Consider the following 55,582-nt stretch of genomic DNA (forward strand, 5'->3'; position numbering starts at 1 on the left):
GACAATACTTGCAGCGAAGCAGACCAGACCAGCGAGTACAACGAGCCGCCAATCGTGCTCGACCGCAAGGCAGGAGAAAACGCGGAACATCCAGCAGCGCTCCATCGTCGATAGTTATCGATGGTGGATCGGCTAACCGCCATTCACGTTAATTTTGTGCCGTGCCTGATTGCATGCTTACCGGCATGTTAACGGTACTCGTACAACTCGATCTGACGAACAGCCTGAGGCCATGCCGCGACCGTGCCCGAGCCGGCTGCAGGACGCGTGCATCGATCGGCAACGATATTTTTAGGAATGGCCGCGGATGCGCTTGCGTCCGGTGATCATCGCGCGGACCAGGCTCTCGCGCTGGAGTAGCCCCATCAGCACCACGCCCACGACGTGGACCACGACCAGGACGATGACCGCATCCGATGAATAATGGTGGGTGTCTTCGACCCACCAGACGCCGAAGAAGGTGGTGGTGACCGACATCGCTCCCGTGATCGTCGAGACGGCGAGCGCAGCCAGCAGCGCCACCAGCATCAAGGTGCCGGCGGGATTAAGCCCGATGTAGCGGCCGGTGATGCCGCGGCGCAGATTCCAGAGATAGCTTGGCGCCGCCCGAAGCCTTACGCCGACCATCCGGAAGCGCGAATAGCGGCTTCCCAGGAAGCCCCAGACCAGGCGAAAGGCGAGAAGTCCGAGCACCGCATAGCCGACGATGCGGTGAGTTCGGTCATAGACGGTGGGCGTGAACCACGCGGCCAGAACGCTAGCCGCGAGTGCCCAGTGCCAGAGGCGCAGCGGGAGGTCCCAGACCGCGACCGTCCGCGAAGCGGTTCGATCCGCGGGGGTCCGGTCGGACCCCCCGCGCGCTTTTGGCATCGCTTCTTCGATCAAGCGAAGACCATCCTCAAGCCTTGTTTTGCGCGGATCAATTCGCGCGGTCTACTTGGCGATCGTGTGCTTCAGGCTGAGATCTTCGGGGCTGTAGAACAGCTCGTAAAGCTTGCCTTCCTTGACGCCGTAGACCTCATAGCAGGAGCCTTCGATCTTGGAGCGCCGCACCTCGTAGCCGAGTGCCTTGGCCTTGGCTTCGGCCTCGCTGGCCGGCTTCCACGACGCCTTGTCGAGCTTGGTGCAATCCTTGAAACCGTCGGCCATGGCGGCCGACCCCATGCCCATTCCAACCGTCAGTGCAATGGCAACAACACGAATGACCTTCACGAACGTCTCCTCCTCTGTCGTGCGCGCTACGCGAGCCGCGAAGCCGGACTGAAGGAAGCAAAGGTGATGGTGAAGTCAATCGGGTACGGGGCCAATTGGATTTAGAGTTCTTCTAACGACCGGCAAAAGATCAGTGCTGTCCGCAGGCAGCCCGCATTCGCAGTGGCGCTGCGGCCTTACGCCTCACGGCCGGGATGAACGGCCGACTTCGCCAATTGCGCTAGGCCGCACTTCGCATTCCCGGTGAGTGGCGCTGCAGCCAGTCCGCCCAGCGGAGACGACCGCGCACGCCCTGGCTGACGGCAAAGCCCATGCCGCTTTCGCCTCCGCCGGGACGCATCCATGCGTCGCTCGTCGACGCTCAGTAGCCGGCGACCGTCATCGCCACGACGGCGCTGAGCGCCATCCAGCCGAAATGCCGGCCTCGCGTGGCCCAGGCATTGGCGAAGGCGGCGAAGCCGAGCACGCAGGCGAGCGTGATGACGATCCAGTGCCGCGCCGACTCGGACGCCATCCAGGGAGTCGCGAGCAGCAACACGCCGCCGCCGATCCACGCCACGGTCGAAGTCTGCCAGACCAGGCGGATCAGGGTGCGGAGCCGTTCCGGCTCGATGCGGGCACGGGCGAAGACCTTGGTCTCGCCGAGGACGCCATGAATGAGGGCTACGGCGATGGTGGCGAGGCCGGCGCATTCCAGCAGGAGATCACGCATCATCATCTCTCCATACAGTTATGTATGGAGACGTAGGCGCTGGCCTGCGGCCTGTCAACACACTAGTGTATGGTTGGCCCCCGGGAACCCGACATGACCGAACAGCTCTCCGCCGACGACTGGATCAAGGAAGGTCTCAAGGCGCTCGCCAAAAGCGGCTTCACCGCGCTCAAGGCCGATCCGCTGGCAAAATCCATGGGCGTGTCGCGCGGCAGCTTCTATTGGCATTTCGCCGATCTCGGCGCGTTCCAGGCCACCGTGCTGAAGCGCTGGCGCGAGATCGCGGCCGAGCAGATCATCGCCGACGTCGAAGCCGCCGGCGACGACCCGCTCAAGGCGCTGCTACGGAGGTCGTTCGGTGCGCGGCTCGAGCTCGAACGCGCGGTGCGCAATTGGGCGGCCTTCGATGCGGCCGCGCAAGGGGCCGTGCGCGCGATCGACCGCCGCCGGCTCGACTATATCGAGGGGCTGCTGGAAAAACGCGGGCTCACCCCGGCAACCGCGCAGGCCCGGGCGCAGATCCTGTATTGGACATTCCTCGGCTTCGCCCTGTCAGGCGCGCCGGTGCCGGCAGCACGGCTGCAGTCCCTGCTCGACGAGGTCTTGACGATGGTATCCGCGTAGATTTTTTATCTTGACGCATTTTCTTTGCGCAACCGGTAACCTACTGCGCCGGAAAACGCTTTGGCAGCCGCGATGGGCGGGCGCGGATTTCTGTGCTAGAGGCAACCGATTGCCGGAGACTCCAATGAACGCGTCCACCGAACGTCCTGAAGCCAGCGTCGATCCCAAACTGCTGGAAATTCTCGTCTGCCCGCTGACCAAGGGCGCGCTGGAGTTTGATTCTGCAAAGCAGGAGCTGATCTCGCGCAGCGCCAAGCTGGCTTATCCAATCCGTGACGGCATCCCGATCATGCTGCCGGAAGAGGCGCGCAAGATCGATTGATGATGGGCGGGTAGCCCGTTGTTGCGCGATGACCGCGCGACACACTCGGTGTCGTCCTCGCGAACGCGGGGAACCATAACCACAGGGAGCGGTTGCGAGCGAAGTGACAACTCCGAGTCTTCGCCAAACCACTCCCTGTGGTTATGGGTCCCGGATCTGCGCTTCGCTTGTCCGGGACGACAGCGGAGATTAGCGCCAGCGCCCCTTACAACGCCTCGCCCTTCAGCAGCCGCGGCACCTCGCCCGTCAATCCCGCGGCCTGGCGGATGAAGAGGTTCTTCAGCGGCGGGGCGCGATCGACGAGGCCGAGGCCGATGTCGCGGACGGTGCGCAGCAGCGTCGACTGGTTGGAGAACAGGAAGTTCAGCGAGTTGGTGGCAACGCCCATCGCCATGGTGTCGAAACGGCGCCAGCGTTGGTAGCGCTCGAGCACGTCGGCGGCGCCGAGATCCATGCCGAGCCGCGCGGCATCGACCACGACCTCGGCCAGCGCCGCGACATCCTTCAGGCCCATGTTGAGGCCCTGGCCCGCAATGGGGTGGATGACATGGGCGGCATCGCCGACCAGCGCGAGGCGGGTGGCGATGAAGGAGCGCGCGACGAAATAGGACAGCGGAAAGGCGCGCGGCTTGTCGAGCGCCTTCACTTCGCCGAGATGCAGGCCAAAACGCTGCTCGAGCTCGGCGTGAAACTCTTCGTCGCTGAGAGCAATGATCCGCGCGGCCTCAGCTCGCCGCTCGGTCCATACCAGCGACGAGCGTTTTCCCGACAGCGGCAGGATCGCGAACGGGCCCGCCGGCAAAAAATGCTCTTCGGCGCGGCCCTCGTGATCGCGCTCATGGCCGACCGTGACGACGATGCCGGATTGGTCATACTCCCAGCCATGGGTGGCGATGCCGGCGCGCTCGCGCAGCTTTGACCTTGCGCCATCGGCGGCAACCAGCAGGCTGGCCGCGATGACGCTGCCGTCCCCGAGCGTCACGTCGATGCCCTCGGTGCGCGCATCGTAGGATGCGACCGTGGTGGCGCGCAGATCGATGCCCTCGGCCTCGGCACGCACCACCAGCGCATCGATCAGGCGGCGGTTCTCGACCATATGCGCGAAGGGCTCGCCCGGCGCGACATCGCCGGCAAAATTGAGGAAGACCGGACGGGTGGCATCCTCCAGCTTGGAATCGGTGACGACCATGTCGAGGATCGGCTGCGTTTCGCTCCTGACGTCGTCCCAGGCGCCGATCGCCTCGAACAGGCGGCGGCAGGCGGCCACAATGGCGGTGGCGCGGGGGTCGCGGCTTGGCCGGGTGGCGAGCGCGGGATCGGCGACGATGACGGGAATCTCGGGCCCGAGCCCCTGTCGCAGCGCCAGGGCTAGCGCAAGCCCTGCAAACGCGCCGCCACCAATGACAATGCTACCCTGTACCGACATACCCAAATTCCCGATCAAATCCTGGTCTTGCTAGCAGACTTGAGGTGGGCGAAACAGTGCGGTGAAACAAGGGCGGAACGGCCCCATTGTGTCATTCCGGAGCATCCGCCCCGGAACGACGGCGAGAAAGCTCACTCCATGTCCAAAAGCCTGATCGACCTCATTTCGATCCTCGATCTCGAGCAACTCGAGGTGAATCTGTTCCGCGGCAACAGCCCGAAGACCAGCTGGCAGCGGGTGTTCGGCGGCCAGGTGATCGGGCAGGCGATGGTCGCGGCCTGCCGCACGGTCGAGGGCCGGCTGCCGCATTCGCTGCACTGCTATTTCGTCCTGCCGGGCGATCCGCAGATCCCGATCATCTACCAGGTCGAACGCCTGCGCGACGGCAAGAGCTATTCGACCCGCCGCGTCACCGCGATCCAGCACGGCAACGCGATCTTCTCGATCATGGTGTCGTTCCACGCCGAAGAGGAGAGTGCGTTCGACCATCAGGACAAGATGCCCGACGTGCCGCCGCCGGAGAAGCTCACGGCGGAGGAGGTGGCGAAGCAGCCGATGTTCAAGGAGATGCCGGAGTTCATCCGCCGCTACTATGAATCCGATCGTCCGATCGAGTTGCGCCCGGTCGAGCTCGGTCGCTATTTCGGCCAGAAGATCGACGACGGCCGCATTCACGTCTGGATCAAGACCGCCGCGAAGCTGCCCGACGATCCAGCGCTACACATGTGCGCGCTCGCCTACGCCTCGGACTTCTCGCTGCTGGACGCGATCATGGCACGCTATGGCCGCACGCTGTTCGACAAGCGCATGATGCCCGCCAGCCTCGACCATGCGATGTGGTTTCATCGCCCGTTCCGCGCCGACGAGTGGCTGCTCTACGCACAGGATTCGCCGAGCGCGCGCGGCGGCCGCGGCCTGACCCGCGGCTCGATCTTCAAGCCGGACGGTACGCTGGTCGCCTCCGTCGCGCAGGAAGGCTCCGTGCGCGAACGCAAATCCTAAGCCGTTGCCCTCGCGCGCTCGACGAGCTCGAACTGCGCCATGGTCCACGTGAAGTACCAGCGCAGCAGCCACGGAATCGGAATGATCAGAAGGCAGCCGAAGCCGAATGCGAGGGTTCGCCACAATAGCTGAAGGCCCGTGCCGACGAATATCATCTCGCGCCGCGTTCCCGCGATGTTTCGGCAAATCCAGCGCATCCATGCGGCCATGACCCAGGCCCAGCCGATGATCGTGAACATGGCGAGGAACATCAGGAGCTGCCAGCCGATGAAGGCCCAGGGGCTCCCGTCGAACGTCATCGGAATCGGCTGACCGTTCGAGCTGAGATTGGCAATCACCCAGCGCATGACCATCCAGGACAGGAAGGCCTGGAGCGGAATCGTCGCAAGCTGAAAGAGGCCGTGGACGAGACCCACATAGCCCGCCAGCGCAAGCGCGACGAAGACGTACCAGATATCGCCGACCTGTCCGGTGAAGCCGATGTTCGGCCGCTGCGGAACGTGGACGCGCGGGAAGAGCCAGCGGTAGTAGCCGGTGGCGATCCAGGGAGCCGGCACCACGACGGCGTTGCCGACCACCAGCAGGATGCACCATCCCAGGAACGGCCACAGCGGCAGGTCCACCGACAGCCGGCCTCGCGCGTCGCCGCTCGAAGCCACCGCCGGTGATGCGCCGGGCACGAGACCGGGGACCGCGCCGGCCTTCTGCCAGCCGGTCATCCCCTCGGCCCAGACCAGCGTATCCGATCGCACGATTCCCCGCGCGATCAGATCGCGAAACTGCGCCTCCGGAAACGGACCCTTCTGCTGGCCTTCAGATGCGTGAACCAGATTCGATTGGACATCCTGGTTGCTCGCTACCGAAAGCCAGCAGCCGTTACATGCGCGACTGCGCGCCCCGCGGAGCGAGCTCGGTCTGCGACGCGAACCAGTTCATGATCCAGCGATACACCCACGGAATCGGGATGATCAGGCTGCACAGGATCGCAGCCACGATGCCGCGCCAGAGGATGTCGAGACCGCTGCCCTTGAACACGATCTCGCGCCGCGTGCCTTCGATGCTGCGGCAGAACCAGCGCATCTGGGCCGCGGCAACCCAGGCCCAACCGATGACGGTGATGATGGAGATCGCAAACAGCAGGTTCCAGCCGATATAGGCCCAGACCGAACCGGTAAAGCTGAGACCGAGCGGCTGCCCGTTGGAAGCAAGGTTTGCGATCATCCATTTGATCAGCAGCCAGTAGAGCACGATCTGGACGATGAACAGCAGATTGGAGAGCAGCTGGCTGCCGACGAAGCCGAGCGCGATCGCCAGAACGATGAAGCCGAAGAACCAGGGCACCAGCGTCATCGCGTTGCCGGTGAAGCTGAGATTGGGCCGTCCGGGAACCTTGATGCAGGGCACGATCCATTTCGTGTACCAGACGAACAGCCACGGCACCGGGATGACGAAGCACGAGCCGATCACGAGCACGAGCGTGCGCCAGGTGAACTCGAGAATGCTGAAATCGACCGACAGCGACCCTCCGCCTCCGCCGCCGGCATAGCCACCGGAGCCCATCATCGGCGGGCCGCCGGCCGGGATCATCGGGGGCGCACCACCGCCGCCGATCAGGCCGGGTATTTCGACAGCCTTCTGCCAGCCAGCCATGCCTTCGGACCACACCAGCGTGTCCGGACGCACGACGCCCTGGGCGACGAGATCGCGGAATTGCCCTTCCGGAAAGGGCCCCTGCTGCTTGCCCTCGGATGCGTAGAACCAACTCGCCATGAAGCGTCCCCCTCAAACATACGTTTGTACCGGCCGGGACGCTTGGGTTCACCGCATCCATGCCAAAAATGCATTGTGAAGGATGAACGGCTGCCCTGTACAGAGGCGGCCGTTCACATGGCCGCCCTTGGCCAAACGTTTTTCCGCTTCAGTCTGCAACTTTTTTATGCCATTTGCCCGGAAAGATGCCAGATTGACGCTGCGCCGGGGACATACGGCGCGGCGCATCCCGGGGAATAGGCCTGACCATGAAACTCGTCGTCGCGATCATCAAACCCTTCAAGCTCGATGAGGTCCGCCAGGCCCTGACGGCGATCGGCGTCCACGGCATGACCGTGACCGAGGTGAAGGGTTATGGCCGGCAGAAGGGCCACACCGAGATCTATCGCGGCGCCGAATATGTCGTGAACTTCCTCCCGAAGCTGCGCATCGAGATCGCGGTCGCCTCCGACGTCGCCGACAAGGCGGTCGCCGTGATCACCTCGACCGCGCGCACCGGGCAGATCGGCGACGGCAAGATCTTCGTCACGCCGATCGACCACGCGCTGCGCATCCGTACCGGCGAAACCGACAGCGACGCGCTCTAGATCTTTGTTTTGACGCGTTTTCCCGGCGCGAAGCGGTATCCGCTTCGCTCGAAAACGCCCTGATACATCTTCTTCGATCGCGCCGGGCAAAGACGCCACAGCGTGCGACGTAGTTCTATGCTGGGGGGAACGACATGGCGGGATATTTGCGCCGCGCAGCTGCCATGGCTGCGCCGATCGGACTTGTGTCGATCATGGCTTCGCCGGCGCGCGCCGCGGCCTCCGAGATCAACACCGCTGACACCGCCTGGATGATCGTCGCCACCGCGCTGGTGCTGATGATGACGATCCCGGGGCTCGCGCTGTTCTATTCCGGCATGGTGCGCAAGAAGAACGTGCTCGCCACCATGGCGCAAAGCCTCGCCGCGGTGACGATCATCTCCATTCTCTGGGTCGCGTTCGGCTATTCGCTGTGCTTCGTTGGCGACGGCCCGTGGATCGGCACGCTCGACCGCTGGTTTCTCGCCGGCATGACCATGGACAGCGTCAACCCGGCGGCGAAGTCCATTCCGGAATCGCTGTTCATGCTGTACCAGATGACGTTTGCCATCATCACGGTGGCGCTGGTCGCGGGCTCGGTCGCCGACCGGATGCGGTTCTCCGCCTATCTCCTGTTCTCCGTCGCCTGGTTCATCTTCGTCTACATTCCGCTGGCGCATTGGGTGTGGGGCGGCGGCTTCCTCAATAGCATGGGCGTCTTGGATTTCGCCGGCGGCCTCGTGGTGCATCTGTCGGCCGGCACCGCTGGCCTCGTCGCCGCCAAGGTGATGGGGCGCCGTCACGGCTACGGCTCCGAAAATCTCTCGCCGTTCGATCTTTCGCTCGCGGTGATGGGCACCGGCCTGTTGTGGGTCGGCTGGTTCGGCTTCAACGGCGGCTCGGCGGGCGCGGCCAATTCACGCGCGGTGATGGCGATCATCGCCACCCATCTTGCCGCCTGCGCCGGTGCGCTGACCTGGGGCGCGATCGAATGGTCGACACGGCGCAAGCCCTCCGTGCTCGGCATGATCTCCGGCGCGGTTGCCGGGCTCGGCACCATCACGCCGGCCTCCGGATTCGTGGCGCCCTGGCACGGCATCGTCATCGGCATCATTGCCGGTGCGATTTGCTATTGGGCCTGCACCTGGCTGAAGCACCGCTTCAACTATGACGATTCGCTCGACGTGTTCGGCGTCCACGGCATCGGCGGCCTGACCGGGACCCTGCTCGCCGGCGTGTTTGCAACCAGCGCCATCGGCGGCACCGCCGGCCTGCTGGAGGGTCACCCGCAGCAGTTCCTGATCCAGTTCTATGGCGTCGCCGTCACCTTCGTCTGGTCGGCTGGCGTGAGCTTCATCCTGCTCAAGCTGGTCGGCCTGTTCGTGCCCTTGCGCGTATCCCGTGAGCACGAGCTCGAGGGGCTCGATATTTCGCAGCACGGCGAAGCCCTGCAATAAGCGTCGGCGCTACGTAATTACCTCTGAGCTGCCCGACGCATGAGCAATATTGTGTCGGCAGCCTGTCATGCTCGCATTTTGAGCAGGCCTGACCACGTTTTGGGCGCGACGGAATAGCGCACTGCACAGCAATGCCCGTCCACCGCGAAAACACCCGTTTTCATAGTCCGTTAGGTACCGCGCCCGATCTGGCACGGCATTTGATTCTACGGGTCCAGGCTGTGCCCGCGTAGTGAACTTTCTCCCTCGTGGCGAACCAGTCGAGAACGCCCGGCCACGTCCGGACCGGGCCCAAGCGGGGATAGGACCCATGAAAATTGTTATGGCGATTATCAAGCCATTCAAGCTGGAAGAAGTCCGTGACGCCCTGACCGCCATCGGCGTTCACGGTCTCACGGTGACGGAAGTCAAGGGATATGGCCGCCAGAAGGGCCATACGGAAATCTATCGCGGCGCCGAATATGCCGTGAGCTTCCTGCCCAAGATCAAGATCGAGGTCGCTGTCGCCTCCGACCAGGTCGACAAGACCATCGACGCCATCACGTCCGCCGCGAAAACCGGACAGATCGGCGACGGCAAGATCTTCGTCATCAACCTCGACCACGCGGTGCGCATCCGCACCGGCGAGGCCGATGCCGCGGCCCTTTGATTTCGCGCTCAACCTTTATCCAATCAGGAGTGAATAATATGACGTTCAAGCGTCCCTATGGCGCGGGATTGGCGGCTCTCGCAGTCGGCCTGTTCGCTGCGACCGCAGCCTACGCCGAGCCAACGGTCAACAAGGGAGACAACGCCTGGATGCTGACATCGACAGTGCTGGTGCTGTTGATGACCATCCCCGGCCTCGCGCTGTTCTACGGCGGTCTCGTCCGCTCCAAGAACATGCTCTCCGTCCTGATGCAGGTGTTCTACACCGTCTGCGTCGTCACCGTGATCTGGGCCGTGTACGGCTACAGCCTCACCTTCACCGGCGGTTCCGACTTCATCGGCGGCTTCTCCAAGGCCTTCATGATGGGCGTCACCACCGATACGAAGGCCGCGACCTTCTCGGTCGACGCCAACATCTCGGAGCTCATCTATGTGTGCTTCCAGATGACCTTCGCGGCGATCACGCCCGCCCTCATCGTCGGCGCCTTCGCCGAGCGCATGAAGTTCTCGGCGATCGCCCTGTTCATCCCGCTCTGGGTCACGCTGATCTATTTCCCGATCGCGCACATGGTCTGGTACTGGCAGGGTCCGGACCTGATCCAGGATGCGGCCAAGGCGCTCGCTGCTGCCACTGATGCGGCCGCGAAGACCGCGGCGCAGGCCAAGCTCGACGAGCTCAACGCCGACGCCGGCTGGATCTTCAAGAAGGGCGCGATCGACTTCGCGGGCGGCACCGTGGTGCACATCAACGCCGGCATCGCAGGCCTCATCGGCGCTCTCCTGATCGGCAAGCGCGTCGGCTACGGCAAGGAGCTGATGGCCCCGCACTCGCTGACCATGTCGATGATCGGCGCCTCGCTGCTCTGGGTCGGCTGGTTCGGCTTCAACGCCGGCTCCAACCTGGAAGCCAACGGCGGCGCTGCGCTCGCCATGACCAACTCCTTCGTCGCCACCGCAGCCGCCGCGCTGTCGTGGATGTTCGCGGAGTGGATCATCAAGGGTCACCCGTCGGTGCTCGGCGTCATCTCCGGCGCGGTCGCGGGCCTCGTGGCGGTCACCCCTGCGGCCGGCTACTCCGGCGTCATGGGCGCGATCGTCCTCGGCCTCATCGTCGGCGTAGTCTGCCTGTTCTTCTGCACCGTCGTGAAGAACGCGCTCGGCTACGATGACAGCCTCGACGTGTTCGGCGTGCACTGCGTCGGCGGCATCGTCGGCGCCATCGGCACCGGCATTCTCGTCAACCCCGCCCTCGGTGGCGCTGGCGTCATGGACTACACCGCGATCCCGCCGAAGGTCGGCGACTACGACTTCGCGGCGCAGATGATCGCCCAGCTCTGGGGCGTTGGCACCACGCTGGTGTGGTCGGGCATCGGCTCGGCGATCCTCTACAAGGTCGTCGACGTGATCGTTGGCCTGCGGACCAACGTCGAGAGCGAGCGTGAAGGCCTCGACATCACCGAGCACACCGAGCGCGCCTACAACATGTAAGTCTCCTCCCGGGCGCGGTCTCCCCGGAGATCGCGCTCAGAACTACGGTTCGGGCACATACCCGGCAATGCCCTGACCGTTGAGGGGCTCCAGCGCAAGTTGGAGCCCCTTTCTTTTTGGGCGGGGTGCTTTGATTTCGCAGCGAAGAAAAGGATTGCCATTCCGCACCGGCGGCGCAGAAATATCGACCACAAGAAACAATAATCGGGGAGGTCGTCATGCGTTTGGAAGGCGGATGCTATTGCGGCGAAGTGCGCTACGTGGCCGAAGGTGATCCGATGATGCAGGCCCAGTGCCATTGCCGCGAGTGCCAGTACATCTCGGGCGGCGCGCCCAACACCTTCATCGCGATGCCGGTGGCCGGCTTCAGCTACATCCTGGGGCAGCCCAAGCAGTTCACGCGCAAGGATCTCGAACGCGCCGTCACGCGCGAATTCTGCGCCGAATGCGGCACGCATCTGGTGACCAGGGCTCCCGGGCTGCCAGCCGCGATCCTGAAGGTCGGCACGCTGGACGAGCCAAAGCAATTCCAGCCGCAGATGGCGATCTACACCTGCGACATGCAGGAGTCTCATGCGATCCCGGCGGGGATGGCAACGTTCGAGAAGCTTCCGGGGCATTGAGGCGCCCGACTTGCGAAGCTCGTCATGGCCGGGCTTGGCTCGGGCATCCACGTTCTTCGACGCGGCAGCAAACAGACCGTGGATGGCCGGGACAAGCCCGGCCACGCGCCCCCCGAGCGGCCTCGCATCCCGTTGTTATCCGGCCTCATTATTCCTGCTCTGGACGGAGGCGGCGGCCGATGGTTAATCGCGTCTTAACCTCGCCCTATCTATGGTGAACTGAACCGCTTCCCGCCGGTGCCTTCGCGCGACCGGCTGTTCCAAGAGTGCTGGCGCCCAGAATGGTCATGACCGCTTCATCCCGTGCGCCGCTGGAAGGTGGAAGCCTAGACACCGAACGCTCGCCCTTCGTCCGGCTCAACGAGCTGCTGGCGCCGCATCAACCCGGCAAGCCCTTGATTTCGCTCGCGGTCGGCGAGCCCCAGCATCCGGTGCCTGACTTCGTCGGCCCGGTGCTGGCCAAGCATATCGCCGATTTCGGCCGCTACCCGATGAACCAGGGCACCGAGCCGTTCCGCCAAGCCGCGAGCAGCTGGCTATCGTCGCGCTTCAAGCTGCCGCGGCCGCTCGACCCCAAGGGCGAGATTCTCGTCCTCAATGGCAGCCGCGAAGGGCTGTTCCTCGCCGCGATCGCGGCCGTCCGCTATGTCGGCCCGCGCCCCGGCAAACCGGCGATCCTGATGCCGAATCCGTTCTATCCGGTCTATGGCGCCGGCGCGGGTGCCGCAGCTTGCGAGCCGGTCTATCTGCCGACCACCGTCGAGAACGGCTTCCTGCCTGACCTCGACGCCATCGACGAGGCGACGCTGGCACGCACGGTGGCGTTCTATCTGGCCTCGCCCGCCAATCCGCAGGGCTCGGTCGCCTCGCGTGACTACTTCACGCGGCTGAAGAGCCTCGCCGATCGCTATGGCTTCATGATCCTCAGCGACGAGTGCTATTCGGAGATCTACACCCGCGAAGCACCGGGCAGTGCGCTCGAATGCGCCGGCCCCGATTTCACCCGCGTGGCTGCGTTCCAGTCGTTGTCGAAGCGCTCAAATCTTCCGGGCCTGCGCGTCGGCTTCGCCGCCGGCGACAAGAAGTTCATCGGCATGTTCCTGGAGCTGCGCAACATCGCCGCGCCGCAGGTGCCGGTGCCGCTCCAGCACGTCGCGACCTTTGCCTATGGCGACGAGGCGCATGTCGAGGAGAACCGCAGGCTCTACCGGATCAAGTTCGATCTCGCCGACCAGATCATCGGTAACCGCTACGGCTACCGACGGCCCGACGCCGGCTTTTGCGTCTGGCTCAACACGTCCGAGATCGGTGACGACGTGTCGGTGTGTCTGAAATTGTTCAAGGAAGCAGGCGTGCGCGTGGTGCCCGGCAGCTTTTTGGCGCGGCAGCAGCCCGACGGCTTCAATCCCGGCGCAGGCTACATTCGCCTGGCGCTGGTGCAGGATGGCGAGACCACGGCGCAGGCGTTGCACCGGCTGGTCGAGACTCTGGGTTAGGTGGGGCCCATGAGCATGTCGACAATCGAACGTGTCATTCCACTGGTCGGCCATCTGCCGCCCTCGATCCGCGAGGGGCTGGCTCGGCGCGTGCGCGAGCTCACCGGCTTCGGCCTGATCGCGTTGTCGGGCGTTGCCTCGGCAGCGCTGATGACCTGGTCGGTGCAGGACCCCAGCCTGAGCCACGCGACCTCAAGGCCGATCCGCAACATTCTCGGTTATGCCGGCGCGATCGGCGCCGACCTTGCGATGCAGATCCTCGGGCTCGGCGCCATCATGCTGGTTCTGACCGTCGCGGTCTGGGGCTGGCGCATGATGACCCACCGCGCATTCGACCGCGAGGCGCTGCGGCTCGGCTCCTGGATTCTCTGCACGGTGATCGCGGCAGGCTTCGTCAGCTGCTGGCCGCATGGCGGCGCATGGCCGCTGCCGACCGGCCTCGGCGGCGTGGTCGGCGATGCGCTCGTGCGCGCGCCCGCAGTGATTTTCGGGCCGGCCGGCACGATCTATCGCGTGGTGCTGGGCACGATCCTGTTTGCCGCGATGGCCGCGACCTTCCTGATCGCATGCGGTCTTGGCGCCCGCGAGCACGACGACGAGCTCTCGGAGATCGAGGACGACGACAAGCCGCTCGACGAGGACGAGGAGAACGATCGGGGCTCTGTGTCGCTGGGCTGGCTGTTCCATGCCCTGATGAGCACGAAGGCGCGGCTGATCTGGCTCTGTGGTGCCGCTTACCGCTCGCTGGTCTCGAGCGGCCCGAAGACCAAGGCCGTGGCGTTCAGCCGCCAAGAGCCGAATCTGGGCGGCGGCCGCGCCGCGCCCTCGATCTCGCCGCAGTCCGAGGACGAGGACGACGAGGATCAGCACGAGGAAGAGGAAGAAGACGAGGAGGAAGAGGAGGAGCCCGCCGCGCGCGCCCCGCGCAAGAAGGCTGCCCCGAAGGCTGCTGCCAAGAAATCCTCCGACAAGTTCGAGCTTCCGTCCGTCTCCGTGCTGGCCGCGCCAAAGGCCGGCGATCGCCAGCCGCTCAGCAAGGCCGAGCTGGAAGCCAATTCCCGTTCACTCGAAGGCGTGCTCCAGGACTTTGGCGTGCGCGGCGAAATCGTCAAAGCCAATCCGGGCCCCGTGGTCACGCTGTACGAGCTGGAGCCGGCGCCCGGCATCAAATCGTCGCGCGTGATCGGACTCGCCGACGACATCGCGCGGTCGATGAGTGCGCTGTCGGCGCGCGTCGCCGTGGTGCCCGGCCGCAACGCCATCGGCATCGAGCTGCCGAACGCGCATCGCGAAAAGGTCTATTTGCGCGAGCTGCTGATCGCCAAGGAAGCCACCGAAACGGTGGCGAAGCTGCCGCTCTGCCTCGGCAAGACCATCGGCGGCGATCCTGTGATCATCGACCTCGCGCGCACGCCGCACATGCTGATCGCCGGCACCACCGGCTCCGGCAAATCGGTCGCCATCAACACCATGATCCTCAGCCTGGTCTACCGGCTGCGCCCGGACCAGTGCCGCCTGATCATGGTCGATCCGAAGATGCTCGAACTCTCCGTCTATGACGGCATTCCCCATCTGCTCACGCCCGTCGTGACCGACCCGAAGAAGGCGGTGGTCGCGCTGAAATGGGCCGTGCGCGAGATGGAAGAGCGCTACAAGAACATGGCCAAGCTCGGTGTGCGCAACATCGACGGCTACAACACGCGCCTGCTCGAATTGAAGGCCAAGGGCGAAGAGCCGACGCGCACCGTGCATACCGGCTTCGACAAGGAAACCGGCAAGGCGATCTACGAGGAAGAGAAGCTCTCGCTCGACCCGCTGCCCTACATCGTCATCATCGTCGACGAAATGGCCGACCTGATGATGGTCGCCGGCAAGGACATCGAAGGCGCGGTGCAGCGCCTCGCGCAGATGGCGCGCGCCGCCGGCCTACACGTGATCCTCGCGACGCAGCGTCCGTCGGTCGACGTCATCACCGGCACCATCAAGGCGAACTTCCCGACCCGCATCGCTTTCCAGGTGACGTCCAAGATCGACAGCCGCACCATTTTGGGCGAGATGGGCGCCGAGCAGCTGCTCGGCCAGGGCGACATGCTCTACATGGCCGGTGGCGGCCGCATCAGCCGTGTGCACGGACCCTTCGCCTCCGACGAGGAAGTCGAGAAGGTGGTGCGTCACCTCAAGACGCAGGGCCAGCCGGAATATCTCGAGGCCGTCACGGCCGAAGAGCCCACCGAGGACGAGGACGGTGCGGTGTTCGACGCCACCGGCATGGGTGGCGATGGCGGCGGCGACCTCTTCCAGCAGGCCGTTGCGATCGTCAAACGCGACCGCAAGGCCTCGACCAGCTACATCCAGCGGCGCCTGCAGATCGGCTATAACCGCGCCGCATCCTTGATGGAGCGCATGGAACTGGAAGGCATCGTCGGACCCGCCAACCACGCCGGCAAGCGCGAGATTCTGGTCGAGGAAGAAGACAGCCATATGTGAGGCAGCCGCCTCCAGACATCATTTCACGCGAAATCGTTATCTGCTTTTGCCCGAAATCACGCTAAAAGACGCCCAGCCACATTAGGACGACGCGTTGATCAGACATCCGGACATTCGATTCGCTGCCACCATCGCTGCGCGAGGCGCGCGCGTGGCCGGCGTGCTTCTCGTCACCGCTGCGATGGTGACGGCGTCCTCGTTCGCGCAGAACGTTCCGGTGCCGAAACCCGCGCCGAAGGGCCGCGACGGCGGAGCGTCCCCCGGCGGGCCCGCAGTCACCGGAGCGACTCAGACGCCGCCGAATCCGGTGATCCCGGATCCGCGCCGCAACGTGCCGAGCAGCATCTTCCAGACCTTCGATGCCAACCAGAAGGCGCAGGCGGCCAAGGTCAGTGCCTATTTGTCGTCGCTGTCGACGCTGGTCGGGAATTTCGTCCAGGTCGGTCCCGACGGCAGCAAGACGCAAGGCGATTTCTACATCCAGAAACCTGGCAAGGTGCGCTTCGAATATGACGCGCCGAGCCCGATCGACATCGTCGCAGACGGATCCTCGCTGGTGGTGCGCGACCGCAAGCTCGCGACCCAGGACGTCTATCCGCTGTCGCAGACGCCGCTGCGTTTCCTGCTGTCGGATCGCATCGACCTGATGAAGGACACCAATGTCGTTGGCGTCTCAGCCGACGACGTCTTCGTCAGCGTCACCATCGAGGAGAAGCAGGCGCTGGTCGGCACCAGCCGCCTCCTGCTGATGTTCGGCGCCAAGGACGGCCAGTTGAAGCAGTGGACCGTCACCGATCCGCAGGGCTACGACACCACGATCGCGGTCTACAATCTGGACTCGAGCAAGAAGCTCGATCCCGGCATGTTCAAGATCGATTTCACCAATTACGGCCCGGCACCGGGTTGACGGTGCGTAGGGTGGGTTAGCCGCAGGCGTAACCCACCACCGCTGCCACCGCGCAGACCAAAGAGGTGGGTTACGCTGCGCTAACCCACCCTACGATTCCCCGCCTGTGGACAAGCATTTTCCCACGGCAATCCATGCTAAGACGCAGCCCTCATGCGTTTTTCCCTGACAACCTGGAACATCAATTCGGTGCGGCTGCGCATCGATCTGGTCGCGAAATTCCTCAAGAGCGCGCGGCCGGACGTGCTGTGCCTGCAGGAGACCAAGTGCATCGACGATGCCTTTCCGCTGAAGCGCTTCAGGCGGCTCGGCTACGAGCACGTCGCGCTGAACGGGCAGAAGGGCTATCACGGCGTCGCCATCGTCTCGAAGATTCCGTTCGAATCGACTGATATCCGCACCTTCTGCGACAAGCTGGATTCGCGTCACATCTCCGTATCGTTCGGCGAGAAGGCCAGTATCGCAAAGCCGCTGGTGGTGCATAATTTCTATGTCCCCGCCGGCGGCGACATTCCCGATCCCGCGCTGAACGAGAAGTTCGACCACAAGCTTCGCTTCCTCGACGAGATGAAGGCGTGCGAGCCGCTGCATCCGCGCGGCGAGGATCGCCACATCCTGGTCGGCGATCTCAACGTCGCCCCACACGAGAACGACGTGTGGTCGCACAAGCAGCTTCTGAAGGTGGTCTCGCACACGCCGATCGAAACCGAAAAGCTGCAGGCCGCGCTGGCCGCCGGCGAATGGGTCGACGTCGCACGCGAGCGGATTCCGATGTCGGAAAAAGTCTATACGTGGTGGAGCTACCGCTCCGCCGACTGGACCGTCGGCGACCGCGGCCGCCGGCTCGATCACATCTGGGTCTCGCGCGCGTTGAAGGATGCGGTCAGCGATTTCAGGATTCTGCGCGATGCGCGGAGCTGGGAGCGGCCGTCGGACCACGTGCCTGTCACGGTGACGCTGGAGGTGTAGCGTCTGTCATTCCAGGGCGACGAAGTCGCGCGCCCGGAATGACAGCAAGCTCACGACGTCAGCTTCGCACCCGCCATCAGGATATCGCTGGCAATCTGGCTGGAGCGCACCGCGAACTCGTCGCGCAGGCGAACCGCGGCGGCGGGGTCGCTTTCGAGCACGCGCTGAAACAGGCTGCGTGCGACGCGGATGACGGAGGAGTGCTCCAGCGCGATCGCGCTCGACGGCCGCTTCATCGGCACCACCAGCGCGAGCTCGCCGATCAACGCGCCGGGACCGGCGATCATCTCGGCGCCGGCGCCGTCATCGACCCGGAAGGCGCCGCGCTGGACCACGAAGCCGGCATCGGCGTCGTCGCCGAGATTGAACAGGGTATCGCCGCGGACGAAGTTACGCTGCTCGGAGCCGATCGCCAGCATGCGCAACGAGGCGTCTCCCAACAGGCGCAATGTCGGGACACGCTCGAGAAGCGCTACGTCGTCGTCAATTGACATTCAGATCCGAGGCTCAAAGGCATGCGATCTAAAACGATTCGCACGCCCTTCGAGCGTATCACGGCACCAGCTTGTAGCCACCGGCTTCCGTGACCAGGATTTCCGGGTTGGCGGCGTCCTTCTCGATCTTCTGGCGGAGGCGGTAGATGTGGGTTTCCAGCGTGTGGGTGGTGACGCCGGAATTATAACCCCAGACCTCCTGGAGCAGGGTCTCGCGCGAAACCGGCATCTGGCCGGCGCGGTAGAGGAAGCGGAGGATGGCGGTCTCCTTCTCCGTCAGCCGCACCTTGCGCGCATTGGCGGCGGTGAGCATCTTGGAGCCGGGCCGGAAGGAGTAGGGGCCGACCGAGAACACCGCGTCCTCGCTGGCCTCGTGCTGGCGCAGCTGGGCGCGGATGCGGGCCAGCAGGACGGCGAAACGAAAGGGCTTTGCCACATAGTCGTTGGCGCCGGATTCGAGCCCCAAAATCGTATCGGAATCGGTGTCGTGCCCGGTCAGCATGATGATCGGGGCCTTGAAGCCGCCCTTGCGCAACGAGCGGACCACCTCGCGGCCGTCGGTGTCGGGCAGGCCGACATCCATCAGCACGAGATCGGGGGCATTGGCCTTGGCGGCGCTCGCGCCCTTGGCGCCGGTATCGACGGCGGAGGCTTCGAATTCTTCGTGTAGCGATAATTGCTCCACCAACGTGTCGCGCAGATCGGTATCGTCATCCACGATCAGGATCTTGCGGGCATTGGCCATAGGGGGTCATCCTTTTGGGGTCCGGCTCGGCGCGCATCCATGCTGCACCCAGCCGTGAGGGGAAGTTTAGGGGTCGCCGTTATTATTGTTGTTCGTGTTGAAGTAGTGGGCTGTTACCGATTCACAAGCCGGAAGCACTCTAACTCAGAATAGCAGGCCGGTTTGATGAATGTCCTGTAATGAATTCGACATTGCACGTTCACATGAAAAATAAAGCAGCTTCAGTTGGTTACACCAAGAATCGAAGCGCCGGACCGCTCTCTGCGATCCGCGTTAAGCCTGCGGCCGGGAATCCGCGCCGAGGCTGGCTGACGGCGGGATCGCTGACCATACCGGTTGCGCTGGGGCGGGGCGGCATCCTGGCCAACAAGCGCGAGGGCGACGGCGGCACCCCCAGGGGCAGCTTCCGTCCCAAGCGCTTGTGGTGGCGGGGCGACCGGCACAGCCGTCCGCAGAGCTTCCTGCCGGCCCGGATCATCACCGGAGAGGACGCCTGGTGCGAGGATCCCAGGGATCGCCATTACAACCAGGGAATCCGGCTCGACGAGGGGCACGGCGGTGACCGGCTCAAGCGTGCCGACCATCTCTATGACTTCATCATCGAAATCGACCACAACACGCGACCGCGGGTCGCCGGCCGCGGCAGCGCGGTATTTTTGCACCTGGCCCGCGACAATTTCGGCCCGACCGCGGGCTGCGTCTCCATGACGAAATCTGCGATGCTGCAATTGCTGCGGCGATTGGGACCAAGAACAAGAATCATCATCGGGTGAGGACGTATGCTCGACAGGGATCAGATCGCAGCCGCCTCGCGCGTGCTCGTTCAACATTGGCGCGACGGCACCAAGCTTGACGCGCTGGAGCCGCGGTTGCGGCCACAGAGCCGCACGGAGGGCTACGCCATCCAGGCCGGGCTCGAAACATTGTCGCCCGGGACATTGTTCGGCTGGAAGATCGCGGCCACGAGCGTATCAGGACAGAAGCACATCAATGTCACGGGACCGCTCGCCGGTCGCATCATGAGCGACACCGTGATTGCCGATGGCGGGACTGCGTCGATGAAGGGCAACGAGATGCGCGTCGGCGAACCTGAATTCGCCTTCCGCATGGGACGCGATCTGGCGCCGCGTGCAACGCCCTACAGCGTCGATGAGGTGCTCGCCGCGGTCGACACCTTCCATCCTGCGATCGAGATTCCCGATTCGCGCTTTGCCGATTTCGCTGGAGCGGGCGAGGCGCAGCTGATCGCCGACAATGCCTGCGCGCATCTGTTCGTGCTGGGCGCGGCGACGACTGCGAACTGGCGTGCGATGGATCTCGTCGAGGAGCGGCCCCAGATCACGCTGCGCGGCGAGCGCTGTGTCGGCCACGGTAAGAACGTGCTCGGCGACCCCCGCGCCGCGCTCGCCTGGCTCGCCAATGAGCTGCGCGGGCTTGGACTGACCTTGCGGGCGGGGGAGGTGGTGACCACAGGCACGTGCCATCCGCCGCTGCCGATCGAGGCCGGCGATCATTTCGCGGCGGACTTTGGCGTGCTGGGGAAGGTGTCAGTGGGGTTTGTGTAAGTAGCCTCATGGTCGTCCCTGCGAACGCATGCGTTCGCAGGGACGACAACAACTACCTGTGCCCGAAGATCGCGCTGCCCACGCGTACATGTGTGGCACCCAGCATGATGGCATTGGCGAAATCCGCGCTCATGCCCATCGAGAGATTCGTCAAGCCGTTGCGCGCGGCGATCTTGGCGGTCAGCGCGAAATGCGCCGCCGGCGGCTCGTCGACCGGCGGGATGCACATCAATCCGGAGATCGTCAGCCCATAGGTGTCGCGGCAGCTGGCGAGGAAGGCGTCGGCCTCGCCGGGCGCGATGCCGGCCTTCTGCGGCTCCTCGCCGGTGTTGATCTGGACGAAGAGTTGCGGGTGCTTGTTCTGGGATTCGATTTCCTTGGCTAACGCCTGGCAAATGCTCGGACGGTCGACCGAATGGATCGCGTCGAACAGCGCGACCGCCTCTTTCGCCTTGTTGGATTGCAGCGGTCCGATCAGATGCAGCGCGATGCCCGAGTAAACAGACGTTAACGCAGGCCACTTGCCTTTGGCCTCCTGCACCCGATTCTCGCCGAATACGCGCTGTCCGGCGTCGATAACCGGGGTAATTGCATCTGCGGCGAAAGTCTTGGACACCGCGATCAGCGTCACGGAGGCGCGATCGCGTCGCGCATCCTTGCAGGCGCGGGCGATTTCGGCTTCGACCGCGGCGAGCGCGTTTGGTGAATGGCCGGTTACCGGCGCGGCGTTGGCTTCTGTCATGACGTCGCTTGGCTGTGATCCTGACCGAGGTAAGTCCAATTTTACCGAGTTCAAGAAAGAGTTTTTGAACCCTTCGCTTTACCTTGGCCAACGGGGTGGGTAGCGAAGATGGCAAGAATCAGTCTCAACCGCAAACGAGCGAAACTCAAGCAGGTTCTCGGAATCCGGGCGCGGCTTGCATTGCTCGCGGTGATTCTGGTGGCGCCCTTGATGCTCGAGCGCATCCGTTCGCTCGAAGACACCCGCACCCGGCAGATCGCGCAGGCCACGGTTGAATTCACCACCGTGGCGCGACATAGCGCCGATGCGCAGCGCGAGGTGATCTCGTCGGTCGAGACCATCCTGAAATCGGAGGCCTTTATTCGCGCCTCTGCCGGCGGCGTCAGCAAGAGCTGCGACGTGCTGCGCGCGAGCCTGCCGTCGAACCTGCCCTGGATCCGCACGCTTTTGATCGCGGGCGTAGACGGGCGCATCCAGTGCGCGACGAACAACATGTATGTCGGCCTCGACCTGAGCGACCGGCCCTACTTTCAGCAGGCCCAAACGAGCGGCCGCTTCGTGCTGAGCGATTTCATCCTGTCGCGGCCGATAGCGACGCCGACGGTGATGGCAGTTTATCCGGTGTCCGCCTTCAGCGGCGTCTCCGATGCCGTCGTCCTTGCCACGGTCAATCTCGACTGGATGTCGAAGGTCATGAGCAATCTTGGCGGCCGCGCCGGCATCACCGCCGTGCTGGTGGACAGCGCAGGCACCGTGCTGGCCGCTCCGGCCGATCAGCACAGCGCAGTCGGCCGTCCGCTCGACAACATGCCGCTAATGTCGGCCATCGCCGACAGGGCCCTTCGTTCCGACCAGGATGAAGGCTCACTGTCTTTCCTCGCCGCCGACGGCTCGCGCCGCGCGGTCAGCTACATCCGGATCTCCGGCACCAACGCCCGCCTGATCGCCAGCATCGACGAGGACAAGGTGTCCGCGGCGGTCAACCGCGACATCCGCACCGCCTATCTCCAGCTCGCTTTCGTCGTCGTGTTCGTCCTGCTCGGCGCGCTGATCGCCGCCGAAAAGCTCGTCATCAAGCCGATCGAGATGCTCGTCGACATGGCCAAGCGTCTCGGCGAGGGCGATCTGTCGGCCCGCGCGGCGCGCAATCGCCTGCCGGCCGAGTTCGTGCCGCTCGCCCGCGCGTTCAACGCGATGGCGGCGCAGCTGAGCCAGCGCGAGCGCGAGCTGATCGCGAGCAACGACCGGCTGACGGTGATGGCCTCGATCGACATGCTGTCGGGGCTCGCCAACCGTCGCGGCTTCCAGAGCCGGCTCGACTTCGAGTGGATGCGCGCGCAGCAATATGGCAGCGACCTCGCGCTGCTGATGATCGACGTCGACCATTTCAAGCTGTTCAACGACACCTATGGCCATCTCGAGGGCGATTCCTGCCTGACCAGGCTCGGCGAGTCGCTGTCCGGCATCGCCGCCGACACGATGGGCTTTGCGGCGCGCTATGGCGGCGAGGAATTCTGCCTGCTGCTGCCGAACACCGATGTGAACCGCGCCGTGGAAATCGGCGAGCTGGCCCGCGCGGCCGTGCTGAAGCTGTGCCTGCCGCACATCACCTCAGCCCACATGATCGTCACCGTCTCGATCGGCGTTGCCGCGACGAAGCCGAACGAGGCCTTGCGTCCCGGCGACCTGATCGAAGCCGCCGACGCCGCGCTCTACGCCGCAAAACACCGCGGCCGCAACAATGTCGTCGAGCACGGCGTGCAGGCGATCGAGACCGGCGCCACCGAAATGATGATGGCGGGCTGATCGTCAGCCAAGACCAACGTCGTCGTCTCCACCCCTCAACAGGCTATCCCGCAGCCCCGGCGCGATCGAGCTCGGTCTCCGTCACCACGCGATTGCGGCCGCTGCTCTTGGCGAGATAGAGTGCGCGATCGCAGCGCTCGACGAGATCGGTGATCGCTTCGCCGGCCCGGTACTGCGCCACGCCGATCGACACGCTGATGCTGGGCAGAACCTCGCCGGTGGAGCGGCGGGTGATCGTGCACTCGGCGAGCGCGTGCCTGATCCGCTCGGCGATCTCGGCACAGGTGGCGAGATCGGCATCCGGCAGCACCGCGATCAGCTCCTCGCCGCCATAGCGGGCCGGCAGGTCCTGCTCGCGAACCTTTTCGCGCAGCACCTTCGCCATCAGGCGCAGCACCTGGTCGCCGACGCCGTGGCCGAAATTGTCGTTGAAAGTCTTGAAGTGGTCGATGTCGAGCATCAGCACGCTGAGCGGCTCGCCCCACGCGGCAGTCGCCTGCGCTTTGCGCAGGAATTCGTCGAGCGCCCGCCGGTTTGCGAGGCCGGTCAGCGTGTCGGTCCGGGCGCGCTCCTCGGACCTCGATAGCGAATCGCGGATCACGTCGAGCTCGCGGGTCTTTTCCGCAAAGCCGGCTTCCAGCCGTGTCGCCCGTGTGGCGGCCCGCGCCAGCTCGTTCATGAGCTGGGCAACCAGCGCCTTCGGATCGACGCCGGCCTTGCCCTGGTCCGCCACCTCGCTGATGACCTGCATCTGCGAATGATTGTCGGCGATCGCGGTCGCCAGAAACTCCTTCGCGGCCCCCATGAGCGCCTGCAGCCGCTCGGACGTGTCGACCACGGCGGCACTCACCTGGGGCGCGACATAGGTCTTGAACAGGTCCTGATTGGTTCGGGCGTCGAAAGGACGATTGTGGTCGATCAGAAGATCGATCGCGTTGCGCAGATCCTCATGGCCGTCCCCGAAATACAGGAACCAGACGGCAAAATTGGCCGGGGTCGGCGCAATCCGCTGTTCGGCCATGCTCCGCATCGCCCGTCCGGCAATGGACGCGGCATAGTCGTAATCGGGCTCGTCGAAGCTGGAATCCATCGCACTCATGCGGTCTCGTCGGGCCGCAAATTGGCATTGACCCCTTAATCACACCCCAACGCCGACCTTCGTAGTTATGCGGAGGCCCCGACAAAGTTCCAAACTGCGGCAACCCATTGACCCCCTAAGGACTTCTATGGCCTAGTCCGCCGTCTTGAGACGGCCGAACCCACGAAAACCCCAACGATTCCATGACCTCCGAACGCTATAACGCCCGCGACGCCGAACCGCGCTGGCAACGCCTCTGGGACGAACAGGCGATCTTCGTCTCCAAGAACGACGATTCGCGGCCGAAATACTATGTGCTCGAGATGTTCCCCTACCCGTCCGGGCGCATCCATATCGGCCATGTTCGGAATTATACGCTCGGCGACGTGCTGGCCCGCTTCATGCGCGCCAAGGGGTTCAACGTGCTGCATCCGATGGGCTGGGACGCTTTCGGCCTGCCGGCCGAGAATGCCGCGATTGAGCGCAAGGTCGCGCCGAAAGCCTGGACCTACGACAACATCGCCGCGATGAAAAAGCAGCTCCGCTCGATCGGGCTGTCGCTGGACTGGTCACGCGAATTCGCGACCTGCGACCCCAGCTACTACAAGCATCAGCAGAAGATGTTCCTGGACATGCTCGGCGCCGGCCTCGCCGAGCGTGAGAAGCGCAAGCTCAACTGGGATCCGGTCGACATGACCGTGCTCGCCAACGAGCAGGTGATCGACGGCCGCGGCTGGCGTTCCGGCGCCGTTGTCGAACAACGGGAAATGAGCCAGTGGGTCTTCAAGATCACGAAGTACTCGCAAGAGCTGCTGTCCGCGCTCGATGGGCTCGATCGCTGGCCCGACAAGGTCCGGCTGATGCAGCGCAACTGGATCGGCCGCTCGGAAGGGCTGCTGGTTCGCTTCGCGCTGGATCAGGCGACGACGCCCGCCGGCGAGAGCGAGCTGAAGATCTTCACGACGCGCCCGGACACGCTGTTCGGCGCAAAGTTCATGGCGATCTCGGCAGATCATCCGCTGGCGCAGGCGGCCGCCGCGAAGAACCCCGAGCTTGCGGAGTTCATTGCCGACATCAAGAAGATCGGCACCGCGCAATCGATCATCGACACCGCGGAGAAGCAGGGCTTTGACACCGGCATCCGCGCGGTGCACCCGTTCGATCCGAATTGGAAGCTGCCGGTCTATGTCGCCAATTTCGTGCTGATGGAATACGGCACCGGCGCGATCTTCGGCTGCCCGGCGCATGACCAGCGCGACCTCGACTTCGTCAACAAGTACAATCTCGGCAACACGCCGGTGGTGTGCCCCGAGGGCCAGGATCCGAAGTCGTTCGTCATCACCGACACCGCCTATGACGGTGACGGCCGCATGATCAATTCGCGCTTCCTCGACGGCATGACCATCGAGCAGGCCAAGGACGAGGTCGCAAAACGTCTGGAAAGCGAGCAGCGCGGCAACGCGCCGGTCGGCGAGCGCCAGGTGAATTTCCGCCTGCGCGACTGGGGCATTTCGCGCCAGCGCTATTGGGGCTGCCCGATTCCCGTCATCCACTGCCCGAAATGCGATGTGGTGCCGGTCCCGGATGCCGATTTGCCGGTGACGCTGCCTGACGATGCGACCTTCGACAAGCCGGGCAACGCGCTCGACCATCACCCGACCTGGAAGCATGTCACCTGCCCCAAATGCGGGGGCAAGGCTCAACGCGAAACCGACACCATGGACACCTTCGTGGATTCGTCCTGGTACTTTGCGCGCTTCACTGATCCCTGGAACGACAACGCTCCGACGACGCCTGCCGTCGCCAACCGGATGCTGCCGGTCGACCAATATATCGGCGGCGTCGAGCACGCGATCCTGCATCTGCTCTACAGCCGCTTCTTCACCCGCGCGATGAAGGCGACCGGGCACATCGCGCTGGACGAGCCGTTCGCCGGCATGTTCACGCAAGGCATGGTGGTGCACGAGACCTACCAGAAGGCCGACGGCACCTATGTGCAGCCGGCCGAGGTCAAGGTCGAGGTCGGCGGCAACGGCCGGCGCGCGACGCTGCTGACGTCGGGCGAAGACATCCAGATCGGCCCGATCGAGAAGATGTCGAAATCGAAGAAGAACACGGTCGATCCCGACGACATCATCGAGACCTACGGCGCCGATGTCGCCCGCTGGTTCATGCTGTCGGATTCACCGCCCGACCGCGACGTGATCTGGAGCGACGAGCGCGTCCAGGGTGCCTCGCGCTTCGTGCAGCGGCTGTGGCGGCTGGTGAACGATTCCATCGAACTCGGCAAAGCCGCGCCGGCGGCCCGGCCGGCCAGCTTCGGCCCGGACGCGACCGCCTTGCGCAAGGCCGCCCATGGTGCGCTCGACAAGGTCACCACCGGAATCGAACGGCTGCACTTCAACGTCTGCCTGGCCCATATCCGCGAATTCGCCAATACCTTCTCGGAGATCTTGCAGCGACCCGGCCAGCCCGCCCCTGATTTGGCCTGGGCGATCCGCGAAGCCGGTCAGATCCTGGTCCAGCTGTTCTCCCCGATGATGCCGCACCTTGCCGAAGAGTGCTGGCAGGCTCTGGGCCAGAGCGGGCTGGTTTCCGAGGCCCATTGGCCGCAAATCGAACGCGATTTGCTGGTTGAAGACAGCGTGACCCTCGTGGTCCAGGTCAACGGCAAGAAGCGGGGTGACGTCACAGTTGCAACAGCGGCCCAGAATCCGGAAATCGAGGCTGCCGTTTTGGCTCTCGATGCGGTAAAACTGGCCCTGGACGGCAAGCCCGTCCGCAAGGTGATCATCGTCCCCAAGAGGATCGTAAATGTTGTCGGCTAGGATCCGCATCGCAGCCCGCTTGCTGGCGGTCGCCGCATTGGCGGCGCTGACGGCTGGTTGCTTCCAGCCGATGTATGCCGAGCGTGGCGACGGCACCCCCGGCTTGCGCGAGAAACTGATGGGGGTCGAGCTCCCGCCGATCGCCAAGCCCAATGCCTCCCGCGAGGCCCGTGTCGGTGTCGAAGTCCGCAATGCTCTCGCCTTCAAGCTCTACGGCACCGCGACGGGAATGCCGCCGACCCATCGGCTGGACATCCGCTTCACCTCCAGCCGTTCTTCGCTGATCGTCAGCGCCACGACGGGATTGCCGACCAGCGAAAACCTCGGCATCGACGCCCAGTACAATCTGATCGAGGTCGCGACCGGTAAGTCGGTGATGACCGGCACCACGTTCTCGCGCGTGTCCTATGACATGCCAGGGTCCTATCAGCGCTTCTCTCGCACCCGCGCCGTGCGCGACGCGGAGGATCGTGCCGCCAACGAGATCGCTGAGAACATCACCACCCGCCTCGCCTCGTTCTTCACCGCAGGCACCTGATTATTCCCGTCATTCGGGGCTCGCGAAGCGAGAACTACGGTGCGCAATTGCGCACCTGAGAATCTCGATTCCCAACCTCTGGGTTCCGGGTTCGCGCTCCGCGCGCCCCGGAATGACAAGGTAACAGGCAACATGGTCGCGCTGCGTGGAAAAGAGATCGACGCCTTCCTCGCCCGCCCCGATGCGGGCCGCCCGATCATCCTGCTCTACGGTCCCGATGCCGGCCTGGTGCGCGAGCGCGCCGATGCGCTGATCGCCTCTGCCGTCGATGATCCCAACGATCCGTTCTCGCTGGTCAGGCTCGACGGTGACGAGCTCTCCGCCGAGCCCTCGCGCCTCGTCGACGAGGCCATGACGGTGCCGCTGTTCGGCGGTCGCCGCGCCATCCGCATTCGCGCCGGCTCGCGCAGCTTTGCCAGCGGCATCGATACGCTGGCGGAGATGTCGGTGAAAGATTGCCGCGTCGTAATCGAGGCCGGCGAGCTGCGCCCGGAATCGCCGCTGCGAAAAGCCTGCGAGAAGGCCAAGGCCGCGGTAGCGATCGGCTGCTATCCCGACACCGAGCGCGACCTTGCCAAGCTGATGGATGACGAATTGCGCATCGCAAATTTGCGCATCGCGCAGGACGCCCGCGCGGCGCTGATGTCGTTCCTCGGCGGCGACCGCCAGGCCTCGCGCAACGAGCTGCGCAAGCTGACGCTCTACGCCCACGGCAAAGGCGAGGTCACGCTGGACGACGTGATGGCCGTGGTCGCTGATGCGTCCGAGCTCAAGCTCGACCCGATCGTCGACGGGGCCTTTGCCGGACGGCCCGACATCGTCGAGACCGAATTCGCAAAGGCCATGATCGCCGGCACCTATCCCGGCGTGATCATCTCCGCCGCGCAGCGTCAGGCTGCGTGGCTGCACAAATCGGCGCTCGCAATCGCCGACGGCCAGCCTGCCTCCGCCGTGCTCGACGGCGGCTATCCGCGCCTGCATTTTTCACGTAAGCCCGCGGTCGAAACGGCGCTGCGAAATTTCAGCGTGGCGCGGCTCGCCGCCATCATCGAGCAGCTCGCGACCGCGGCGCTCGACACCCGCAAGCAATCCACGCTAGCCGCCGCCATCGCTCAGCGGACATTGATGGCGATCGCCGCGAACGCGAAGCGGCGGGGCTGAGCCACGCTGTCATCCCCGCGAACGCGGGGATCCATAACCACAGGAAGTCGTTTGGCGAAGACTTGCGGTCCGGTACTGCGCGCCCGGTCCGATCGATAAATCACGCGGTATGGGTCCCCGCGAAAGCGCTAGGGCATGCACATATCTGGTGCGGCGGATTGACTCGGGTTCGTCCTGGGGGTTCCAGAATCGGAGATCTATGTGATTCCTATTGCGGCACTCCATGGTTTGGACGGGGGTGCTGCGATGTTGTCACGGATTGACTGGACGCTGGGCCGGTTCGGGGATCGTCGTCTCGATAAGGGGGCGGCGCTCGCTGAACGCATGGTTGCGGGCAAAACTGTCTGCCTTCGGCAGCTCTCCAGGGGGAACCGCGCGCTGGAAGTGCGGTTCAACCGCTTTCTTGGCCATGACAAGGTGACGGTGGATCGGATCATCGAAAGCTGGAGCAATAGCACGGGCCCTGCCGTGGAAGGCCGCCACGTGCTGGCCATCCAGGACACCAGCGAGATCCACTTCAACACCACGCCGCAACGCCGGCGCGGGCTCGGAGAAATCGGCAAAGGCAATAACCACGGCGTGCTGCTGCACCCGCTGCTGGCTGTGGACGCCGACGACGGCAGCTGTCTTGGGCTTTTGAGCGGGCAGATATGGACGCGCGCAGGTCGCCGCACGACCTCGCATGATGATCGGGAATTATCGGACAAGGAATCGCAACGCTGGATATCGACTGCCGTGGCGGCAAGGCCGCTGCTCACCAAGGCCGCGGCGGTGACGGTGCTGGGTGACCGCGAGAGCGATATTTTTGCCCTTTATGCCAGCTCGGCCAAGCAACACTTCCACGTCATCGCGCGCAGCATGCATGATCGCAAGCTTGCCGACCGCAGCAGCCTGTATGAGGCCAGCGATGCCATGGCCGCGGTGGACCAGCGTATGATCCAACTGCCTGCGCGCGCCGCGCGGCCGGCTCGCCTGGCCCACCTCGAACTTCGCTTTGGCGCAATCGAGCTCGCCCGCCCGCAGAATAAGTTCTTGCACCATCTGCCGAAAAGCTTGCCGCTGGCGGTGGTCGATGTGCGCGAGATTAACGCCGAAACCGGCATAGAGCCGCTGCACTGGCGGCTTCTCACCTCTCACGAGGTCACCAGCATCGAGGACGCCTGGCGCATCGTCCAATGGTACAAGCAGCGCTGGATCATCGAGCAGTTCTTCCGCATCCTGAAGACACAAGGCCTCAAGCTCGAAGACAGTCAGATCGGATCCGCCGATCGGCTTCTCAAGCTGGTTGCGATCGCCGCCAAGGCGGCCGTCATCACCATCCAGCTTCTGCAGGCCCGCAATGGTGGTCGCCAGCCCATTCTCGCGGCCTTCGACAACGGCCAAATTGGCGCGCTCACAGCCCTCAACCGGCAACTCGAAGCCGCGAGCAAGCGACTAAAGAACCCACATCCGCCCGATAGTCTCGCTTGGGCCGCCTGGATCATCGGCCGTCTCGGCGGGTGGGATGGCTACCCATCGTCCAAGCCGCCGGGCCCGATCACCTTCAAAAACGGCCTCGAATACTTCAACGCCGTCGCAGCAGGATGGAGCCTCAGAGATATGTGCATGCCCTAGCGCGTTCGCGGGGACGACAGCGAGGGCTTGGCCTACAGCACGCCCTTCGCCAGCCGCTTCATCACTTCGTCGAGCTGATCGAGGTTGCTGTAGCTGATCTGGACCGAGCCGCCGGGATCGCGGTGATTGACGGTGACCTTGAGGCCGAGCGCGTCGCTGACGCGCTTTTCGAGATCGATCGTGTCGGGGTCTTTTTCCTTGCCGCCGGTGGCGCGCGCCTTTTGCGGCTTGCGCTCCGGTACGCCCTCTTCATGCGCGAGCGCTTCGGCCTGGCGAACGTTGAGGCCCTCCTCGACGATGCGCTTGGCGGCCGCGAGCGGATCGGGCACCCCGATCAGCGCGCGGGCGTGGCCTGCGGTCAACTCGCCGGTTGCGATGAAGGCCTGCACCTCGGCCGGCAGCTTCGTCAGCCGCATCATGTTGGCGACGTGGCTGCGGCTCTTGCCGACGACCTTTGCGATGTCGTCCTGGCTGCGTTTGAACTCGTTGGCGAGCGCATGATAGCCCTGCGCCTCTTCCATCGGGTTGAGGTCCTCGCGCTGCACGTTCTCGACGATCGCGAACTCCAGCGCGTCGCTGTCGCTGATGTCGACCGGGACGATCGGCACTTCGTGCAGGCCGGCCATCTGCGAGGCGCGCCAGCGCCGTTCGCCGGCGATGATCTCAAAGCGGTCCTGTGCGCCCTTCACCGGACGCACCACGATCGGCTGGATCACGCCGTGCTGCCTGATCGACTCGCTGAGCTCCTTCAGCTCGGTGTCCGAAAAGGTGCGGCGCGGATTGCGCGGATTGGCCTTGATGAACTCGATCGGCACCTTGCGCTGCGCGCGCGGCCGATCGACATGCTGAGCCTCGCCGCCGACGTCACCGATCAGACTTGCAAGACCCCGGCCCAATCGCGAACGCGCTTCGTCGGCCATCGCCAGCTCCCTTGGATTCACGGTGCAGCACTCCAGAACTGAATTTCGAATCGTAGAATCTTGGGGTGGGCAAAGCGAAGCGTGCCCACCGATCGTGTGTGGAAGTTGGTGGGCACGGCGAAGACGCCTTTGCCCACCCTACGGCCTCGTCAATGCGTGACGCGCAGCTCGCGCTCGCGCTGGATCACTTCGGTGGCGAGCCGCAAATAGGCTTCGCTGCCGACGCATTTGAGATCGTAGACCAGCACCGGCTTGCCGTAGGACGGCGCTTCCGAGATGCGCACGTTGCGCGGGATCATGGTCTTGTAGACCTTCTCGCCCATGAACTGCCGGACGTCGGCGACGACCTGGTTGGAGAGGTTGTTGCGCGAGTCGAACATGGTCAGCACGATGCCGTGGATCGACAGGTTCGGATTGAGCGTCGAGCGCACCTGCTCCACGGTCTGCAGCAATTGCGACAGACCTTCGAGCGCGAAGAACTCGCACTGCAGCGGCACCAGGATCGCGTCCGACGCCGCCATCGCGTTCACCGTGAGCAGGTTGAGCGAGGGCGGGCAGTCGATCAGCACATAGGTGTAGTCGGCATCCGGCGAGACGTTGTTGTTGAGCGCACCGATGGCGTCGCGCAGCTTGAAGGCGCGGCCAGGCGTGGTGCCGAGCTCGAGCTCGAGGCCGGAGAGATCCATGGTCGAGGGCGCGATGTGCAGCCGCGGCACCGCGGTCGAGACCACGGCCTCGCGCAGCGGGGCTTCACCAATCAGCACGTCATAGGTCGAGCATGAGCGGTTGCGGCGATCGATGCCGAGGCCGGTCGAGGCGTTGCCCTGCGGATCGAGATCGACGATCAACACACGCTCGCCGATCGCGGCGAGTGCGGTGCCAAGATTGATCGCTGTGGTTGTTTTCCCCACACCGCCCTTCTGATTCGCCAGCGCCAGGATGCGCGGATGGCCATGCGGCACCTCGCTGGTCGGTTCTTGGGTCGGTTCTTGGGTCTGCTCTTGCTGCGGCTCGTCAATCACGGTCATCGAAATTTCCCCACTCAACCCCTGAGCGCCTCAGCTGCGCCGTTCGGCGGCATCGAGCTCCACGATCCAGCCGTCACCCGTGCGGCTTTGGTGGAGTCGAGGCTCGATATTCCAATATTTAGCGGCTTCGGTCAATTCAGCCTCTACATCTTGACCCTTGAGAAATAACGCCTTTGCGCCTTGGCGCATCAGCGGCTCCGCAAAGCCGATGAGTTGATGTAGCGGAGCCAGCGCACGGGCGGTGACGCAATCGACGGGGCCGGTGATTCTATCCACATTATCCCCGATCTCAGCGAGATGTACGACTCCCGGAGATGTGGTGACGCGAACCGCTTCGCGCAGGAACGCCGCCTTCTTGGCGATTCGCTCGACGAGATGAACGCTCGCACCCGGCGTCCCGGCCATGGCGCAGGCCAGGACAATGCCGGGAAAGCCGCCGCCGCTGCCGAGATCGGCCCAGCGCTTCGCGGCGGGCGCGAGATCGACGAGCTGGAGCGAATCGGCGATGTGCCGGGTCCAGAGCTGCGGCAGGGTCGAGGGCGCGACCAGATTGGTCTTGGCCTGCCACTCCCGCAGCAGCGCGATGTAGCGATCGAGCCGGGCTTCCGTTTCATGTGAAACGGGCGCGAGCTCGAGCGCCTCACGCTTGTCGGCAGCGATGACGGAATCGAGCGCCTGATCGTTGGCACTGGCTTTGTCGATCTTCGGCTTGGTCGGTCCCGGGTCAGATCGACGATGCGCGCCCTCACCTGTCCCTGGTCGTCGCGTTAGCGGTCTGTCCCCGCCCGGTCCGCGCTGTTTCACGTGAAACGCCTATGCGATTGCCCTGGTGGATTTGCGTGCCTCACGCCGGAGATAGGCCGCGAGAATGCCGAGCGCTGCCGGCGTCATGCCGTCGATCCGGCCAGCCTGCCCGACGGTGAACGGCCGTGCCTTCTCCAGCTTGGCACGCACCTCGTTGGAGAGCCCGGGCACCTGCTGGTAATCGACCTCAGACAGCACCAGCCCCTCGTCGCGCCGGAAGGCCTCGACGTCGGCGCTCTGGCGATCGAGGTAGACATCGTACTTGGCGTCGATCTCGAGATGTGTGGCGATGACGGGATCGATGGCGGACAGCTCCGGCCAGATCGCGCGGACCTGGCTCCAGCCGATATCCGGATAGGCCATCAGGGAGAACGCCGACCGGCGCTGGCCGTCCCGGTTCAGGGACAGCCCGTGCTTGATCGCTTCGTTCGGGGTGATCGCCAGCGACTTCGACAGCGCCCTGGCCGCGTTCAGGGCGTCCATCTTGGCACGATGATGCTGGGTCCGGGCACTGCCGACGCACCCCAAAGCGATCCCCTTCTCGGTCAAACGCTGATCGGCATTGTCCGCCCGCAAGGTCAGGCGATACTCGGCCCTGGAGGTGAACATCCGATAGGGCTCGCTGATCCCGCGGGTGACGAGGTCGTCGATCATCACACCGAGATAGCCGTCGGCACGGTCGAACACCGTCAATGCGGCCCCGCTCGCAGCCAGTGCCGCGTTCAGGCCGGCCACGATGCCCTGCCCGGCAGCCTCTTCGTATCCGGTGGTGCCGTTGATCTGTCCGGCCAGGAACAGGCCGCGGAGGCGCTTGGTCTGCAGGGTCGGATCGAGCTCGCGGGGATCGATGTGGTCGTATTCGATGGCATAGCCCGGCCGGACCATCTTCACTCGCTCAAGGCCGGGAATGCTGGCGAGGATCGCGAGCTGGACCTCCTCCGGCAGCGAGGTCGAGATGCCGTTGGGATAGACGGTGCTGTCGTCGAGGCCTTCCGGCTCCAGGAAGATCTGATGACCGTCACGATCGCCGAAGCGGACGATCTTGTCCTCGATGGAGGGGCAATAGCGGGGACCAGAGCTCTTGATCTGGCCGGAGTACATCGGGGAGCGATGGACATTGGCCCGGATCACCTCATGGGTCGCGGCCGTGGTCCGGGTGATCCCGCACTGGATCTGCGGGGTGGTGATCCGCTCGGTCATCACCGAAAACGGCTCTGGCGGCTCGTCGCCGGGCTGCATTTCGACCGCCGACCAGTCGATCGTGGTGCCGTCGAGACGCGGCGGAGTGCCGGTCTTGAGCCGTCCAAGGGTGAAGCCGGCGCGCTCGAAGGAGCCGGAAAGACCCATCGCGGGCGCCTCTCCGACGCGGCCGGCCGGCCAGTTCTTCTCACCGAGATGGATCAGACCACGGAGGAAGGTACCGGTGGTGACGACAACAGCCCCTGCCCGAAGCTCCCGGCCATCCGCCAGGCGCAGTCCGGTGACGCGGTTATCGACCACGATCAGATCGTCAGCCTCGCCTTGGATGACGGAAAGACCCTCGGTTTCCCGGATCGCGGCCTGCATCGCAGCGGCATAAAGCTTCCGGTCGGCTTGGGCCCGAGGACCGCGGACGGCGGGACCTTTTCGACGATTGAGCACGCGAAACTGGATGCCGCCGGCATCGCCCACGCGCCCCATCAGACCGTCCAGCGCATCGACTTCGCGAACCAGATGCCCCTTGCCGAGGCCGCCGATCGCCGGATTGCAGGACATCGCGCCAACGGTGGCGAAACGATGCGTCACCAGAGCCGTCGCAGCGCCCATCCGGGCAGACGCAGCCGCGGCTTCACAGCCGGCGTGGCCGCCGCCAATCACGATGACGTCGAAGCTCTCTCGCTCTGTTCGCATGTCCGGACTTCTAGCTCAGTGTCGGGAAAGCCGGAAGTAGAAACTGGCGAGGCGATGTTTCACGTGAAACACGGACCAGGGGCCGAAAGCGATTTCACGAAAACAACCCCATGCACAGTAGAATGGCCATTGAATTGTTTCGTGTTTCACGTGAAACGAAATCGGCATTCCACCCGGGCAGTTTGGACGCTGGTGGATATTGGATCCGCTGGACGCCACGCTCAGGCATTGCGAGCAAAGCGAAGCAATCCAGAATCCCTCTCGGACGCTTCGTCGCAAGTGCTCCCTCGCACTGACGCGTAGCGGCTGTAACAGTCCTTTACACTCGCGGAGACTGGAACTTCCGTTCGCGCCGGGACCCCGGCCTTCAGCCGAGCGGTGTTTCACGTGAAACAACTGCGCGCACGCCGGATCTCGAACGCGGCGAAGGAGCCGGAGGCCCAGATCACGTCTCACGCCACCCCGACTCCGAAACGGGGTTCCCAAATCGATATCAAGCCTAAAGGGGAATGTTTCACGTGAAACAGAAGGAATGGAACAAGCGCTAGTTCTACAATGAAGAACTAGCTTTATTTTCCGATACAGAACTTTTGGAAGATCGCTCCGAGGACGTCTTCGACATCTACCCGGCCCAGCAATCGGCCCAAGGCGTAAGCGGCGGCGCGCAGCTCTTCGGCTGCAAGCTCCTCGCCGTCTTCTACAAGGTCCAGACTCCGGCGCAAGCTCTCCGACGTCCGGACCAACAGTTCCCTTTGGCGAGCCCGGGTCACCAGCGCGCCCTCGGTGGTTCCGAAAAACTCGGAAGCGAATTTCACCAGCGCATCGACCAGCTCGGGGATGCCATCACCCTGTCTCGCCGAGATCCCGAACTCGCTGCTCAACTTGCTAGCCCGGCCCCCGAGATCGATCTTGTTGCGGACGATCCAGACGGACCCCTCCGACCGATCGCCGCCTTCGGATTTCCGAAGGGAACGCAGCGCGTCCGGATTGACGGCTTGCTCCCCCTCCACCAGCCACAGCACGAGGTCGGCGTCCTCGGCCCGCGCTCGCGCGCGGCGCACGCCCTCCTGCTCGACCGGATCATCGGTCTCGCGGATGCCGGCGGTGTCGATCACCGTGACGGGATAGCCATCGAGATCGAGCTGGACCTCGATCACGTCGCGCGTCGTGCCGGCATGCGGCGAGACGATCGCGACCTCGCGGCGCGCGAGCTGATTCATCAGCGTCGACTTGCCGACATTCGGCTCGCCCGCGATCGCAACCACCAGGCCCTCACGCAGCCGTTCAGAATGTCCCTGTGCCGCAAGGACTTTTGTGATTTCGTCGTGCAGGGCCTTGATCGCTTTCACCGCCGGCGACCTCAATTCCGCCGGCACATCGCCCTCGTCGGAAAAATCGATGCCGGCCTCGATCAGCGCCGAGGCCTCGATGATGCGCTCGCGCCAGTCGCGCGCGCGGTCACCGAGCAGGCCCTGCAACTGGCGCAGCGCCTGGCGCCGCTGGCGGTCGGTGTCGGCATGGATGAGATCGTCGAGACCCTCGGCTTCGGTCAGGTCGAGCTTGCCGTTCTCGAACGCGCGCCGCGTGAACTCGCCCGGCTCGGCGGCTCGCATATTCGGAATTATCGAAATTGCGGCGACCAGTACCGAGAGCACGGCGCGGCCGCCATGAACGTGGAATTCGGCGACGTCCTCGCCGGTCGCGCTGGCCGGCCCCGGAAACCACAGCACGACCGCATCGTCGATCGGCTGGCCCGCGCCGTCACGAAGCAGCCGGCGGCTGGCCTGCCTCGGCGCCGGCAGCTTCCCCGCCAAGGTCGTCAGCGCCAGACCGGCTTGCGGACCCGAGACGCGCACCACGGCGATCGCACTCGGCGCCCGGCCGGACGAGAGCGCAAAGATGGTCTGGTCTCGCGGATGCATGGCCTATTTGTCCGGCTCGGGACGAAAAGGCAAATGGGCCGCTCCCAGGACCGCGGCGGGTCCGTTTTGCTGCGCCTTTGCCGCAGCAAAGATCATGTTGCATCGCAATAGAGACCCGGAAATTCGCTGCAAAAACCTCGCCGTTTGGCAAAGGTCCGCCAGCCGATGTCAAGCATTCTGTAGGTATATCAACATCTTCTGAGAAATCTGGATCTGCGCGTCGACACGGCTCCATGCTGCATCTACGCCGCAGCAGAGCCGCACAACGAAAAAGGGCGCCCGAAGGCGCCCTCTAATTTCTTGCTGCACCATGCTCAGGTGTTCATGGAGTCGAAGAACTCCGAATTGCTCTTGGTCGAGCGCAGCTTGTCGAGCAGGAAGTCGATCGCGTCCATCGTGCCCATCGGGTTGAGGATGCGGCGAAGCACGTACATCTTCTTGAGCACCTGCGGATCGGTGATGAGCTCCTCCTTGCGGGTGCCGGAGCGCGAGATGTCGATCGCCGGGAAGGTGCGCTTGTCCGAGACCTTGCGATCCAGGATCAGTTCCGAGTTACCGGTGCCCTTGAACTCTTCGAAAATGACTTCGTCCATTCGGCTGCCGGTATCGACCAGCGCGGTCGCAATGATGGTCAGCGAGCCGCCCTCCTCGATGTTGCGGGCGGCACCAAAGAAGCGCTTCGGGCGCTGCAGCGCATTGGCGTCGACACCGCCGGTCAGCACCTTGCCGGATGACGGCACCACGGTGTTGTAGGCGCGGCCCAAACGCGTGATCGAATCGAGCAGGATCACGACGTCGCGGCCGTGCTCGACCAGACGCTTGGCTTTTTCGATCACCATCTCGGCGACCTGGACGTGACGCACCGCGGGTTCGTCGAAGGTCGACGACACGACCTCGCCCTTCACCGAGCGCTGCATGTCCGTGACTTCTTCCGGACGCTCGTCGATCAACAGCACGATCAGATAGCATTCGGGGTGATTGTGCGTGATCGAGTGCGCGATGTTCTGCATCAGCACGGTTTTACCCGTGCGCGGCGGCGCGACGATCAATGCACGCTGGCCCTTGCCGATCGGCGCGACGATGTCGATCACGCGTGCAGAAAGGTCTTTCCGCGTCGGATCGTCGATCTCCATGCGGAAACGCTGATTCGGAAACAGCGGCGTGAGGTTGTCGAAATTGACCTTGTGCTTGGCCTTTTCCGGATCCTCGAAATTGAGCGTGTTGACCTTCAGCAGCGCGAAATAGCGTTCGCCCTCTTTCGGGCTGCGGATGTGGCCTTCGATGGTGTCGCCGGTGCGCAGGCCGAAACGGCGGATCTGCGACGGCGAAACGTAGATGTCGTCCGGGCCCGGCAGATAATTCGCATCGGGCGAGCGGAGGAAGCCGAAGCCGTCGGAGAGAACCTCGACGACGCCCTGGCCGACAATATCGGTCTCGGCGAGCGCGAGCTGCTTGAGGATGGCGAACAGCAGCTCCTGCTTGCGCATGGTGCTGGCATTCTCGACCCCGTTCTCCTCCGCGAACGAGACGAGCTCGGCCGGCGTTTTGGACTTGAGGTCTTCGAGTTTAATTTCCCGCATTGGGGTGGTCCTGTGGGGTAACCTTGGGAGGGGTGCGAGGAGGCTCTGAAATGCGGACGTGAGAAGATAAGGTCCGCAGGTCTGGCAAGGTTAAGTGCCGATGAGGCTTCAAACCTGATGCGGTGTCCGGCCTCTGGAAAGCTCAGACACAACCACATCCGCCTGCGTTGGGTGGGATATCGATAATATAGAAAATCGCTCCCTTCTCCGCAAGCCGAAGCGCTGAGCTAATCGTCGCGCGCCTTGCCTAGAACGGCTTCACGATCACCATGATGACGATGAGAATCATCAGGACGGTCGGCACCTCGTTGATAATTCTATAGAATTTCTGGGTCCGGGGGCGTCGGTCCGCGGCGAAATCCTTCAGCCAGCGAGAAAAAAAGCCGTGGACCGCGGACATCGCCAGGACCAATGCCAGTTTTACGTGCAGCCAGCCAAACGAGAACCAGTGGCCGGACCAGGCGAGATAGAGCCCGGCGAGCCAGGTGACGATCATGGCCGGGTTGATGATGGCCTTGAGCAGCCGACGTTCCATCACCTTGAACGTTTCCGACTGCTTCGAGCCGATTTCGGCCTCGCTGTGATAAACGAACAGCCGCGGCAGATAGAGCATGCCCGCCATCCAGGAGATGACGGCGATCACGTGCAGCGCCTTGATCCAGAGATAGACGTCTTCAAACATTTTCTGCGTCCGGATTTCTGAGCCAGCCGAGGGAACGCTGGGGATAGTAAGAACTCGTTAAGGTCTTGCCTGCACACATATCCGTCCGTAGCGCCTTCCTCAAATCTAGAATCTTAGATTCTTAAGGTTTGAGTCTATGTGACCGTGGATTGGACTCACACAATTCCGTCCGCACGTTCACGCGCGCTTGTTCACATCCATCAACATATCCCTGATCGCTGCGGCGATTTACGATAAGTCGGCCAGCTTCAAAGGCTTGCGCCTTTCTGTCGGTAGCTTATCAAGGGGGTTGTCCGCGCAATCCCGTTTCCCCGCAGCGAGGGCGCCGGACTTGTCCTGACGGGCAGCGGTGTGAAGAAAATTGGCACTTGTCCCGCCCCTGGTGTCGCGCAACCCTTTCCGAGGGGTTAAGCTCCACAGAAATCCACAATCCACACCGACTCCATACAAAGAGATTTTGTGCCAACCTCGAACAATTATTTCCATCTGCACCTCGTGTCCGACTCCACCGGCGAGACGCTGATCACCGTGGCACGCGCGGTTGCGGCCCAATACGCCAACGTCACCCCGGTCGAGCATGTCTATCCGCTGGTGCGCAGCCAGAAGCAGCTCGACCGCGTGCTCGACGAGATCGAGGAAGCGCCGGGGATCGTGCTGTTCACGCTGCTGGAGAAGGATCTGGTCTCCAGGCTCGAGGACAAGTGCAAGGAGATCAATGTTCCGAGCCTGTCGATTATCGGCCCGGTGATGCAGCTGTTCGAAGCCTATCTCGGGGCTGCGACCACCGGCCGCGTCGGCGCCCAGCACGTCCTCAACGCGGAATATTTCAAGCGCATCGATGCGCTGAACTACACCATGATCCATGACGATGGTCAGCATGTCGAAGGTCTCGACGATGCCGACGTGGTGCTGGTTGGTGTGTCCCGCACTTCCAAGACGCCGACGTCGATTTATCTGGCCAATCGCGGCATCCGCACCGCCAACGTGCCGCTGGTTCCCGGCATTCCGGTGCCTTCGCAACTGGAGACGCTGACGCGGCCGCTGGTCGTCAGCCTGCACGCGACGCCGGAACGCCTGATCCAGATCCGTCAGAATCGCCTGCTTTCGATGGGGACCGACTCCGGCAACGACACCTATACCGACAGGCAGTCGGTCACCGAGGAAGTTGCGTTTGCGCGCAAGCTCAGTGCCAAGCATGATTGGCCGCTGCTGGATGTCACGCGACGCTCGATCGAGGAAACCGCGGCGGCGATCATGAAGCTCTACAGCGATCGCCAGCGCAACCGGCCTTCCGGATAGCTTTCGCGATGGGTCTGTGGCTCGGCAAACATCCGTTGATTCTGGCCTCGCAGAGCAGTGCCCGAAAAATGCTGCTGGCCAATGCCGGGCTGGAGTTCAAGGCTATTACCGCCGATATCGACGAGCGCGGTATTCAATTAGCTTCGGCGCTTTCAAATCCGCGCGAGATCGCACTGCTGCTGGCGCGCGAAAAGGCCAAGGCGATCTCGGCCAATCATCCCGGAAGCTACGTGATCGGGGCCGATCAGACACTGGCTCTTGGCAACCGTCTTTTCAACAAGCCCGCAGGCCGTCCGCAGGCATTGGCGCAATTGCGCGATCTCGCCGGCAACAGCCATGAGCTGAATTCCGCCGTGGCCGTGGCGCATGACAGCAAGATTGTTTTCGAAGACGTCGCGGTCGCACATATGACCATGCGCGAAATGACCGAGGACGAGCTTTCAGCCTATCTGGACGCTGCCGGCGACGCCGTCACCACCAGCGTCGGGGCCTATCAGCTTGAAAGCCTGGGCATCCATCTGTTCGAGCGGATCGAGGGCGATCATTTCACCATTCTCGGCCTGCCGCTGCTGCCGCTGCTTGCGTTCCTGCGACGCGAACGGCTAGTTGCGGTGTGAATGACAGACAGGGCTGAGCGCCGATGCGGATCCTGGGACTGACCGGCTCGATCGGGATGGGGAAATCCACCACTGCGAAACTGTTCGCGGAGGCCGGCGTGCCCGTCTACGACGCCGATGCCGCCGTGCATCAGCTTTATGAAGGCGAAGCGGCGCCCGCCATCGAGGCCGCCTTTCCCGGCACCACTGTGAACGGCAAGGTGGACCGGCCAAAACTGTCGGCGCGCGTCGTGCACGACCCCGCGGCCATCAAGCAGCTCGAGCAAATCGTCCATCCGATGCTCGGCGCCTCCCGGCAAAAGTTTTTTGCCGAGGCGGAAGCCGCCAAGGCGCCGGTCGTGGTGCTGGACATCCCGCTGCTGTTCGAGACCGGTGGCGAGAAGCGGGTCGATGCCGTGGTCGTGGTTTCGACCTCGCCGGAACTCCAGCGCGAGCGGGTGCTGGCGCGCGGTACCATGGACGAAGCCAAGCTCGACGCGATCATTGCCAAGCAGACGCCGGACGCCGAGAAGCGCAAGCGGGCCGATTTCGTGGTGGATACGTCACACGGACTTGACCCGGTGCGCGCGCAAATCGCCCACATCCTGGCCGAGGTCGTTAAGATGCCGCAGCGGCGAGCCTGATTCGCCGTCTCCTCACACGGTTCTCAAGACGCTGCTCTCAAGCTACTGATCTCAAGACATGCGCGAAATCGTTCTCGACACCGAAACCACCGGCCTTGATCCGCTGCGCGGCGATCGTCTGGTCGAAATCGGCTGCGTCGAGATGCTCAACCGCATGCCGACGGGGCAGACGTATCACGTCTATATCAATCCCGAACGGGACATGCCGGCGGAAGCTTTTGCGGTGCATGGTTTGTCGGCCGAATTTCTGTCGACCAAGCCGCTGTTCCACGAGGTCGTCGATGCGTTTCTGGAGTTCATCGGCGATGCGCCGCTGGTGATCCACAACGCCTCGTTCGACATCGGCTTCATCAATGCCGAGCTCGACAAGATCAAGCGCGCGGCGATCCCGCGCGAACGGCTGGTCGATACGCTGCTGCTGGCGCGGCGCAAGCATCCCGGCGTGTCCAACCGGCTCGATGACCTCTGCTCGCGCTATGCGATCGACAATTCACACCGCACCAAGCACGGCGCGCTGCTGGATGCCGAGCTGCTGGCCGAGGTCTATGTCGATCTGGTCGGGGCGCGGCAGTCGCAGCTGCTTCTGGCGTCGGACGCTCAGGAGATTCGGGTCAATGCGGCTGGCGATGCGCCGCGGCGGCAGCGGCTGGTGCCGCTCGCGCCGCGGGTTTCCGATGCCGAGCGTGAGGCCCACAAGGCCTTCATCGCAACGCTCGGCGACAAGGCGATCTGGAACGAGTTTTTGCCCGCTCCAGCTCCTCCGGCTGGTTAGGCCTGGCCGCTCGGCTGAGCGGCCATTTGCCGCTCCATGTTCTGGCGGTAGAGACCGACGAAGTCGACCGGATCCAGCATCAGGGGCGGGAACCCGCCGTCGCGCACCGCGGTCGCGATGATCTCGCGGGCGAACGGGAACAGCAGGCGCGGGCACTCGATCATGACCAGCGGATGCAGATTCTCCTTCGGCACGTTGGCGATGCGGAACACGCCGGCATAGGCGAGCTCGAACGAGAACATGATCTTGCCCGCGGTCTCGGCCTTGCCTTCGACCGACAACGTCACCTCGAACTCCTGTTCGCTGAGATTGTTGGCGCTGACATTGATCTGGATGTTGATCTGGGGAGGCTGGCTCTGCTGCTGGAGCGAGCTGGGCGCGTTCGGATTTTCGAACGAAAGGTCCTTGGTATATTGCGCCAGCACGTTGAGCTGGGGAGCCTGGGCCGCCTCGGGAGGGGTGCCGTTACCATTGGTCATGAGAGTCTCTCCTTACCCGATTTGGGCTGAATTTCGCGGCGGTTGGCTAACATAGGGCCGCCTCATTCCACAAGGACGAACGGTCCCGGAGGCGGATTCCGGCCGCGTCGCAACCGCCGCGTTCATCCCGCCTTTTCCGCAAAACTGCGCCTTAAATGATTGAAGATGCGCGATTTCCGGGCAGGATCGGGTTTCCCCTTAAGCATAAAACGCGCTACACTCGGTGCTGTGCCAAAAGGCGCCATTGGCCGGGCAAGATTTCGTGCCTACATCCCACGGACCTGACGTGGACCTAAAATGGTGATGTAGACTTGCCGTTCCCGTATGGAACGGTCTACTGGCCGGATTGATTTTCCCGGCGACGACCCCAAAGCGAAGACCCAGAGCAAAGACCAGAAAGCGAATCCGACGTGGACATCTACACCATCATCTTCCTGGCGCTGGCGGTCTTCATCTTTCTGCGGCTGCGCAGCGTGCTCGGGCAGCGTACCGGCAACGAGCGGCCGCCGTTCGATCGGACCGCCGCTCGCAATGCGCTCGGGGGTGCCCAGGACAACAACGTCGTGACCATGCCGGGCAAGGTGATCGACCAGGCCCCGCTGGCGCCGACGGCCGAGCCGACCCCGCCCTCCGATCGCTGGAAGGGCCTGACCGAGCCGGGCACCGCGCTTGCGCAGGGCCTGGATGCCATCGTCGACAAGGATGCCACGTTCGACCCGCGCCATTTCATCTCGGGCGCCCGCGGTGCCTACGAGATGATCGTGCTGGCCTTTGCCAATGGCGACCGCCGCGCGCTGCGCGACCTGTTGTCCTCGGACGTCTATGACAGCTTCGAGGCCGCGATCAAGGAACGCGAGAAGAACGAGCAGAAGACCGAGACCCGCTTCGTCTCGATCGACAAGGCCGAACTCGTCGGCGCCGAGCTGCGCGACCGTACCGCCCAGCTCACGATTCGCTTCGTCTCGCAGATGATCTCGGCCACCCGAGACAAGGCCGGCAATATCGTCGACGGCAGCGCCGACACGGTCGCCGACATCACCGACATCTGGACTTTCGCCCGCGACGTCACCTCTCGCGATCCGAACTGGAAGCTGGTTGGCACCGGAAGCGCGAATTAAGGTCTATCTGAAGACCGGCGCGACGGCGCTTTGCGCAGGTGTCGTCGTGCTATCGTCGTTTTCGCTCGGCGCCGAGGCCGCGCGGCGCCACTATCGCAGCCATCACCATCATCCCCCGCAATTGCCTGCGGCTCCGCCGCGGGCCTTGCCCTATCCGCAGCTCCCGCTGCCGTTCGAAATTCCGGGCGCGCAATATCTGCCGCTGGCCTGGGCGGACGTGAAGGGCTGGAGCGATGACAATCATCTCGCGGCGTACAAGACGTTCCGCGCCAGCTGCAAGCCGATCAATGCACAAACCGGCGCGGCCGAGCCGAAAGCCTTGGGAGGTTCGCTGAGCGAACCTTGCCGGGCGGCGAAATCGCTCGATCTCATCGACGACGCCAAAGCAAAGACCTTCTTCGAGGAGAATTTCGCGCCGCTGCGGATCTCCCGCCTCGGCGAGCCCGACGGTTTCGTCACCGGCTATTACGAGCCGGTGCTGGAGGGATCGCGCACGCAGACCGACGTCTACAACGTTCCGGTCTACCGGCGTCCCTCGAATCTGTTCGTGCGCGGCTACAAGCAGGATTCGGTCAGCCTGCCCAACAAGGGCCCGGTCTATCGCAAGATCGGCCGCCGCAAGCTGGTGCCCTATTACGACCGCGGCGAGATCGAGGACGGCAAGATCGCCGGCCGCGGGCTGGAGATCGCCTGGCTGAAGGATCCGACCGATCTGCTGTTCGCGCAGATCCAGGGCTCGGCGCGGATCAAGTTCGACGACGGCGGCACGGTCCGACTGAATTACGACGCCTATAACGGCTATCCCTACACTGCCGTCGGGCGCGTCCTGATCGAGCGCGGCATCATTCCGAAGGAAGAGATGTCGATGCAGAAGATCAGGGAGTGGATGGCGCAAAATCCTGACGGTGCCAAGGATCTGCGCCGCCAGAACCGCGCCTATATTTTCTTCCGAGAGGTCAACCTCTCCGACAAGGATGAGGCGGTGGGCGCGCAGGGTATCCCGCTGACGGCGGGACGCTCGATCGCGGTGGACAAGGCGCTGCATGTCTACGGCACGCCGTTCTTCATTGAGGGCGAGCTGCCGATCGAGTCCGAACGCTCGAAGACACCGTTCCATCGGCTGATGATCGCGCAGGATACCGGCTCGGCCATCATCGGTCCCGCGCGCGCCGATCTGTTTTTCGGCGCAGGCCAGGAGGCCGGCCGCATCTCGGGGCGACTGCGCCATCCCATGCATTTCGTGATGCTGGTGCCGAAGGGCCTCGATCCCTCGGCACGCGGCGCCCGGCTGCCGCTGCCTGATCCGCGCCCCTCGGAGAAGATCGCCAAGCTGTTTCCGCAAACCGACCCCGGGAAGGGGACGGCGAAGCCGGCCGCTGCCGCCGGCCCCGCGGAAACCAAGAGCGACACCGTCGCCATCGCGGGTCCAGTCCCGCTGCCGGCGCCGCGTCCCGTGATCGAGCCCGCTTCCGAACCCCAGCGGCCAGTGAAGAAACGGCCCCATCGGCAGCAATGAAGCGATCGTCCCGTCCGCCCGTCCTGGAGCCTCGCCCCTCGCCGCGCCGCCGCGCGCTGAGCGAGGAGGAGCGCGAGCTGTGGGAAGTCGTTGCCAAACAGGTCAAGCCGCTGAGGAAGCACCGCGCCGCGAAGGCGCATGCCGCTCCGCGCACCGAGCCTTTGCCCGCAGCACCCGTCACGCGGCCTGCGTCATCGCCACGACCGGTTACTGCTGCACCGGCGCCGCGCGCCGCAAAACCGGCCGTCCCGCCTTTGGCGCCGCTCGGCAAGCGCGAGCGCACAAAACTGTCGCGCGGCCGCAGCGAGATCGAGGCGCGACTCGATCTGCACGGCATGACCCAGACACGCGCGCATCGTGCCCTGACCGGCTTCCTGCACCGCGCCCATCACGACGGCCTGACCTTCGTGCTCGTCATCACCGGCAAGGGCCGCAGCGGCGGCGAAAGCGGCGTGCTGCGCCGCCTGGTGCCGGAATGGCTGAGCCTGCCGGAATTCCGCGCCTTCGTCGTCGGCTTCGAGACGGCGCATATCGGCCATGGCGGCGAGGGCGCGCTGTATGTGCGGATCAGGCGGGCGAGGTCTTAAGACCTGAAACGATGAGACTCGACACGCGCTCCGGCGAAAGTGCGTTCCCTCCCCCACAAGGGGGGAGGGAACGGAGAGAGCATCGCTGTTGGCCATACTCGATTTGACTTCAACCAGTGCTCTAGAACGGCCGGATGATTCCAACGCGCGGGATCAGCGTGAGGATCAGGCCGAAGATATTCGTTTTCTGATCCTCCGTCGGGATCAGCGCTGTCACCTGCGCGGCCGGCAGCATCTTCACGGCATGCAGGAGCAGGAACATGCAGACCGCCCAGTTCGAGATCCAGCGCGAATAGTCGAACACCATCGCAAACATCACGAGATAGGCGAGGCTGATGCCGATCAGTGCCGCGAGCACGAGGCGGCGGTGCGTCTCGCTTGCGAGCGCGCCGATGAGCTTCGCGAAGAAACGCCACAGCGGCGTGTGCAGCCAGATCAGCAGCGCGAACACGGGCACGCCGAGGACGTTGTGCGGCAGGCGCCCCCAGGTGTCCGAGACCTCCTTGGACAGCGGCTGGTACCAGATGTAGGTAAATTGCAGCAGATCGGTTCGCGAGGGATCGGCCATCCGGCTCTTCAGATAGGCGACGAAATCCGCTTCGGGGATCGGCATCGTTCCCAAAAATTGTGCCGCAAAGAACAGCGCCGCGACAATGATCAGGGCGACGATGCCGAAGGCGATATTGCCGCGATTGAGCCCGCAGGCGAGATAGTGCCTGATCACGACGATGGTGACGATCGTCGGCACATACATCAGCAGATGAATGTGGTGGATCAGCACGAGAACGATCGAGAACAGCGCAGCCAAAGCCACGAACAGCAACGACCCCGCCGGCATCAGCAGCAGAACGAGCGCCAGCGCACAGCCATAGATGTCGAAATGGCCGAGCGTGTGCATGAAGTTCTTGAGGAAGAACGGCGAGCCCGCAATGAAGACGAACAGCGGCAGCGTTTTCGCGGTGAAGCCAAAGCTCTTCTGAAACAGCCTTGCGTACAGGGCCAGCGTCACCAGCCACGTCACCCCGCCGATCGCGAACACCGACCAGACCGGCACCTTGTCCGTGAACAGCGCGACGGTGGCACCGATCAGCGCGCGCTTGATGAAGCCGAAATGGTAGTCGACCAGGAGATGGATGTAGGGGACGTAAGGCGGCAGCTGGATCTTGTGAATGAACACGCCGACGATGACCGCCGCGTTGATCGCGAGCAGGAGTCGCCAGGGATTGTTCTGGATCGGAGCGATCACGCAGCACCCGGGCTGGCGCGATCGACCTCCGCCGTCGTCCCGGGCAAGCGAAGCGCGACCCGGGACCCATAACCACAGGAGGTTATTTGAGGCAGGGCTGGAGCTACTATCTGTTTCAACAAGGACCGCTGGTGGTTATGGGTCCCTGCTTTCGCAGGGACGACAACCGATTGATAGCGTGACCGCCCAGAATTACAAAATGAACCGGCTCAGATCGGCGTTCTTGGCGAGATCACCCACGTGCTTCTGCACGAAATCCGCATCCACCTTGACGGTCTCGCCGCTGCGGTCGGGGGCGGTGAAGGAGATCTCGTCCAGCACCCGCTCCATCACGGTCTGCAGCCGCCGCGCGCCGATGTTCTCGACGGTGGAATTGACGGCGACCGCGACGTCGGCGAGCGCGTCGATGGCGCCGTCGGTGATGTCGAGCGTCACGCCCTCGGTCTGCATCAAGGCGACATATTGCTTGATCAGCGAGGCCTCGGGCTCGGTCAGGATGCGGCGCATGTCGTCGCGGGTCAGCGCCTGCAATTCGACGCGGATCGGCAGGCGGCCCTGCAATTCCGGCAGCAGGTCCGACGGCTTTGCGACGTGGAAGGCGCCGGAGGCGATGAACAGGATGTGGTCGGTCTTGACCGCGCCGTGCTTGGTCGAGACCGTGGTGCCCTCGATCAAGGGCAGCAGATCGCGCTGCACGCCCTCGCGCGAGACGTCGCCGGCGGCACGGCCTTCGCGCGCGCAGATCTTGTCGATCTCGTCGAGAAACACGATGCCGTTGTTCTCGACCGCGTTGATCGCCTCCAGCGTCAGCTGATCGGTGTCCAGCAGCTTGTCGGACTCCTCGTTGACGAGGATCTCGTGCGAGCCTTCGACCGTCAGCCGCCGCGTCTTGCTGCGGCCCCCTAACTTGCCGAAGATGTCGCCGATCGAGATCGCGCCCATCTGCGCGCCCGGCATGCCCGGGATCTCGAACATCGGCATGCCGCTGCCGCCGCCTTGCGTCTCGATCTCGATTTCCTTGTCGTTGAGCTCGCCGGCACGCAGCTTCTTGCGGAAGGATTCACGCGTCGCCGCGCTGGCATTGGCGCCGACCAGCGCATCGAGCACGCGCTCCTCGGCGGCGAGCTGCGCGCGGGCGTGCACGTCCTTGCGCTTCTTCTCGCGGACCTGGGCGATTGCGACCTCGACGAGATCGCGCACGATCTGCTCGACGTCGCGGCCGACATAACCGACCTCGGTGAATTTGGTCGCTTCCACCTTCAGGAACGGCGCATTCGCGAGCTTGGCGAGCCGCCGCGCGATTTCCGTCTTGCCGACGCCGGTGGGGCCGATCATCAGGATGTTCTTCGGCAGCACCTCTTCGCGCAGCGAGCCTTCGAGCTGCTGCCGGCGCCAGCGGTTGCGCAGCGCGATCGAGACGGCGCGCTTGGCGTCGGCTTGGCCGACGATGAAACGGTCGAGTTCGGAAACGATTTCACGGGGAGAGAAGTCTGTCATGTCTGTCTAGCTAGGGCGGGAGGCGGTCAAGGACAAGTCGCTTTTTAGGTCAGATGATGGGCGGGCCGGATTGCCATTGCTTCACGGCCTCGATCGGATGGATCAGCATCAGGATATTGAGCGTCAGATTGTCGCGAATGTGCAGCGCCAGCATGATCTCGAAGGCGAGGCCGATCAGGATCGTCGCTGATACGGGCAGAACGCGCGCGACGAGGAACCCGAGCATCATGGCCAGATTGTCGGAGACCGAATTGACGATGCTGTCGCCGAAATAATCCAGCGAGATCGTGCCGGCGCGGTAGCGCTCGATGATGAAGGGCGAGTTCTCGACGATCTCCCAGGCGCCTTCGATCAGCATGGCGATGATCAGTCGAGCCGGCCAGCATAGAGACAGCAACGGCAATCGCGCGAACAGCAGCCAGGTCAGGCCATAGAACAGGAAGCCGTGCAGAACATGGGAAAAGGTGTACCAGTCGGCGATGTGCTGGGAGTTCTCCGAGCTGTTCACCACGCCGTGCCACAGCTTGACATAGCCGCAGGTGCAGATCGGCACCCGCCCCATGCCGAACAGGATCGCAGCCTGCAGCGCCAGCAGCAACAGCGCGATGCCCGCCCAGGCGAGCGGCGGGAACGCCGTCTTGGCGGTGGAAGTCGCGGCAAGCGTCATGGGTCTCGGATCATCAGGAGTGCGGGACCATCGGGCGTAACGATCTCGTGCTGCGGCACGAATCCAGCTTTCTCATAGGCACGAATTGCGCGCGGATTGGCGGGGTTGGGGTCGATCACGATGCGCGGCACGCCGCGGGCAAAGAGCTGATCGATGAAAGCGCGAATGAAAGCCGAGCCGTGGCCGCATCCGACCATGTCAGCCTCGCCGATGAATTGATCGAGGCCGCGGGTGCCCACGGGCTGCGAGCCGAAGCTGACATGCCAATCGCCGATCTGGTAGCACTGCAGATAGGCGAAAGACCGACCGTCAAGGCTGACGATGAACTGCGCCAAGTCAGGATGCTCGAGGTCGCCGCTGACGAACTCGAGCGTCTCCGGATCATGCCACCATTCGGCGACATGCGGCGCGTCCAGCCAGCGCCGGATCATCGGCAGATCGGCCTCGGCCATCGGGCGGAAGGTGTGGGCGGGCGCCATGGCCTATCCCGCTGCCAGGCTCTCGATCGTCAAATTCCGGTTGGTGTAGACGCAGATGTCAGCGGCGATGTCGAGGGAGCGGCGGACGATGGTCTCGGCGTCCTTGTCGGTGTCGAGCAGGGCCCGTGCCGCCGCCAGCGCGTAATTGCCGCCGGAGCCGATCGCCATGACGCCGGCCTCGGGTTCGAGCACGTCCCCGGTGCCGGTCAGCACCAGGGAGACGTCCTTGTCGGCCACGATCATCATGGCCTCCAGCCGCCGCAAATAACGGTCGGTGCGCCAGTCCTTGGCCAGCTCGACCGCGGCCCGGGTCAGCTGCCCCGGATATTGCTCGAGTTTGGCTTCCAACCGCTCAAACAGCGTGAAGGCGTCGGCGGTCGCGCCGGCAAAGCCGCCGATCACATCGCCCTTGCCGAGCTTGCGGACCTTTTTAGCGTTGGACTTGATCACGGTCTGGCCGATCGAGACCTGGCCATCGCCGCCGACCACCACTTTGCCGCCCTTGCGCACCGTCAAAATCGTGGTGCCGTGCCAGCCCGGCGAGCTGTTCTGGGAATCCTGCATGAAGTACCTCGTTGTCCGGCCTGATTTAGGCGGTCGGGGGCAAGGGGACAACCAGGGCACAACGGGCCGCTCCGGCCCCAATTTGCTCACCATAGGTGGAAGTGCCGGCCTGCCAAGGCGATCCCGCGGTAGCGAAGGCGCCATTTGGCTGTTAAAAGACCGGCGTTTTCGGCCCCCGAGCCAGGATGAGAGCTAGTTTCAATGCGCACCGCTACGATCAAGCGCAAGACCAAGGAAACCGACATCGAGGTCTCCGTGAACCTCGATGGCACCGGCGTGGCCAATATCGCGACCGGCATCGGCTTTTTCGACCATATGCTCGATCTCCTCGCCCGCCATTCCCGCATCGACCTCACGGTCAAGGCGGTGGGCGATCTGCACATTGATTACCACCATACCACCGAAGACACCGGCATCGCGCTCGGCCAGGCGGTCAAGCAGGCGCTCGGCAACATGGCGGGCATCACCCGCTATGCCGGCGTGCACATGCCGATGGACGAGACGCTGTCGCGCGTGGTCATCGACATCTCGGGCCGCCCTTTCCTGGTGTTCAAGGCCGACTTCCCCCGCGACAAGATCGGCGAGTTCGACACCGAGCTGGTGCGCGAGTGGTTCCAGGCCTTCGCCATGAATGCCGGCGTGACTCTCCACGTCGAGACCCTATATGGCGATAACAGCCACCATATCGCCGAGTCCTGCTTCAAGGGCCTGGCGCGGGCGCTGCGCACCGCGGTCGCGATCGATCCGAAAGCGGCGGGAGAAATCCCGTCCACCAAGGGCTCGCTCGGCGGCTAACGTCTTTCGGCCAGCGGCTGCGCGCCGCTTGCGGCATCACTGAATTCCTAGGAACGGGGCATCACCATGCCTGTCTACACAGTTCATGCTCCCTCCCCTGCCGGAGCCGATCTGCGCGCGACCGACAAGTTCGTGTTCGTGCGCGACGGATTCCATTTCTGGGCGATGATCCTCGGTCCGTTCTGGCTGCTGTGGAATCGGCTGTGGCTGGCGCTGATCGGCTGGGTGGTTTTCGTCGCAGCGTTCAACGCCGGACTGTCGAGCCTCGGCGTCGGACGGGGCTCGATCTTCTTCGCCGATCTCATCGTCGCGCTGCTGATGGGTTTCGAGGCCTCGAGCCTGCGCCGCTGGACGCTGTCGCGCGGCAAATGGCGACAGCTCGACGTGGTGGTTGGCGATGACGAGGACACCGCCGAGCGTCGCTTCTTCGAGCGCTGGAGCCAGAAGCAGCACGGCATCGTCAACGATCAATGGGCCGTCGATCGCGGCGGCCCGCCGCCGACCCGCAGCGTGCCGGGTCAGCCATTCTCGAATCCGCCGCCGATTCCGGCCGGCGGCATCATCGGGTTGTTTCCAGAACCGGGAGGGTCAAGATGAGCGTCGCCATCATCGATTACGGTTCTGGCAATCTGCATTCCGCCGCCAAGGCGTTCGAGCGCGCCGCACGCAGCCTCGAAAATCCGCAAAAGGTTTTCGTCACCAGCGATCCCGATCAGGCCTACGAGGCTGACCGTCTGGTGCTGCCGGGCGTCGGCGCCTTCGCCGATTGCCGGCGCGGGCTCGATGCCGTCAATGGCATGGTCGAGGCGATCACCGAAGCGGTGCGGGTCAAGGCGCGGCCGTTCTTCGGCATCTGCGTCGGCATGCAGCTGATGGCGACCCGCGGCAAGGAGCACGTCACGACCGATGGCCTGAATTGGATCGGCGGCGACGTCGAGAAGATTACGCCGCGCGACGAGAGCCTGAAGATTCCGCACATGGGCTGGAACACGCTCGACGTACTGCAGGAACATCCGGTGCTGAACAGGTTGCCGCTCGGCCCCAAGGGCCAGCACGCTTATTTCGTGCACTCCTACCACCTCAATGCCGCCAACGAGGCGGACGTGCTCGCGCGCGCCGACTACGGCGGGCCCGTCACCGCGATCGTCGGCAAGGACACCGCGATCGGCACCCAATTCCACCCCGAGAAGAGCCAGCGCTTTGGCCTCGCTCTGATCTCGAACTTTTTGCGATGGAAACCGTGATCCTCTTTCCCGCGATCGATCTCAAGAACGGCCAATGCGTGCGGCTCGAGCAAGGCGACATGGCGCGCGCGACGGTGTTCAACCTCAATCCGGCGGCGCAGGCGCAGAGCTTCGTCGAGCAGGGCTTTGAGTATCTCCATGTCGTCGATCTCGATGGCGCCTTTGCCGGCAAGCCGGTGAATGCCGAGGCCGTCGAGGCGATGCTGAAGACGGTCAAGATTCCGGTGCAGCTCGGTGGCGGCATTCGCGATCTCGCGACCGTTGAAGCCTGGCTCGACAAGGGCATCACCCGCGTCATCATCGGCACCGCCGCGGTGCGCGATCCGGAGCTGGTGAAGGCTGCGGCGAAAAAATTCCCCGGCCGCGTCGCGGTCGGGCTCGACGCCCGCGACGGCAAGGTCGCGGTCGAAGGCTGGGCCGAGACCTCGCAGGTCACGGTGCTGGAGATCGCAAAGCGCTTCGAGGATGCCGGCGTTGCCGCCATCATCTTCACCGACATCGCGCGCGACGGCCTGCTCAAGGGCCTGAACCTCGATGCGACCATCGCGCTGGCCGACGCCATCTCGATTCCCGTGATCGCCTCAGGCGGCCTCGCCTCGATCGAAGATGTGAAAGCCATGCTGACACCGCGCGCGAAAAAGCTCGCCGGCGCGATTGCCGGCCGCGCGCTCTATGACGGCCGGCTCGATCCCGCCGCCGCCCTCACCTTGATCCGCAACGCGCGCGCGCCTGGGAGCTGACACATGTTCAAGGTGCGCGTGATCCCCTGCCTCGACGTCAAGGACGGACGGGTCGTCAAGGGCGTCAACTTCGTTGATCTCAGAGATGCCGGCGACCCCGTCGAAGCCGCGATCGCCTATGACGCCGCCGGCGCAGACGAACTCACCTTCCTCGACATCACCGCGACCCATGAGAATCGCGGCATCATGCTGGACGTGGTCCGGCGCACGGCGGAGGCCTGCTTCATGCCTGTGACCGTCGGCGGCGGCGTGCGGGAGGTCAACGACATCAAGACGCTGCTGCGAGCCGGCGCCGACAAGGTCTCGATCAACAGCGCCGCAGTATCCCGGCGTGAGTTCGTCAAGGAAGCGGCCGAGAAATTCGGCGAGCAATGCGTCGTGGTTGCGATCGATGCCAAGCGCGTCAAGCGCCCCGGCGGCGACCGTTGGGAGATCTTCACCCATGGCGGTCGCAATTCGACCGGCATCGACGCCATCGAATATGCCCAGGAAGTGGTCTCGCTCGGCGCCGGTGAGATCCTGCTGACCTCGATGGATCGCGACGGCACGAGGCAGGGCTTCGACATCCCGCTGACCCGGGCGATCGCCGACAGCGTTGCCGTGCCCGTGATAGCCTCAGGCGGCGTCGGTAATCTCGACCACCTCGTCGACGGTATCCGCGACGGCCACGCCACGGCCGTGCTGGCCGCCTCGATCTTCCATTTCGGGGAATTCACCATCCGCGAAGCCAAGGAGCACATGGCCCGGCGCGGACTGGCCATGCGCCTCGATGCCTGACGACTCCCGTTCGTAAAAGTGCTACATGAGGTAGCGGGGAATGGCCTCCGTGGCCAAGCGTGTTTCCGAGTAATTCCGATGCCGCGTTTCACGATCCACGATCTGGCCGAGACCATCGACGCCCGCGCGGCGGCCGGCGGCGAAGCGTCCTATACCCGCAAGCTCCTCGACAAGGGCGCAGAGCATTGCGCCAAGAAGTTCGGTGAGGAAGCAGTCGAAACCGTAATCGCAGCAGTCGAAAACGATCGCGCGCATCTGATCGCCGAGAGTGCCGACCTGCTCTATCACTTCCTTGTCTTGCTGAAGGCCCGCGGCGTAAAGCTGGAAGAGGTGGAAGCGGCGCTCGACAAGCGTACGAATATGTCAGGGCTGGAAGAGAAAGCGTCGCGTAAGGGCTAGTATAAGCCCCAAGGGAAAGGTCGCGTTATGGACATCCGCGCACCCGAGCAGCAGTATAATCCGTACCGCATCTATTCGCGCGAGGAGTGGGCGCGTCTGCGCGACGATACGCCGATGACGCTGGAGCCGGGCGAGTTCGACCGGCTGCGCTCGCTGCACGATCGCCTCGATCTCAAGGAAGTCGAGGACATTTATCTTCCGTTGTCGCGCCTGCTCTCGATCTATGTCGATGCGATGCAGCGCCTGTATTATGCGGAGCGCCAGTTCCTCAACATCCGCGACCGCAAGGTGCCCTACATCATCGGCGTCGCCGGCTCGGTCGCGGTCGGAAAATCCACCACGGCCCGCGTGCTCCAGGCCCTGCTGGCGCGCTGGTCGCCGCGCCCGAAGGTCGAACTCATCACCACCGACGGATTCCTCTATCCGAACGCCGTGCTCGACCGGCAGGGCATCATGCAGAAGAAGGGCTTTCCGGAAAGCTACGACCTGCCGCTGCTGCTCAGCTTCCTCTCCGATATCAAGTCCGGCCGCCGCCATGTGCGTGCACCGGTCTATTCGCATCTGACCTACGACATCGTGCCGAACCAGTGGGCCGAGATCGACCAGCCCGATATCCTAATCGTCGAGGGCGTCAACGTGCTGCAGACCGGCAAGCTGCCGCGCGACGGCAAGGCGGTGCCTGTGGTCTCCGACTTCTTCGATTTCTCGGTCTATATCGACGCCGACGAAGCCCCGTTGCGGCAATGGTACATCAAGCGCTTCCTGGCGCTGCGCGACACCGCATTCACCAATCCAAAGTCCTACTTCAACCGCTACGCGCTGCTGTCGGACGAGGAAGCTACTGCCACCGCGATCGCGATCTGGGAGCGCACTAACCTCGCCAATCTCGAGGACAATATCCTGCCGACCCGCCCTCGCGCGACGCTGATCCTGAAGAAGGGCGCCGACCACACCGTGGAGAACGTGGCGCTCAGGCGACTGTAGTCGCGGCGGTCGGCGGATCCTGCGCGTTCGTGCAGCGTGTCTTTTGTTGCAGACCGGCAAGAGGTATTGGGCT

General features: G+C 64.0%; 57 protein-coding genes (1 of these 57 cut by a window edge). 33 read left to right on the top strand and 24 right to left on the bottom strand.

Annotated features, from left to right (window positions below):
- From GDN70_RS02920 to GDN70_RS02940, 4 genes are all read right to left on the bottom strand, one after another.
- Positions 1-90: the 5' portion of an EAL domain-containing protein gene (locus GDN70_RS02920; protein WP_152102132.1), read on the bottom strand. 2,427 nt of this gene lie to the left of the window's left edge; 90 of the gene's 2,517 nt are visible here — the first part of the coding sequence; it begins with the start codon at positions 88-90; its stop codon lies beyond the left edge, outside the window.
- Positions 91-291: 201 nt separating this feature from the next.
- Positions 292-885 carry a cytochrome b/b6 domain-containing protein gene (locus GDN70_RS02925; RefSeq protein ID WP_173015742.1) on the bottom strand — a complete coding sequence of 198 codons (594 nt, stop codon included), beginning with the start codon at positions 883-885 and terminating at the stop codon, positions 292-294.
- Positions 886-933: 48 nt separating this feature from the next.
- Complete coding sequence (locus tag GDN70_RS02930; RefSeq protein WP_018323571.1) at positions 934-1,212, bottom strand: PepSY domain-containing protein; 279 nt, start codon at positions 1,210-1,212, stop codon at positions 934-936.
- 361 nt (positions 1,213-1,573) lie between these two features.
- Entirely contained in the window at positions 1,574-1,924 is a 351-nt protein-coding gene (locus tag GDN70_RS02940) for a hypothetical protein (protein ID WP_152102134.1), read from the bottom strand.
- Between the two features lie 93 nt (positions 1,925-2,017).
- Here GDN70_RS02940 and GDN70_RS02945 point away from each other — a divergent pair, with 93 nt between their 5' ends.
- Together GDN70_RS02945 and GDN70_RS02950 are read left to right on the top strand one after the other, a co-directional pair.
- On the top strand, positions 2,018-2,548 hold the full coding sequence (locus GDN70_RS02945) for a TetR/AcrR family transcriptional regulator (protein ID WP_028139352.1): 531 nt from the start codon (positions 2,018-2,020) through the stop codon (positions 2,546-2,548).
- A 124-nt stretch (positions 2,549-2,672) separates the two neighbouring features.
- Positions 2,673-2,870, top strand: coding sequence for a Trm112 family protein (locus GDN70_RS02950; RefSeq protein WP_152102136.1), 198 nt, complete (start codon positions 2,673-2,675; stop codon positions 2,868-2,870).
- 205 nt (positions 2,871-3,075) lie between these two features.
- Here GDN70_RS02950 and GDN70_RS02955 read toward each other — a convergent pair whose 3' ends face one another.
- Positions 3,076-4,296: a ubiquinone biosynthesis hydroxylase gene (locus GDN70_RS02955; RefSeq protein WP_038973003.1), complete on the bottom strand. Its 1,221-nt coding sequence runs from the start codon at positions 4,294-4,296 to the stop codon at positions 3,076-3,078.
- 138 nt (positions 4,297-4,434) lie between these two features.
- Here GDN70_RS02955 and tesB point away from each other — a divergent pair, with 138 nt between their 5' ends.
- Entirely contained in the window at positions 4,435-5,298 is an 864-nt protein-coding gene (gene tesB, locus GDN70_RS02960) for an acyl-CoA thioesterase II (RefSeq protein ID WP_018323567.1), read from the top strand.
- On the opposite strand, the gene GDN70_RS02965 is transcribed toward tesB, so the two are convergent.
- Entirely contained in the window at positions 5,295-6,128 is an 834-nt protein-coding gene (locus GDN70_RS02965; RefSeq protein WP_371731600.1) for a DUF4339 domain-containing protein, read from the bottom strand. The genes tesB and GDN70_RS02965 overlap by 4 nt on opposite strands.
- A 46-nt stretch (positions 6,129-6,174) precedes the next feature.
- Positions 6,175-7,068 (bottom strand): DUF4339 domain-containing protein, encoded by an 894-nt coding sequence (locus GDN70_RS02970; protein WP_152102137.1) that lies wholly within the window; start codon positions 7,066-7,068, stop codon positions 6,175-6,177.
- Between the two features lie 248 nt (positions 7,069-7,316).
- Between GDN70_RS02970 and GDN70_RS02975 the strand changes: the two genes are divergently transcribed.
- From GDN70_RS02975 to xth, 9 genes are all read left to right on the top strand, one after another.
- Entirely contained in the window at positions 7,317-7,655 is a 339-nt protein-coding gene (locus tag GDN70_RS02975; RefSeq protein ID WP_018323564.1) for a P-II family nitrogen regulator, read from the top strand.
- A 134-nt stretch (positions 7,656-7,789) separates the two neighbouring features.
- Complete coding sequence (locus GDN70_RS02980; RefSeq protein ID WP_038948672.1) at positions 7,790-9,091, top strand: ammonium transporter; 1,302 nt, start codon at positions 7,790-7,792, stop codon at positions 9,089-9,091.
- A 310-nt stretch (positions 9,092-9,401) separates the two neighbouring features.
- Positions 9,402-9,740 (top strand): P-II family nitrogen regulator, encoded by a 339-nt coding sequence (locus tag GDN70_RS02985; RefSeq protein WP_008142813.1) that lies wholly within the window; start codon positions 9,402-9,404, stop codon positions 9,738-9,740.
- Between the two features lie 38 nt (positions 9,741-9,778).
- Complete coding sequence (locus GDN70_RS02990; protein ID WP_028139358.1) at positions 9,779-11,227, top strand: ammonium transporter; 1,449 nt, start codon at positions 9,779-9,781, stop codon at positions 11,225-11,227.
- 218 nt (positions 11,228-11,445) lie between these two features.
- Positions 11,446-11,850, top strand: a complete 405-nt coding sequence (locus GDN70_RS02995; protein WP_152102138.1) for a GFA family protein — start codon at positions 11,446-11,448, stop codon at positions 11,848-11,850.
- Between the two features lie 281 nt (positions 11,851-12,131).
- Positions 12,132-13,346 carry an aminotransferase class I/II-fold pyridoxal phosphate-dependent enzyme gene (locus GDN70_RS03000; RefSeq protein ID WP_028139360.1) on the top strand — a complete coding sequence of 405 codons (1,215 nt, stop codon included), beginning with the start codon at positions 12,132-12,134 and terminating at the stop codon, positions 13,344-13,346.
- Between the two features lie 9 nt (positions 13,347-13,355).
- Positions 13,356-15,833 carry a DNA translocase FtsK gene (locus GDN70_RS03005; protein ID WP_038948671.1) on the top strand — a complete coding sequence of 826 codons (2,478 nt, stop codon included), beginning with the start codon at positions 13,356-13,358 and terminating at the stop codon, positions 15,831-15,833.
- 151 nt (positions 15,834-15,984) lie between these two features.
- On the top strand, positions 15,985-16,740 hold the full coding sequence (locus GDN70_RS03010) for an outer membrane lipoprotein carrier protein LolA (protein ID WP_028139362.1): 756 nt from the start codon (positions 15,985-15,987) through the stop codon (positions 16,738-16,740).
- Positions 16,741-16,893: 153 nt separating this feature from the next.
- Positions 16,894-17,709 (top strand): exodeoxyribonuclease III, encoded by an 816-nt coding sequence (gene xth / locus GDN70_RS03015; protein WP_038974763.1) that lies wholly within the window; start codon positions 16,894-16,896, stop codon positions 17,707-17,709.
- A 50-nt stretch (positions 17,710-17,759) separates the two neighbouring features.
- Here the strand turns inward: xth and GDN70_RS03020 are convergent, their stop codons facing one another.
- Positions 17,760-18,203 carry a cyclic nucleotide-binding domain-containing protein gene (locus tag GDN70_RS03020; protein ID WP_018323556.1) on the bottom strand — a complete coding sequence of 148 codons (444 nt, stop codon included), beginning with the start codon at positions 18,201-18,203 and terminating at the stop codon, positions 17,760-17,762.
- 58 nt (positions 18,204-18,261) lie between these two features.
- Complete coding sequence (locus tag GDN70_RS03025) at positions 18,262-18,948, bottom strand: response regulator transcription factor (RefSeq protein WP_007598630.1); 687 nt, start codon at positions 18,946-18,948, stop codon at positions 18,262-18,264.
- 203 nt (positions 18,949-19,151) lie between these two features.
- Here GDN70_RS03025 and GDN70_RS03030 point away from each other — a divergent pair, with 203 nt between their 5' ends.
- The gene (locus tag GDN70_RS03030) at positions 19,152-19,721 is read left to right on the top strand and encodes a L,D-transpeptidase (protein WP_173015743.1); all 570 of its coding nucleotides are present in this window, start codon (positions 19,152-19,154) and stop codon (positions 19,719-19,721) included.
- A gap of 6 nt (positions 19,722-19,727) precedes the next feature.
- Positions 19,728-20,513 carry a 2-keto-4-pentenoate hydratase gene (locus GDN70_RS03035; RefSeq protein ID WP_152102140.1) on the top strand — a complete coding sequence of 262 codons (786 nt, stop codon included), beginning with the start codon at positions 19,728-19,730 and terminating at the stop codon, positions 20,511-20,513.
- 52 nt (positions 20,514-20,565) lie between these two features.
- Here GDN70_RS03035 and GDN70_RS03040 read toward each other — a convergent pair whose 3' ends face one another.
- The gene (locus GDN70_RS03040; protein WP_028139366.1) at positions 20,566-21,255 is read right to left on the bottom strand and encodes a YggS family pyridoxal phosphate-dependent enzyme; all 690 of its coding nucleotides are present in this window, start codon (positions 21,253-21,255) and stop codon (positions 20,566-20,568) included.
- Positions 21,256-21,363: 108 nt separating this feature from the next.
- Between GDN70_RS03040 and GDN70_RS03045 the strand changes: the two genes are divergently transcribed.
- Entirely contained in the window at positions 21,364-23,061 is a 1,698-nt protein-coding gene (locus GDN70_RS03045) for a diguanylate cyclase domain-containing protein (protein WP_028139367.1), read from the top strand.
- A 43-nt stretch (positions 23,062-23,104) separates the two neighbouring features.
- Here GDN70_RS03045 and GDN70_RS03050 read toward each other — a convergent pair whose 3' ends face one another.
- On the bottom strand, positions 23,105-24,151 hold the full coding sequence (locus tag GDN70_RS03050) for a GGDEF domain-containing protein (RefSeq protein ID WP_028139368.1): 1,047 nt from the start codon (positions 24,149-24,151) through the stop codon (positions 23,105-23,107).
- A 191-nt stretch (positions 24,152-24,342) separates the two neighbouring features.
- On the opposite strand from GDN70_RS03050, the gene leuS reads away from it, so the two are divergent.
- The 4 genes from leuS (at position 24,343) to GDN70_RS03070 (ending at position 30,280) form a co-directional block, all read left to right on the top strand.
- Positions 24,343-26,967 carry a leucine--tRNA ligase gene (gene leuS, locus GDN70_RS03055; RefSeq protein ID WP_028139369.1) on the top strand — a complete coding sequence of 875 codons (2,625 nt, stop codon included), beginning with the start codon at positions 24,343-24,345 and terminating at the stop codon, positions 26,965-26,967.
- A complete protein-coding gene (gene lptE / locus GDN70_RS03060; RefSeq protein ID WP_018323549.1) occupies positions 26,954-27,505 on the top strand; it encodes an LPS assembly lipoprotein LptE in 552 nt (183 codons plus the stop codon). The genes leuS and lptE overlap by 14 nt, the downstream gene beginning before the upstream one ends.
- A 132-nt stretch (positions 27,506-27,637) precedes the next feature.
- Positions 27,638-28,666 carry a DNA polymerase III subunit delta gene (holA, locus tag GDN70_RS03065; protein ID WP_028139370.1) on the top strand — a complete coding sequence of 343 codons (1,029 nt, stop codon included), beginning with the start codon at positions 27,638-27,640 and terminating at the stop codon, positions 28,664-28,666.
- Positions 28,667-28,990: 324 nt separating this feature from the next.
- The gene (locus tag GDN70_RS03070) at positions 28,991-30,280 is read left to right on the top strand and encodes an IS4 family transposase (protein WP_038951373.1); all 1,290 of its coding nucleotides are present in this window, start codon (positions 28,991-28,993) and stop codon (positions 30,278-30,280) included.
- A 32-nt stretch (positions 30,281-30,312) separates the two neighbouring features.
- Here the strand turns inward: GDN70_RS03070 and GDN70_RS03075 are convergent, their stop codons facing one another.
- From GDN70_RS03075 to hemJ, 7 genes are all read right to left on the bottom strand, one after another.
- Positions 30,313-31,200: a ParB/RepB/Spo0J family partition protein gene (locus GDN70_RS03075; RefSeq protein ID WP_028139371.1), complete on the bottom strand. Its 888-nt coding sequence runs from the start codon at positions 31,198-31,200 to the stop codon at positions 30,313-30,315.
- Between the two features lie 149 nt (positions 31,201-31,349).
- Entirely contained in the window at positions 31,350-32,228 is an 879-nt protein-coding gene (locus tag GDN70_RS03080; RefSeq protein WP_018323546.1) for a ParA family protein, read from the bottom strand.
- Positions 32,229-32,258: 30 nt separating this feature from the next.
- Positions 32,259-32,888 (bottom strand): 16S rRNA (guanine(527)-N(7))-methyltransferase RsmG, encoded by a 630-nt coding sequence (gene rsmG / locus GDN70_RS03085; RefSeq protein WP_371731601.1) that lies wholly within the window; start codon positions 32,886-32,888, stop codon positions 32,259-32,261.
- Positions 32,889-33,041: 153 nt separating this feature from the next.
- Positions 33,042-34,922 carry a tRNA uridine-5-carboxymethylaminomethyl(34) synthesis enzyme MnmG gene (gene mnmG / locus GDN70_RS03090; RefSeq protein ID WP_152102141.1) on the bottom strand — a complete coding sequence of 627 codons (1,881 nt, stop codon included), beginning with the start codon at positions 34,920-34,922 and terminating at the stop codon, positions 33,042-33,044.
- 569 nt (positions 34,923-35,491) lie between these two features.
- On the bottom strand, positions 35,492-36,844 hold the full coding sequence (mnmE, locus tag GDN70_RS03095; protein ID WP_095424547.1) for a tRNA uridine-5-carboxymethylaminomethyl(34) synthesis GTPase MnmE: 1,353 nt from the start codon (positions 36,842-36,844) through the stop codon (positions 35,492-35,494).
- Positions 36,845-37,158: 314 nt separating this feature from the next.
- Positions 37,159-38,424, bottom strand: coding sequence for a transcription termination factor Rho (gene rho, locus GDN70_RS03100; RefSeq protein ID WP_008133567.1), 1,266 nt, complete (start codon positions 38,422-38,424; stop codon positions 37,159-37,161).
- Between the two features lie 247 nt (positions 38,425-38,671).
- The gene (gene hemJ, locus GDN70_RS03105) at positions 38,672-39,106 is read right to left on the bottom strand and encodes a protoporphyrinogen oxidase HemJ (RefSeq protein WP_028139375.1); all 435 of its coding nucleotides are present in this window, start codon (positions 39,104-39,106) and stop codon (positions 38,672-38,674) included.
- A 459-nt stretch (positions 39,107-39,565) separates the two neighbouring features.
- On the opposite strand from hemJ, the gene GDN70_RS03110 reads away from it, so the two are divergent.
- From GDN70_RS03110 to dnaQ, 4 genes are read left to right on the top strand one after another with little or no spacing between them, the layout of a single operon-like run.
- The gene (locus GDN70_RS03110) at positions 39,566-40,405 is read left to right on the top strand and encodes a pyruvate, water dikinase regulatory protein (protein WP_018323540.1); all 840 of its coding nucleotides are present in this window, start codon (positions 39,566-39,568) and stop codon (positions 40,403-40,405) included.
- Positions 40,406-40,413: 8 nt separating this feature from the next.
- Positions 40,414-41,022 (top strand): Maf family nucleotide pyrophosphatase, encoded by a 609-nt coding sequence (locus GDN70_RS03115; RefSeq protein WP_028139376.1) that lies wholly within the window; start codon positions 40,414-40,416, stop codon positions 41,020-41,022.
- Positions 41,023-41,045: 23 nt separating this feature from the next.
- Complete coding sequence (gene coaE, locus GDN70_RS03120; RefSeq protein ID WP_028139377.1) at positions 41,046-41,645, top strand: dephospho-CoA kinase; 600 nt, start codon at positions 41,046-41,048, stop codon at positions 41,643-41,645.
- Between the two features lie 58 nt (positions 41,646-41,703).
- On the top strand, positions 41,704-42,417 hold the full coding sequence (gene dnaQ / locus GDN70_RS03125) for a DNA polymerase III subunit epsilon (RefSeq protein WP_028139378.1): 714 nt from the start codon (positions 41,704-41,706) through the stop codon (positions 42,415-42,417).
- Here dnaQ and secB read toward each other — a convergent pair.
- Positions 42,414-42,896, bottom strand: a complete 483-nt coding sequence (secB, locus tag GDN70_RS03130) for a protein-export chaperone SecB (RefSeq protein ID WP_018323536.1) — start codon at positions 42,894-42,896, stop codon at positions 42,414-42,416. The genes dnaQ and secB overlap by 4 nt on opposite strands.
- A gap of 410 nt (positions 42,897-43,306) precedes the next feature.
- On the opposite strand from secB, the gene GDN70_RS03135 reads away from it, so the two are divergent.
- The 3 genes from GDN70_RS03135 to GDN70_RS03145 are packed head-to-tail and all read left to right on the top strand — an operon-like array spanning position 43,307 to position 46,117.
- Positions 43,307-44,014, top strand: coding sequence for a Tim44/TimA family putative adaptor protein (locus tag GDN70_RS03135; RefSeq protein WP_028139379.1), 708 nt, complete (start codon positions 43,307-43,309; stop codon positions 44,012-44,014).
- Positions 43,992-45,530, top strand: coding sequence for a murein transglycosylase A (locus tag GDN70_RS03140; RefSeq protein ID WP_028139380.1), 1,539 nt, complete (start codon positions 43,992-43,994; stop codon positions 45,528-45,530). Before GDN70_RS03135 ends, GDN70_RS03140 begins: the two co-directional genes overlap by 23 nt.
- Positions 45,527-46,117 carry a Smr/MutS family protein gene (locus GDN70_RS03145; protein WP_028139381.1) on the top strand — a complete coding sequence of 197 codons (591 nt, stop codon included), beginning with the start codon at positions 45,527-45,529 and terminating at the stop codon, positions 46,115-46,117. The genes GDN70_RS03140 and GDN70_RS03145 overlap by 4 nt, the downstream gene beginning before the upstream one ends.
- A gap of 121 nt (positions 46,118-46,238) precedes the next feature.
- On the opposite strand, the gene GDN70_RS03150 is transcribed toward GDN70_RS03145, so the two are convergent.
- From GDN70_RS03150 to hslV, 5 genes are all read right to left on the bottom strand, one after another.
- Positions 46,239-47,363, bottom strand: coding sequence for a hypothetical protein (locus tag GDN70_RS03150; RefSeq protein WP_152102142.1), 1,125 nt, complete (start codon positions 47,361-47,363; stop codon positions 46,239-46,241).
- 192 nt (positions 47,364-47,555) lie between these two features.
- A complete protein-coding gene (hslU, locus tag GDN70_RS03155; RefSeq protein WP_028139383.1) occupies positions 47,556-48,860 on the bottom strand; it encodes an ATP-dependent protease ATPase subunit HslU in 1,305 nt (434 codons plus the stop codon).
- Between the two features lie 49 nt (positions 48,861-48,909).
- Positions 48,910-49,527, bottom strand: coding sequence for a DUF2585 domain-containing protein (locus GDN70_RS03160; RefSeq protein ID WP_152102143.1), 618 nt, complete (start codon positions 49,525-49,527; stop codon positions 48,910-48,912).
- The gene (locus GDN70_RS03165) at positions 49,524-50,006 is read right to left on the bottom strand and encodes a GNAT family N-acetyltransferase (RefSeq protein ID WP_028139385.1); all 483 of its coding nucleotides are present in this window, start codon (positions 50,004-50,006) and stop codon (positions 49,524-49,526) included. Before GDN70_RS03165 ends, GDN70_RS03160 begins: the two co-directional genes overlap by 4 nt.
- Positions 50,007-50,009: 3 nt before the next feature.
- Complete coding sequence (gene hslV / locus GDN70_RS03170) at positions 50,010-50,570, bottom strand: ATP-dependent protease subunit HslV (RefSeq protein ID WP_018323528.1); 561 nt, start codon at positions 50,568-50,570, stop codon at positions 50,010-50,012.
- Between the two features lie 201 nt (positions 50,571-50,771).
- Between hslV and hisB the strand changes: the two genes are divergently transcribed.
- The 7 genes from hisB (at position 50,772) to coaA (ending at position 55,509) form a co-directional block, all read left to right on the top strand.
- On the top strand, positions 50,772-51,365 hold the full coding sequence (gene hisB / locus GDN70_RS03175) for an imidazoleglycerol-phosphate dehydratase HisB (RefSeq protein WP_018323527.1): 594 nt from the start codon (positions 50,772-50,774) through the stop codon (positions 51,363-51,365).
- 66 nt (positions 51,366-51,431) lie between these two features.
- Positions 51,432-51,962 carry a DUF2628 domain-containing protein gene (locus GDN70_RS03180; protein ID WP_028139386.1) on the top strand — a complete coding sequence of 177 codons (531 nt, stop codon included), beginning with the start codon at positions 51,432-51,434 and terminating at the stop codon, positions 51,960-51,962.
- Complete coding sequence (gene hisH, locus GDN70_RS03185; RefSeq protein WP_028139387.1) at positions 51,959-52,609, top strand: imidazole glycerol phosphate synthase subunit HisH; 651 nt, start codon at positions 51,959-51,961, stop codon at positions 52,607-52,609. Before GDN70_RS03180 ends, hisH begins: the two co-directional genes overlap by 4 nt.
- Positions 52,606-53,349, top strand: coding sequence for a 1-(5-phosphoribosyl)-5-[(5-phosphoribosylamino)methylideneamino]imidazole-4-carboxamide isomerase (gene hisA / locus GDN70_RS03190; RefSeq protein ID WP_028139388.1), 744 nt, complete (start codon positions 52,606-52,608; stop codon positions 53,347-53,349). Before hisH ends, hisA begins: the two co-directional genes overlap by 4 nt.
- Positions 53,350-53,352: 3 nt before the next feature.
- Positions 53,353-54,126: an imidazole glycerol phosphate synthase subunit HisF gene (hisF, locus tag GDN70_RS03195; RefSeq protein ID WP_018323523.1), complete on the top strand. Its 774-nt coding sequence runs from the start codon at positions 53,353-53,355 to the stop codon at positions 54,124-54,126.
- 78 nt (positions 54,127-54,204) lie between these two features.
- Positions 54,205-54,525, top strand: coding sequence for a phosphoribosyl-ATP diphosphatase (locus tag GDN70_RS03200; RefSeq protein WP_018323522.1), 321 nt, complete (start codon positions 54,205-54,207; stop codon positions 54,523-54,525).
- Between the two features lie 27 nt (positions 54,526-54,552).
- Positions 54,553-55,509, top strand: coding sequence for a type I pantothenate kinase (gene coaA, locus GDN70_RS03205; protein WP_028139389.1), 957 nt, complete (start codon positions 54,553-54,555; stop codon positions 55,507-55,509).
- Positions 55,510-55,582: the final 73 nt, after the last annotated feature.

The organism is Bradyrhizobium sp. TM102, assembly GCF_009176685.1.
Taxonomy (GTDB): domain Bacteria; phylum Pseudomonadota; class Alphaproteobacteria; order Rhizobiales; family Xanthobacteraceae; genus Bradyrhizobium; species Bradyrhizobium ottawaense.

What these genes read in the sequence shown, in the direction of transcription:
- GDN70_RS03075 (WP_028139371.1), bottom strand. Translation starts at nt 31,200, where the DNA reads ATGGCCGACGAAGCGCGTTCGCGATTGGGCCGGGGTCTTGCAAGTCTG.
- hisH (WP_028139387.1), top strand. Translation starts at nt 51,959, where the DNA reads ATGAGCGTCGCCATCATCGATTACGGTTCTGGCAATCTGCATTCCGCC.
- leuS (WP_028139369.1), top strand. Translation starts at nt 24,343, where the DNA reads ATGACCTCCGAACGCTATAACGCCCGCGACGCCGAACCGCGCTGGCAA.
- hslV (WP_018323528.1), bottom strand. Translation starts at nt 50,570, where the DNA reads ATGCAGGATTCCCAGAACAGCTCGCCGGGCTGGCACGGCACCACGATT.
- GDN70_RS02955 (WP_038973003.1), bottom strand. Translation starts at nt 4,296, where the DNA reads ATGTCGGTACAGGGTAGCATTGTCATTGGTGGCGGCGCGTTTGCAGGG.
- rho (WP_008133567.1), bottom strand. Translation starts at nt 38,424, where the DNA reads ATGCGGGAAATTAAACTCGAAGACCTCAAGTCCAAAACGCCGGCCGAG.
- GDN70_RS03115 (WP_028139376.1), top strand. Translation starts at nt 40,414, where the DNA reads ATGGGTCTGTGGCTCGGCAAACATCCGTTGATTCTGGCCTCGCAGAGC.
- GDN70_RS02970 (WP_152102137.1), bottom strand. Translation starts at nt 7,068, where the DNA reads ATGGCGAGTTGGTTCTACGCATCCGAGGGCAAGCAGCAGGGGCCCTTT.
- coaE (WP_028139377.1), top strand. Translation starts at nt 41,046, where the DNA reads ATGCGGATCCTGGGACTGACCGGCTCGATCGGGATGGGGAAATCCACC.
- GDN70_RS02980 (WP_038948672.1), top strand. Translation starts at nt 7,790, where the DNA reads ATGGCGGGATATTTGCGCCGCGCAGCTGCCATGGCTGCGCCGATCGGA.
- GDN70_RS02990 (WP_028139358.1), top strand. Translation starts at nt 9,779, where the DNA reads ATGACGTTCAAGCGTCCCTATGGCGCGGGATTGGCGGCTCTCGCAGTC.
- hisF (WP_018323523.1), top strand. Translation starts at nt 53,353, where the DNA reads ATGTTCAAGGTGCGCGTGATCCCCTGCCTCGACGTCAAGGACGGACGG.
- GDN70_RS02950 (WP_152102136.1), top strand. Translation starts at nt 2,673, where the DNA reads ATGAACGCGTCCACCGAACGTCCTGAAGCCAGCGTCGATCCCAAACTG.
- GDN70_RS03040 (WP_028139366.1), bottom strand. Translation starts at nt 21,255, where the DNA reads ATGACAGAAGCCAACGCCGCGCCGGTAACCGGCCATTCACCAAACGCG.
- lptE (WP_018323549.1), top strand. Translation starts at nt 26,954, where the DNA reads ATGTTGTCGGCTAGGATCCGCATCGCAGCCCGCTTGCTGGCGGTCGCC.
- secB (WP_018323536.1), bottom strand. Translation starts at nt 42,896, where the DNA reads ATGACCAATGGTAACGGCACCCCTCCCGAGGCGGCCCAGGCTCCCCAG.
- xth (WP_038974763.1), top strand. Translation starts at nt 16,894, where the DNA reads ATGCGTTTTTCCCTGACAACCTGGAACATCAATTCGGTGCGGCTGCGC.
- GDN70_RS03200 (WP_018323522.1), top strand. Translation starts at nt 54,205, where the DNA reads ATGCCGCGTTTCACGATCCACGATCTGGCCGAGACCATCGACGCCCGC.
- GDN70_RS03035 (WP_152102140.1), top strand. Translation starts at nt 19,728, where the DNA reads ATGCTCGACAGGGATCAGATCGCAGCCGCCTCGCGCGTGCTCGTTCAA.
- GDN70_RS02995 (WP_152102138.1), top strand. Translation starts at nt 11,446, where the DNA reads ATGCGTTTGGAAGGCGGATGCTATTGCGGCGAAGTGCGCTACGTGGCC.
- mnmE (WP_095424547.1), bottom strand. Translation starts at nt 36,844, where the DNA reads ATGCATCCGCGAGACCAGACCATCTTTGCGCTCTCGTCCGGCCGGGCG.
- GDN70_RS03165 (WP_028139385.1), bottom strand. Translation starts at nt 50,006, where the DNA reads ATGGCGCCCGCCCACACCTTCCGCCCGATGGCCGAGGCCGATCTGCCG.
- GDN70_RS03030 (WP_173015743.1), top strand. Translation starts at nt 19,152, where the DNA reads ATGAAAAATAAAGCAGCTTCAGTTGGTTACACCAAGAATCGAAGCGCC.
- GDN70_RS02940 (WP_152102134.1), bottom strand. Translation starts at nt 1,924, where the DNA reads ATGCGTGATCTCCTGCTGGAATGCGCCGGCCTCGCCACCATCGCCGTA.
- GDN70_RS03145 (WP_028139381.1), top strand. Translation starts at nt 45,527, where the DNA reads ATGAAGCGATCGTCCCGTCCGCCCGTCCTGGAGCCTCGCCCCTCGCCG.
- GDN70_RS03070 (WP_038951373.1), top strand. Translation starts at nt 28,991, where the DNA reads ATGGTTGCGGGCAAAACTGTCTGCCTTCGGCAGCTCTCCAGGGGGAAC.
- GDN70_RS02985 (WP_008142813.1), top strand. Translation starts at nt 9,402, where the DNA reads ATGAAAATTGTTATGGCGATTATCAAGCCATTCAAGCTGGAAGAAGTC.
- GDN70_RS02945 (WP_028139352.1), top strand. Translation starts at nt 2,018, where the DNA reads ATGACCGAACAGCTCTCCGCCGACGACTGGATCAAGGAAGGTCTCAAG.
- GDN70_RS03180 (WP_028139386.1), top strand. Translation starts at nt 51,432, where the DNA reads ATGCCTGTCTACACAGTTCATGCTCCCTCCCCTGCCGGAGCCGATCTG.
- GDN70_RS03080 (WP_018323546.1), bottom strand. Translation starts at nt 32,228, where the DNA reads ATGACCGTGATTGACGAGCCGCAGCAAGAGCAGACCCAAGAACCGACC.
- mnmG (WP_152102141.1), bottom strand. Translation starts at nt 34,922, where the DNA reads ATGCGAACAGAGCGAGAGAGCTTCGACGTCATCGTGATTGGCGGCGGC.
- GDN70_RS03000 (WP_028139360.1), top strand. Translation starts at nt 12,132, where the DNA reads ATGGTCATGACCGCTTCATCCCGTGCGCCGCTGGAAGGTGGAAGCCTA.
- dnaQ (WP_028139378.1), top strand. Translation starts at nt 41,704, where the DNA reads ATGCGCGAAATCGTTCTCGACACCGAAACCACCGGCCTTGATCCGCTG.
- hisB (WP_018323527.1), top strand. Translation starts at nt 50,772, where the DNA reads ATGCGCACCGCTACGATCAAGCGCAAGACCAAGGAAACCGACATCGAG.
- hslU (WP_028139383.1), bottom strand. Translation starts at nt 48,860, where the DNA reads ATGACAGACTTCTCTCCCCGTGAAATCGTTTCCGAACTCGACCGTTTC.
- GDN70_RS02975 (WP_018323564.1), top strand. Translation starts at nt 7,317, where the DNA reads ATGAAACTCGTCGTCGCGATCATCAAACCCTTCAAGCTCGATGAGGTC.
- GDN70_RS03045 (WP_028139367.1), top strand. Translation starts at nt 21,364, where the DNA reads ATGGCAAGAATCAGTCTCAACCGCAAACGAGCGAAACTCAAGCAGGTT.
- GDN70_RS03020 (WP_018323556.1), bottom strand. Translation starts at nt 18,203, where the DNA reads ATGTCAATTGACGACGACGTAGCGCTTCTCGAGCGTGTCCCGACATTG.
- holA (WP_028139370.1), top strand. Translation starts at nt 27,638, where the DNA reads ATGGTCGCGCTGCGTGGAAAAGAGATCGACGCCTTCCTCGCCCGCCCC.
- GDN70_RS03005 (WP_038948671.1), top strand. Translation starts at nt 13,356, where the DNA reads ATGAGCATGTCGACAATCGAACGTGTCATTCCACTGGTCGGCCATCTG.
- hemJ (WP_028139375.1), bottom strand. Translation starts at nt 39,106, where the DNA reads ATGTTTGAAGACGTCTATCTCTGGATCAAGGCGCTGCACGTGATCGCC.
- GDN70_RS03160 (WP_152102143.1), bottom strand. Translation starts at nt 49,527, where the DNA reads ATGACGCTTGCCGCGACTTCCACCGCCAAGACGGCGTTCCCGCCGCTC.
- GDN70_RS03025 (WP_007598630.1), bottom strand. Translation starts at nt 18,948, where the DNA reads ATGGCCAATGCCCGCAAGATCCTGATCGTGGATGACGATACCGATCTG.
- tesB (WP_018323567.1), top strand. Translation starts at nt 4,435, where the DNA reads ATGTCCAAAAGCCTGATCGACCTCATTTCGATCCTCGATCTCGAGCAA.
- coaA (WP_028139389.1), top strand. Translation starts at nt 54,553, where the DNA reads ATGGACATCCGCGCACCCGAGCAGCAGTATAATCCGTACCGCATCTAT.
- GDN70_RS03050 (WP_028139368.1), bottom strand. Translation starts at nt 24,151, where the DNA reads ATGGATTCCAGCTTCGACGAGCCCGATTACGACTATGCCGCGTCCATT.